Annotated in this window: 59 protein-coding genes and 1 pseudogene (2 of these 60 running past the window's edge); 31 read left to right on the forward strand and 29 right to left on the reverse strand. The window is 66.7% G+C overall.

Annotated elements, in window-relative coordinates:
- Together queC and QE379_RS17190 are read right to left on the reverse strand one after the other, a co-directional pair.
- Window positions 1–669 carry the 5' portion of a 7-cyano-7-deazaguanine synthase QueC gene (gene queC / locus QE379_RS17185; RefSeq protein ID WP_307002340.1) on the reverse strand. The gene continues 27 nt to the left of window position 1, outside the view, so the window shows 669 of its 696 coding nt (coding positions 1–669); the start codon lies at window positions 667–669; its stop codon lies beyond the left edge, outside the window.
- Between the two features lie 229 nt (window positions 670–898).
- Window positions 899–1,750, reverse strand: a complete 852-nt coding sequence (locus QE379_RS17190) for an ABC transporter permease (RefSeq protein ID WP_307002342.1) — start codon at window positions 1,748–1,750, stop codon at window positions 899–901.
- Window positions 1,751–1,837: 87 nt separating this feature from the next.
- Between QE379_RS17190 and QE379_RS17195 the strand changes: the two genes are divergently transcribed.
- A complete protein-coding gene (locus tag QE379_RS17195; protein ID WP_307002343.1) occupies window positions 1,838–2,482 on the forward strand; it encodes a GcrA family cell cycle regulator in 645 nt (214 codons plus the stop codon).
- Window positions 2,483–2,672: 190 nt separating this feature from the next.
- Here QE379_RS17195 and QE379_RS17200 read toward each other — a convergent pair whose 3' ends face one another.
- On the reverse strand, window positions 2,673–3,530 hold the full coding sequence (locus QE379_RS17200) for an outer membrane protein (protein WP_307002344.1): 858 nt from the start codon (window positions 3,528–3,530) through the stop codon (window positions 2,673–2,675).
- A 152-nt stretch (window positions 3,531–3,682) separates the two neighbouring features.
- On the opposite strand from QE379_RS17200, the gene parE reads away from it, so the two are divergent.
- The 4 genes from parE to QE379_RS17220 all read left to right on the forward strand — a co-directional run bounded on the left by parE (window position 3,683) and on the right by QE379_RS17220 (window position 8,952).
- The gene (gene parE, locus QE379_RS17205) at window positions 3,683–5,662 is read left to right on the forward strand and encodes a DNA topoisomerase IV subunit B (protein WP_307002346.1); all 1,980 of its coding nucleotides are present in this window, start codon (window positions 3,683–3,685) and stop codon (window positions 5,660–5,662) included.
- Window positions 5,663–5,753: 91 nt separating this feature from the next.
- The gene (locus QE379_RS17210; protein WP_307002348.1) at window positions 5,754–6,944 is read left to right on the forward strand and encodes an aspartate aminotransferase family protein; all 1,191 of its coding nucleotides are present in this window, start codon (window positions 5,754–5,756) and stop codon (window positions 6,942–6,944) included.
- A 52-nt stretch (window positions 6,945–6,996) separates the two neighbouring features.
- Window positions 6,997–7,920: an ornithine carbamoyltransferase gene (argF, locus tag QE379_RS17215; protein ID WP_307002350.1), complete on the forward strand. Its 924-nt coding sequence runs from the start codon at window positions 6,997–6,999 to the stop codon at window positions 7,918–7,920.
- Window positions 7,921–8,037: 117 nt separating this feature from the next.
- Window positions 8,038–8,952, forward strand: a complete 915-nt coding sequence (locus QE379_RS17220) for an Hsp33 family molecular chaperone HslO (protein ID WP_307002353.1) — start codon at window positions 8,038–8,040, stop codon at window positions 8,950–8,952.
- A gap of 126 nt (window positions 8,953–9,078) precedes the next feature.
- Here the strand turns inward: QE379_RS17220 and QE379_RS17225 are convergent, their stop codons facing one another.
- The 4 genes from QE379_RS17225 to QE379_RS17240 all read right to left on the reverse strand — a co-directional run bounded on the left by QE379_RS17225 (window position 9,079) and on the right by QE379_RS17240 (window position 11,910).
- The gene (locus QE379_RS17225) at window positions 9,079–9,408 is read right to left on the reverse strand and encodes a TM2 domain-containing protein (RefSeq protein WP_307002355.1); all 330 of its coding nucleotides are present in this window, start codon (window positions 9,406–9,408) and stop codon (window positions 9,079–9,081) included.
- Between the two features lie 122 nt (window positions 9,409–9,530).
- On the reverse strand, window positions 9,531–10,310 hold the full coding sequence (locus QE379_RS17230; protein WP_307002357.1) for a LysR family transcriptional regulator: 780 nt from the start codon (window positions 10,308–10,310) through the stop codon (window positions 9,531–9,533).
- Window positions 10,307–10,705 (reverse strand): Co2+/Mg2+ efflux protein ApaG, encoded by a 399-nt coding sequence (gene apaG, locus QE379_RS17235; protein WP_307002359.1) that lies wholly within the window; start codon window positions 10,703–10,705, stop codon window positions 10,307–10,309. The genes QE379_RS17230 and apaG overlap by 4 nt, the downstream gene beginning before the upstream one ends.
- Window positions 10,702–11,910 (reverse strand): PLP-dependent aspartate aminotransferase family protein, encoded by a 1,209-nt coding sequence (locus QE379_RS17240; protein WP_307002361.1) that lies wholly within the window; start codon window positions 11,908–11,910, stop codon window positions 10,702–10,704. The genes apaG and QE379_RS17240 overlap by 4 nt, the downstream gene beginning before the upstream one ends.
- Before the next feature lie 135 nt (window positions 11,911–12,045).
- On the opposite strand from QE379_RS17240, the gene QE379_RS17245 reads away from it, so the two are divergent.
- Complete coding sequence (locus tag QE379_RS17245; protein WP_307002363.1) at window positions 12,046–12,351, forward strand: hypothetical protein; 306 nt, start codon at window positions 12,046–12,048, stop codon at window positions 12,349–12,351.
- Window positions 12,352–12,513: 162 nt separating this feature from the next.
- On the opposite strand, the gene QE379_RS17250 is transcribed toward QE379_RS17245, so the two are convergent.
- Window positions 12,514–14,424, reverse strand: a complete 1,911-nt coding sequence (locus tag QE379_RS17250; protein WP_307002365.1) for a beta-galactosidase family protein — start codon at window positions 14,422–14,424, stop codon at window positions 12,514–12,516.
- 141 nt (window positions 14,425–14,565) lie between these two features.
- On the opposite strand from QE379_RS17250, the gene QE379_RS17255 reads away from it, so the two are divergent.
- Window positions 14,566–15,810 carry a phospholipid carrier-dependent glycosyltransferase gene (locus tag QE379_RS17255; RefSeq protein ID WP_307002367.1) on the forward strand — a complete coding sequence of 415 codons (1,245 nt, stop codon included), beginning with the start codon at window positions 14,566–14,568 and terminating at the stop codon, window positions 15,808–15,810.
- A gap of 82 nt (window positions 15,811–15,892) precedes the next feature.
- Here the strand turns inward: QE379_RS17255 and QE379_RS17260 are convergent, their stop codons facing one another.
- The 3 genes from QE379_RS17260 to recO are packed head-to-tail and all read right to left on the reverse strand — an operon-like array spanning window position 15,893 to window position 18,829.
- A complete protein-coding gene (locus tag QE379_RS17260) occupies window positions 15,893–16,993 on the reverse strand; it encodes a glycosyltransferase family 2 protein (RefSeq protein WP_307002368.1) in 1,101 nt (366 codons plus the stop codon).
- Between the two features lie 5 nt (window positions 16,994–16,998).
- Window positions 16,999–18,042: a 3-isopropylmalate dehydrogenase gene (gene leuB, locus QE379_RS17265; protein ID WP_307002370.1), complete on the reverse strand. Its 1,044-nt coding sequence runs from the start codon at window positions 18,040–18,042 to the stop codon at window positions 16,999–17,001.
- A 55-nt stretch (window positions 18,043–18,097) separates the two neighbouring features.
- The gene (gene recO, locus QE379_RS17270) at window positions 18,098–18,829 is read right to left on the reverse strand and encodes a DNA repair protein RecO (protein WP_307002371.1); all 732 of its coding nucleotides are present in this window, start codon (window positions 18,827–18,829) and stop codon (window positions 18,098–18,100) included.
- A gap of 94 nt (window positions 18,830–18,923) precedes the next feature.
- Here recO and QE379_RS17275 point away from each other — a divergent pair, with 94 nt between their 5' ends.
- Complete coding sequence (locus QE379_RS17275; protein ID WP_307002373.1) at window positions 18,924–19,496, forward strand: pseudouridine synthase; 573 nt, start codon at window positions 18,924–18,926, stop codon at window positions 19,494–19,496.
- A 56-nt stretch (window positions 19,497–19,552) separates the two neighbouring features.
- On the forward strand, window positions 19,553–20,383 hold the full coding sequence (locus tag QE379_RS17280) for a 23S rRNA (adenine(2030)-N(6))-methyltransferase RlmJ (RefSeq protein ID WP_307002375.1): 831 nt from the start codon (window positions 19,553–19,555) through the stop codon (window positions 20,381–20,383).
- A 22-nt stretch (window positions 20,384–20,405) separates the two neighbouring features.
- Here QE379_RS17280 and uvrC read toward each other — a convergent pair whose 3' ends face one another.
- The 10 genes from uvrC to QE379_RS17330 all read right to left on the reverse strand — a co-directional run bounded on the left by uvrC (window position 20,406) and on the right by QE379_RS17330 (window position 29,999).
- Window positions 20,406–22,325 carry an excinuclease ABC subunit UvrC gene (uvrC, locus tag QE379_RS17285; protein ID WP_307002377.1) on the reverse strand — a complete coding sequence of 640 codons (1,920 nt, stop codon included), beginning with the start codon at window positions 22,323–22,325 and terminating at the stop codon, window positions 20,406–20,408.
- 276 nt (window positions 22,326–22,601) lie between these two features.
- Window positions 22,602–22,922 (reverse strand): multidrug efflux SMR transporter, encoded by a 321-nt coding sequence (locus QE379_RS17290; protein WP_307002379.1) that lies wholly within the window; start codon window positions 22,920–22,922, stop codon window positions 22,602–22,604.
- A 284-nt stretch (window positions 22,923–23,206) separates the two neighbouring features.
- Entirely contained in the window at window positions 23,207–23,881 is a 675-nt protein-coding gene (locus tag QE379_RS17295) for a hypothetical protein (protein ID WP_307002381.1), read from the reverse strand.
- Complete coding sequence (locus tag QE379_RS17300) at window positions 23,874–24,368, reverse strand: ATPase (protein ID WP_307002382.1); 495 nt, start codon at window positions 24,366–24,368, stop codon at window positions 23,874–23,876. The genes QE379_RS17295 and QE379_RS17300 overlap by 8 nt, the downstream gene beginning before the upstream one ends.
- 55 nt (window positions 24,369–24,423) lie before the next feature.
- Window positions 24,424–24,654: a F0F1 ATP synthase subunit C gene (locus tag QE379_RS17305; protein WP_307002385.1), complete on the reverse strand. Its 231-nt coding sequence runs from the start codon at window positions 24,652–24,654 to the stop codon at window positions 24,424–24,426.
- 81 nt (window positions 24,655–24,735) lie between these two features.
- Window positions 24,736–25,527, reverse strand: coding sequence for a F0F1 ATP synthase subunit A (locus QE379_RS17310; RefSeq protein ID WP_307002387.1), 792 nt, complete (start codon window positions 25,525–25,527; stop codon window positions 24,736–24,738).
- A 33-nt stretch (window positions 25,528–25,560) separates the two neighbouring features.
- On the reverse strand, window positions 25,561–25,878 hold the full coding sequence (locus QE379_RS17315; protein WP_307003281.1) for an AtpZ/AtpI family protein: 318 nt from the start codon (window positions 25,876–25,878) through the stop codon (window positions 25,561–25,563).
- A gap of 358 nt (window positions 25,879–26,236) precedes the next feature.
- Window positions 26,237–26,617: a YdbL family protein gene (locus QE379_RS17320; RefSeq protein ID WP_307002389.1), complete on the reverse strand. Its 381-nt coding sequence runs from the start codon at window positions 26,615–26,617 to the stop codon at window positions 26,237–26,239.
- The gene (locus QE379_RS17325) at window positions 26,617–26,778 is read right to left on the reverse strand and encodes a YnbE family lipoprotein (RefSeq protein WP_307002391.1); all 162 of its coding nucleotides are present in this window, start codon (window positions 26,776–26,778) and stop codon (window positions 26,617–26,619) included. Before QE379_RS17325 ends, QE379_RS17320 begins: the two co-directional genes overlap by 1 nt.
- A gap of 56 nt (window positions 26,779–26,834) precedes the next feature.
- A complete protein-coding gene (locus tag QE379_RS17330) occupies window positions 26,835–29,999 on the reverse strand; it encodes a YdbH domain-containing protein (RefSeq protein WP_307002393.1) in 3,165 nt (1,054 codons plus the stop codon).
- Between the two features lie 122 nt (window positions 30,000–30,121).
- Between QE379_RS17330 and radC the strand changes: the two genes are divergently transcribed.
- The 9 genes from radC (at window position 30,122) to QE379_RS17375 (ending at window position 37,506) form a co-directional block, all read left to right on the forward strand.
- On the forward strand, window positions 30,122–30,823 hold the full coding sequence (gene radC, locus QE379_RS17335) for a DNA repair protein RadC (protein WP_307002395.1): 702 nt from the start codon (window positions 30,122–30,124) through the stop codon (window positions 30,821–30,823).
- Window positions 30,824–30,904: 81 nt separating this feature from the next.
- Complete coding sequence (locus tag QE379_RS17340; protein WP_307002397.1) at window positions 30,905–31,876, forward strand: hypothetical protein; 972 nt, start codon at window positions 30,905–30,907, stop codon at window positions 31,874–31,876.
- A 63-nt stretch (window positions 31,877–31,939) separates the two neighbouring features.
- On the forward strand, window positions 31,940–32,515 hold the full coding sequence (gene pth / locus QE379_RS17345) for an aminoacyl-tRNA hydrolase (protein WP_307002399.1): 576 nt from the start codon (window positions 31,940–31,942) through the stop codon (window positions 32,513–32,515).
- Window positions 32,512–33,114, forward strand: a complete 603-nt coding sequence (locus QE379_RS17350) for a TIGR02466 family protein (RefSeq protein WP_307002400.1) — start codon at window positions 32,512–32,514, stop codon at window positions 33,112–33,114. Before pth ends, QE379_RS17350 begins: the two co-directional genes overlap by 4 nt.
- Window positions 33,115–33,265: 151 nt before the next feature.
- A complete protein-coding gene (locus QE379_RS17355) occupies window positions 33,266–33,460 on the forward strand; it encodes a hypothetical protein (protein WP_307002402.1) in 195 nt (64 codons plus the stop codon).
- 123 nt (window positions 33,461–33,583) lie between these two features.
- Window positions 33,584–34,684: a redox-regulated ATPase YchF gene (gene ychF / locus QE379_RS17360; protein WP_307002403.1), complete on the forward strand. Its 1,101-nt coding sequence runs from the start codon at window positions 33,584–33,586 to the stop codon at window positions 34,682–34,684.
- Window positions 34,685–34,763: 79 nt separating this feature from the next.
- Window positions 34,764–35,156, forward strand: a complete 393-nt coding sequence (locus QE379_RS17365) for a BLUF domain-containing protein (RefSeq protein WP_307002405.1) — start codon at window positions 34,764–34,766, stop codon at window positions 35,154–35,156.
- A gap of 592 nt (window positions 35,157–35,748) precedes the next feature.
- Window positions 35,749–37,044, forward strand: a complete 1,296-nt coding sequence (locus QE379_RS17370) for an ectonucleotide pyrophosphatase/phosphodiesterase (protein ID WP_307002407.1) — start codon at window positions 35,749–35,751, stop codon at window positions 37,042–37,044.
- Between the two features lie 12 nt (window positions 37,045–37,056).
- Entirely contained in the window at window positions 37,057–37,506 is a 450-nt protein-coding gene (locus QE379_RS17375; RefSeq protein WP_307002409.1) for a MaoC family dehydratase, read from the forward strand.
- Between the two features lie 3 nt (window positions 37,507–37,509).
- Here the strand turns inward: QE379_RS17375 and QE379_RS17380 are convergent, their stop codons facing one another.
- Window positions 37,510–38,016 (reverse strand): hypothetical protein, encoded by a 507-nt coding sequence (locus tag QE379_RS17380; protein WP_307002411.1) that lies wholly within the window; start codon window positions 38,014–38,016, stop codon window positions 37,510–37,512.
- Window positions 38,017–38,340: 324 nt separating this feature from the next.
- Between QE379_RS17380 and petA the strand changes: the two genes are divergently transcribed.
- The 7 genes from petA to QE379_RS17415 all read left to right on the forward strand — a co-directional run bounded on the left by petA (window position 38,341) and on the right by QE379_RS17415 (window position 43,839).
- Window positions 38,341–38,934, forward strand: a complete 594-nt coding sequence (gene petA / locus QE379_RS17385) for a ubiquinol-cytochrome c reductase iron-sulfur subunit (RefSeq protein WP_307002412.1) — start codon at window positions 38,341–38,343, stop codon at window positions 38,932–38,934.
- Between the two features lie 14 nt (window positions 38,935–38,948).
- Entirely contained in the window at window positions 38,949–40,232 is a 1,284-nt protein-coding gene (locus tag QE379_RS17390; RefSeq protein ID WP_307002414.1) for a cytochrome b/b6, read from the forward strand.
- Between the two features lie 26 nt (window positions 40,233–40,258).
- A complete protein-coding gene (locus QE379_RS17395) occupies window positions 40,259–41,107 on the forward strand; it encodes a cytochrome c1 (protein WP_307002416.1) in 849 nt (282 codons plus the stop codon).
- Between the two features lie 245 nt (window positions 41,108–41,352).
- Window positions 41,353–41,889, forward strand: a complete 537-nt coding sequence (locus tag QE379_RS17400; protein WP_307002418.1) for an adenine phosphoribosyltransferase — start codon at window positions 41,353–41,355, stop codon at window positions 41,887–41,889.
- Window positions 41,889–42,344, forward strand: coding sequence for a tRNA (cytidine(34)-2'-O)-methyltransferase (locus tag QE379_RS17405; RefSeq protein ID WP_307002420.1), 456 nt, complete (start codon window positions 41,889–41,891; stop codon window positions 42,342–42,344). Before QE379_RS17400 ends, QE379_RS17405 begins: the two co-directional genes overlap by 1 nt.
- A 35-nt stretch (window positions 42,345–42,379) precedes the next feature.
- Entirely contained in the window at window positions 42,380–43,240 is an 861-nt protein-coding gene (gene hemF / locus QE379_RS17410; RefSeq protein WP_307002422.1) for an oxygen-dependent coproporphyrinogen oxidase, read from the forward strand.
- 5 nt (window positions 43,241–43,245) lie between these two features.
- Window positions 43,246–43,839 carry an N-acetyltransferase gene (locus tag QE379_RS17415; RefSeq protein ID WP_307002424.1) on the forward strand — a complete coding sequence of 198 codons (594 nt, stop codon included), beginning with the start codon at window positions 43,246–43,248 and terminating at the stop codon, window positions 43,837–43,839.
- Here the strand turns inward: QE379_RS17415 and QE379_RS17420 are convergent.
- Window positions 43,823–44,572, reverse strand: a complete 750-nt coding sequence (locus QE379_RS17420) for a hypothetical protein (RefSeq protein ID WP_307002425.1) — start codon at window positions 44,570–44,572, stop codon at window positions 43,823–43,825. The two genes, QE379_RS17415 and QE379_RS17420, sit on opposite strands and share 17 nt — an antisense overlap.
- Complete coding sequence (locus QE379_RS17425; RefSeq protein WP_307002427.1) at window positions 44,572–45,435, reverse strand: hypothetical protein; 864 nt, start codon at window positions 45,433–45,435, stop codon at window positions 44,572–44,574. The genes QE379_RS17420 and QE379_RS17425 overlap by 1 nt, the downstream gene beginning before the upstream one ends.
- Before the next feature lie 171 nt (window positions 45,436–45,606).
- On the opposite strand from QE379_RS17425, the gene lipB reads away from it, so the two are divergent.
- From lipB to QE379_RS17450, 5 genes are all read left to right on the forward strand, one after another.
- Complete coding sequence (gene lipB / locus QE379_RS17430; protein ID WP_307002429.1) at window positions 45,607–46,260, forward strand: lipoyl(octanoyl) transferase LipB; 654 nt, start codon at window positions 45,607–45,609, stop codon at window positions 46,258–46,260.
- 90 nt (window positions 46,261–46,350) lie between these two features.
- On the forward strand, window positions 46,351–46,620 hold the full coding sequence (locus tag QE379_RS17435) for a hypothetical protein (RefSeq protein WP_267434984.1): 270 nt from the start codon (window positions 46,351–46,353) through the stop codon (window positions 46,618–46,620).
- Window positions 46,621–46,833: 213 nt separating this feature from the next.
- Window positions 46,834–47,541: a hypothetical protein gene (locus QE379_RS17440; RefSeq protein ID WP_307002430.1), complete on the forward strand. Its 708-nt coding sequence runs from the start codon at window positions 46,834–46,836 to the stop codon at window positions 47,539–47,541.
- 179 nt (window positions 47,542–47,720) lie between these two features.
- On the forward strand, window positions 47,721–48,716 hold the full coding sequence (locus QE379_RS17445; protein ID WP_306997743.1) for an IS5 family transposase: 996 nt from the start codon (window positions 47,721–47,723) through the stop codon (window positions 48,714–48,716).
- Between the two features lie 343 nt (window positions 48,717–49,059).
- Window positions 49,060–50,922, forward strand: a complete 1,863-nt coding sequence (locus QE379_RS17450) for an ABC-F family ATP-binding cassette domain-containing protein (protein WP_307002431.1) — start codon at window positions 49,060–49,062, stop codon at window positions 50,920–50,922.
- A gap of 237 nt (window positions 50,923–51,159) precedes the next feature.
- Here the strand turns inward: QE379_RS17450 and QE379_RS17455 are convergent, their stop codons facing one another.
- Both QE379_RS17455 and QE379_RS17460 read right to left on the reverse strand, forming a co-directional pair.
- Window positions 51,160–51,438, reverse strand: a complete 279-nt coding sequence (locus QE379_RS17455; RefSeq protein ID WP_307002433.1) for a DUF3297 family protein — start codon at window positions 51,436–51,438, stop codon at window positions 51,160–51,162.
- A 79-nt stretch (window positions 51,439–51,517) separates the two neighbouring features.
- Window positions 51,518–51,901, reverse strand: a complete 384-nt coding sequence (locus tag QE379_RS17460) for a hypothetical protein (RefSeq protein WP_307002435.1) — start codon at window positions 51,899–51,901, stop codon at window positions 51,518–51,520.
- Window positions 51,902–52,040: 139 nt separating this feature from the next.
- On the opposite strand from QE379_RS17460, the gene QE379_RS17465 reads away from it, so the two are divergent.
- Entirely contained in the window at window positions 52,041–52,442 is a 402-nt protein-coding gene (locus tag QE379_RS17465) for an EVE domain-containing protein (RefSeq protein WP_307002437.1), read from the forward strand.
- A gap of 26 nt (window positions 52,443–52,468) precedes the next feature.
- On the opposite strand, the pseudogene QE379_RS17470 reads toward QE379_RS17465, so the two are convergent.
- From QE379_RS17470 to QE379_RS17480, 3 genes and pseudogenes are all read right to left on the reverse strand, one after another.
- Window positions 52,469–53,288, reverse strand: a pseudogene (locus QE379_RS17470) (shikimate 5-dehydrogenase).
- Window positions 53,289–53,417: 129 nt separating this feature from the next.
- Complete coding sequence (locus QE379_RS17475) at window positions 53,418–54,488, reverse strand: exo-alpha-sialidase (RefSeq protein ID WP_307002438.1); 1,071 nt, start codon at window positions 54,486–54,488, stop codon at window positions 53,418–53,420.
- Between the two features lie 42 nt (window positions 54,489–54,530).
- Window positions 54,531–55,523, reverse strand: the 3' portion of a protein-coding gene (locus QE379_RS17480; protein WP_307002440.1) for a nitronate monooxygenase family protein. It continues 51 nt past the right edge of the window; 993 of the gene's 1,044 nt are visible here — the last part of the coding sequence; its start codon lies beyond the right edge, outside the window; its stop codon occupies window positions 54,531–54,533.

The raw sequence follows: 55,523 nt of genomic DNA on the forward strand, positions 1-55,523 counted from the left end.
GGTGGGATCGGGAATCCCGGCCTCCTCGAACCCCTTGGAGCGCAGGCGGCAGCTGTCGCATTCGCCGCAGTGCAGCCCCTCCGGCGTCGGATCGTAGCAGGACCAGCTCAGCCCCATATCGACGCCCAGCCGCGTACCTTCACGCACGATATCGGCCTTGGTCATGTGCTGGAGCGGCGCGTGGATCTTGAACGGCTGGCCCTCGACGCCCGCCTTGGTCGCGATCTCCGCCAGCCCCTCGAAGGCGACGATGAATTCGGGGCGGCAGTCGGGATAGCCCGAATAGTCGAGCGCATTGACCCCGATGAACAGGTCGCGCGCGCCCGCCGCCTCGGCCCAGCCCAGCGCCAGGCTGAGGAAAATGGTATTGCGCGCGGGGACATAGGTGACGGGGATGCCCGGCTTCACCCCGTCCTTGGGCACGTCGATATCGGCGGTCAGCGCCGATCCGCCGAACGCGGACAGATCGAGCGGCAGGACGATATGCCGCTCAGCCCCCAGCGCCTCTGCGACTCGCGCGGCGGCGGCGAGTTCGACCTTGTGGCGTTGGTTATAATCGACCGAGAGCGCGAGCACACGATAGCCTGCGGCCTTGGCCGAAGCAGCGGAAATCATCGAGTCCAGCCCGCCCGAAACGAGCACGACCGCCATGGGAGCAGAAGATGTCATGATGGGTGGGACCGCTACGCCGATTGTCGCGGTGTTGCAACCCGACGCTAAGGCGACGGCGTCGGGTAAAGGTCGGGACCGCGACCGGCCTGCCGACAGGCGGCACTGAATCGCGTTCCCGAAAAGGACCTGACCGGGCATGCTGAAACCCGGCACGAGGGAGTCTCCGCTACTGCAGAGACCCGTTCATAGACCCAGGTGGGTGAAAATCGGGTTAAGCGGCCCCGGCTTAATTCTTCAGCTTCCAGCCCTTGCGCAGCAGAACATAGCAGAGGATCGCCATCGCCGCATCGATCGCCAGCACGATGACTCCGCCCAACGTCACCGGCGAGTCGGCCAACCCCAGGAAACCATAGCGGAAGCCCGAGATGACGTAGAAGAACGGGTTGGCATGGCTGATCGCCCGGAACGCCGGAGCAAGGCCATCGACCGAATAGAAGGTGCCCGACAGCAGCGACAGCGGTACGACCACGAAATTGGTGACGGCGGCGGCATGGTCGAACTTCTCTGCCCAGATCGAGGTCAGCACGCCCAGCAACGCCAGGAACACCGATCCCAACAGGCCGAACCAGACGACCGCGAAAAAGACGTGCGGCGTGACATGCACGCCGGGCCAGATCGCCATCGCGACCCAGACGGTCAGGCCGACCAGCACCGCGCGCGTCACCGCCCCACCGACCAGCGCGGCGAGCAGTTCGGCGGTCGAGAGCGGCGGCATCAGATAATCGACGATCGTACCCTGGATCTTGCCGACCAGCAGCGAGAAGCTGGCATTGGCGAAGGCGTTGTTCATCATGCCCATGACGATCAGGCCCGGCGCGATGAAATCGGCAAAGGGCACCTGCATCCCCGCCACCGGCACCGCGTGACGTCCGCCCAAAGCGGTGGTAAAGATGATCAGATAGAGAAGCGTCGTGACCGATGGTGCCCAGATCGTCTGGAGCTGCACCTTGAAGAACCGGCGCACCTCCTTGATATAGAGGGTTCGAAGGCCGCCCCAGTTGATGTTCCGGATTACGGGCTCACCGGGGGCGGCGCGCACCGCCGGGGGAATTTCTCCGATTGGGGGCTGGCTGCTCATCGGCATAGCGCGTAACCGTTGCCGTGGCCGCCCGCAAGCCGGTACAATCACTGGCCGGTGCGATGATGAAGTGAGGAAAGGTTTCGAATGTCGTGGACCGATGAGCGGATCGATACGCTCAGGACGATGTGGGAGGCGGGACAGACCGCCAGCCAGATCGCCGAAGCACTGGGCGAAGTCAGCCGCAACGCGGTGATCGGCAAGGCACATCGCCTGGGGCTTCAGGCGCGTCCGTCGCCGGTGAAGGCCAACGAGCCCGCCGCCGCTCCCGCCGCCGAGCCGATCGTGGCCGCCCCGCCACCGCCACCTCCCGCGCCGGAACCGCAGCCCGAGCCCGTACGTGCCGCGCCAGTCGTCGAGGACGAGCCGGAAGCCGCGCCTGTGCGCGAACCGCAGCCGATCCTGCGCTCGGTCGGCCCCGGCGGATTCGTACGCCAGTCGCCCGGCGAACAGCAGCCCCCCCCCTCGCCCGCGCCGCCGCGCCGCCTGGTCCCCGCCAAGCCGAGTGCCGAGATCGCGGGCAAGACCTCGCTGCTCGACCTGAACGACCGCATCTGCAAATGGCCGATCGGCCATCCGGGCGAGCCGGACTTCCACTTCTGCGGCGAGAAGGTGAATCCGGGCTTCCCCTATTGCGTCGCGCATTGCGGCCATGCCTATCAGGCGCAGATGCCGCGTCGCGACCGCCGCCCGCCGCCGCCCCTGCCCTTTGGCGGCCCGCGCGTCCGCTGATCGGGATCGATGAAACAAGCCCGCCGGTTTCGCGACCGGTGTGTTTTTCGTGGGTGGAGGCGCGTGGCCTTCGACTGCGCTCAGGCTGAACGGCGTTCAGGACCAAGCCTCCGTTCGCACTGAGCGAAGTCGAAGTGCACGCCCCAACACTTAGCGAGAAGGGCGGCCCCGACAGGAACCGCCCCCATCGTCAGAACCGGAACGCCGCCGTCGCGCGCAGCGAATGCCAGCGGAATTTGTCGTCCGACCGCCGGATATCCGTTCCCGCCGTATTGGGCGCCAGCACGAACGGATTGGTCGCCAGGGCCGTCCCCTGGGTCACGCGGACGCGCGTGTCGTCGTCACGATACTGGTGGTACATATATTCCATGCCGATCGAGACATTGCGCCCGATCTTTTGCTCGATGCCGCCGCCGCCGAGGAAGCCGAACTGGTTGCGGTCACCGCTCAGCGCGAAGGCGTTGGCGGTGTTCGAGGTGGTGAAGCTGCGGTTGATCCGCGCATAGCCACCGCCGAACGTGCCGTAGAACAGGGTGTTGTTCGCGGCATAGCCCGCGCGTCCCCGGACCGAAGCTTCCCAATCGACGCTGCGGGTCAGGGTGTACCAGGCGGGCGTGGTCGAGAAGGCGGAGACGCTGTCGTTGATCTCGGTCTTGCCGAATTCGCCAACGACACCGTACACGATATTGCCCGCCTGATGGTCGAGGCCGACGCGACCATAATAGGCGATGCCGTCCTTGTCGTTGTTGCACCCGGTCGCGGCATTCTGGGGCGAGAGCGTGCTGCGTGCCGCGCCGTTGCAGAAGCCCGGCGAAAAGGCATTGCCCCCGGCCGAGGTGGTCACGGTGTCACCGAACCGCCCGTCCAGATTGCGGTCGAACAACATGCGCGACCCGGCGTCGTTGCCCTGCACGTCATAACCGAAGCTGCCGCCGACATAGACGCCCGAAAACGGCGCGCGATCGGTTTCGGCATAACTGTCCTGCGCCATGACCGGCGAGGCGAAAAGCGCCGAGGCCGCGGCCCCCGCCATCAAAAACTTGACCATAAATACTCCCGTGTCCCTTGGCTTAAGGTTCCGGGCAAACGGGTGGGCGGGCCGGAAATATCCCGCGACTTAACCCAAGCAAAGTTTTGTCGCATTCGCGCCCTGCGCCGGGGCGCTGGCGCGGGGGGCCGGAAGGCCCTATGGTTCCCGTTATGTCCAATGATCTGTTCGCGGGCGCGGCCCGCACCCAGCCCGCCTATGACGCCTCCTCGATCGAGGTGCTGGAGGGGCTGGAGCCGGTGCGCCGCCGTCCGGGCATGTATATCGGCGGCACCGACGAGCGTGCGCTGCACCATCTGGCCGCCGAAGTCCTCGACAATGCGATGGACGAGGCGGTGGCCGGTCATGCCAACCGGATCGAGGTCAGGCTGGAGCCGGGCAACCGCCTGACCATCGTCGACAATGGTCGCGGCATCCCGGTCGATCCGCACCCCAAATTCCCCGACAAGTCGGCGCTGGAGGTGATCCTCTCGACGTTGCACTCTGGCGGCAAGTTCACGGGCAAGGCCTATGCCACCTCGGGCGGTCTGCACGGCGTCGGCATCTCGGTGGTCAATGCGCTGTCGTCGGACACGGTGGTCGAAGTGGCGCGCGAGCGGGTGCTCTATCGCCAGCGTTTCGCGCGCGGGCAAACGCTGGGCGCGCTGGAGACGGTGGGCGCCGCCCCCAACCGGCGCGGCACCAGTGTCGCCTTCACCCCCGATACCGAGATTTTCGGGCCCGAACTGATCTTCAAGCCCGCGCGGTTGCACAAGCTGGTCCGCTCCAAGGCCTATCTGTTCGCGGGCGTCGAGATCCGCTGGCACTGCGCGCCCGAATTGATCTCGGACGACACGCCCGCCGAGGCGGTGTTCCAGTTCCCCGGCGGTCTCGCCGATCATCTGAAGGAACAGATTGCCGGCCGCGAATGCGCCACGGCCGATTTCTTCTCGGGCAATCAGGACTTTCCCGCCGAGCAGGGCCGCGTCGAATGGGCGGTCGCCTGGCCGCTATGGAGCGACGGCAGCTATAGCTGGTATTGCAACACCATCCCGACCCCCGATGGCGGAACGCACGAACAGGGCCTGCGCCAGGCTTTGGTCCGGGGCTTGCGCGCGTTCGGCGAGTTGGTGAACCAGAAAAAGGCCAAGGACATCACCGCCGACGACGTGATGGTCGGGTCCGAACTGATGCTCTCGGTCTTTATCCGCGAACCGCAATTCCAGAGCCAGACCAAGGACCGCCTCACCAGCCCCGAAGCCGCCAGCCTCGTGGAAAAGGCGGTGCGCGACCATTTCGACCATTATCTCTCGGCCAATATGGATCGCGGCAAGGCGCTGCTCGGCTATGTCCTCGACCGGATGGACGAGCGCCTGCGCCGCAAGGCCGAGCGCGAGGTCAAGCGCAAGACCGCGACTTCCGCACGCAAGCTGCGCCTGCCCGGCAAGCTGACCGACTGTTCGGCCGACAGTCCCGAGGGGACCGAGTTGTTCATCGTCGAGGGCGACTCGGCGGGCGGCTCGGCGAAGCAGGCGCGTGACCGCAAGACGCAGGCGATCCTGCCGATCCGCGGCAAGATCCTGAACGTCGCCAGCGCCACCTCTGCCAAGATCCTGCAAAATCAGGAGATCGCCGATCTGACGCTGGCGATGGGTTGCGGCACCCGCAAGGATTGCGACCCGACGCAGTTGCGCTACGAAAAGATCGTCATCATGACCGACGCGGACGTGGACGGCGCGCATATCGCCACGCTGCTGATGACCTTCTTCTTCCAGGAAATGCCCGACCTCGTGCGGCGCGGACATCTCTATCTCGCGCAACCGCCGCTCTATCGGCTGACGGTCGGGGCCAAGTCGCTCTACGCCCGCGACGACGCCCACCGCGCCGAACTGGAGCGCACCGCCTTCAAGGGCAAGAAGGTCGATGTGGCGCGCTTCAAGGGGCTGGGCGAGATGAATCCCGGCCAGTTGCGCGAAACCACCATGGACCCCGCAACCCGCAGCCTGATCCGCATCACCCTGCCCCAGGAATATGAGGAACGCGCGGGTGTGAAGGATCTGGTCGATCGGCTGATGGGCAACAACCCGGCCCACCGCTTCGCCTTCATCCAGGAAAATGCGGCGCGCCTCGACGAAGAGGTGATCGACGCCTGACCGGGCGGGTGTTGTTTCGCTTTTTGCGATCGGCTAACGTGCCATCGGGCGGCCCTTTGAGCCGCCCTTTGCTGTTTGAAGGAGACGTTCCGTGACCATCACCGCCCTGATGCCCGTTTACCCACGGTGCGGGGTGCGTCCGGTCCGAGGCGAGGGCGTCTACCTCTATGGCGAAAATGGCGAGCAATATCTGGACTTTGCCGCCGGGATCGCGGTGAACGCGCTGGGCCATGGCCACCCGAAGCTGGTCGAGGCGATCGCCAAACAGGCCGCCACCCTGATGCACGTGTCGAACCTGTACGGCAGCCCGCAGGGTGAGCATTTCGCGCAGCGGCTGGTCGATTCGACCTTTGCCGATACGGTGTTCTTCACCAATTCGGGTGCCGAGGCGGTCGAATGCGCGATCAAGACCGCGCGTCGCTATCATTTCGCGAACGGCAATCCGCAGAAGCATACGCTGATCACGTTCAACAACGCCTTTCACGGGCGGACGCTGGGCGCGATCTCGGCGACGAACCAGCCCAAGATGCGCGACGGGTTCGAGCCGCTGCTGCCGGGCTTCGCCTATGCGCCGTTCGACGATCTGGAGGCCGCGCTCGCGCTGATCGACGAGAACACCGCCGGTTTCCTGGTCGAGCCGATCCAGGGCGAAGGCGGCCTGCGTCCCGCCAGCATGGAATTCCTGCAAGGGCTGCGGAAAGCGTGCGACGAGCATGGCCTGTTGCTGGTTCTGGACGAGGTGCAGTGCGGCTATGGCCGGACGGGCAAGTTCTTCGCGCATGAACTGTACGGCGTGACGCCCGACATCATGGCGGTCGCCAAGGGGATCGGCGGCGGTTTCCCGCTGGGCGCGTGCCTGGCGACCGAGGAAGCGGCCAAGGGCATGGTGATCGGCACCCACGGTTCGACCTATGGCGGCAACCCGCTCGCCATGGCCGCCGGTGAGGCGGTGCTGGACGTGATGCAGGAACCGGGCTTCCTCGAGCATGTCGAGGCGATGGGCCAGCGCCTGCGCTCGACGCTGGAGCAGATGATCCCGAACTTCGACCATCTGTTCGAGGAAGTGCGCGGCCACGGGCTGATGCAGGGCCTGAAGATGAAGAGCGACAGCCGTCGTTTCGTGGCGCATTGCCGCGACAATCACGGGCTGCTGCTGGTCGCGGCTGGCGAGAATGTGATCCGCATCCTGCCGCCGCTGACCATCGAAGAAAGCCACATCACCGAGTTCGCGACGAAGTTGTCGGACGCCGCGCGCGTCTATGTCCCCGCCGCCGACGATTGATGATCCCTGCCACCCCGGCGACGCCAATCGCCGGGGGACGGAGTATTGCCCCATGACGATCCGCCACTTCCTGAACCTCGCCGACGCCGGTCCCGAGGGTGTGACCGCCATTCTTGCCGATGCCCAGGCCCGCAAGGCCGCCCGCGCCGGTTTCACCAAGGGCCGCGCCGATGCCGATGCCCCGCTCGCCGGTCACACGCTGGCCATGGTGTTCGAGAAGAACTCGACCCGCACCCGCGTCAGCTTCGACATGGCGATCCGCCAGTTGGGCGGAACCTCGATCGTGCTCGATGCGGGCACGATGCAGTTGGGCCGCGGCGAGACGATCGCCGACACCGCGCGCATCCTGTCGGGCTATACCGATGCGATCATGATCCGCACCGACGACCATGCCAAGGTCGAGGAGATGGCGCATTATGCCAGTGTCCCCGTCATCAACGGCCTGACCGACCTGTCGCACCCCTGCCAGATCATGGCCGACCTGCTGACCGTGATCGAGGCGGGCAAGACCCTGTCGGGCCTGAAGGTCGCCTGGCTGGGCGACGGCAACAACGTGCTGCACTCGATCGTCGAGGCGGGCGGGCTGCTCGGCTTCGACGTGGTCGCCGCCTGCCCCAATGGCTATCACCCGGCACCGGGTACGCTGGAGCTGGGCCGGGGGCGTGCGACCTGCACCACCGATCCGCGTGCGGCGGTCGAGGGCGCGGACATCGTCGTCACCGACACCTGGATCTCGATGGGCCAGGCCCATGCTGAGGAAAAGCTGGCCGCGATGATGCCCTATCAGGTCAATGCCGACCTCATGGCGCTGGCCAAGCCGGATGCGAAGTTCCTCCACTGCCTGCCCGCGCATCGCGAGGAGGAAGTGACGAGCGAGGTGATCGACGGTCCGCAGTCGCTGATCTGGCCGGAAGCGGAGAATCGGCTCCATGCACAGAAGTCCGTCCTGCGCTGGTGCTTCGGCCAGATCGGTTGATCGCGGGCCGACCCATCCTATCTAAGGAAAGGCCGGCGGGTTCGTCGGCCTTTTCTCTTTCCCTGCCAGACCGGCACCATATCGCCCGGCCGCCAACCGGAGCGTAAAGGCACGAGCATGACCGACATCACCCTGCCCGAACTCGACCGTGCGATCGGTTTCACCATTCCCCAGCAGAATGCGCGCGGGCGTCTGGTGCGGCTGGGCCCGGTGTTGGACGAGATTCTGACGGCGCACGCCTATCCCCCGGCAATCGAGCGGTTGCTGGCGGAGGCGCTGACCCTGACCGCGCTGATCGGCACCACGCTGAAGGACGCGGACGGCCAACTTACCATCCAGACGCGCAGCGATACGGGCGTGATCCAGTTGCTGGTGTGCGACTATCGCGGCGGCGAGCTTCGCGGTTATGTCCAGTTCGATGCCGACAAGCTTGCCGAGTTGCCCGCCGACCCGACGCTGTTCGCGCTGTTCGGCCAGGGCTATCTGGCGATCACCTTCGACCTGGCGGTGACCGGCGAGCGTTATCAGGGCATCGTGCCGATCGACGGCGAGACGCTGTCGGCGGCGGCAGAGAGCTATTTCACCCAGTCGGAGCAGATCCCCAGCCTGTTGCGCGTCGGGATCAGCAAGGGGCCCGACGGGCGCACCGTCGCGGGCGGCCTGTTCCTCCAGCATCTGCCCGAGGGCGAGGAAGGCCGCGAGCGGCTGCACGTCAAGCTTGACCATCCCGAATGGGAGCATGTCCAGGCGCTGGGCCAGACCATGGAGGCCGAGGAGCTGGCCGACGCCGCACTGCCGCTGGAGACGTTGGTATGGCGGCTGTTCAACGAGGAACAGGATGTCCGCGTGACCCAGGCTCCGGCGATCGTGCGCGGTTGCCGCTGCTCAGCGGATTACATCGCCAGCGTCATCACCAAATTCTCGGTCGAGGAACGCCGCGACATGGCGGACGCCGATGGCCTGATCCAGGTGGATTGCGCGTTCTGCGCCAAGAAGTTCCCGGTTCGCTACGACGCCGAGGCGACGGCCTGACCGCCCTTTCCGACCGGTAGGGCGGTATCTTAGTCAAGGGTTGCCCCGCCGACGACGTCGCCTGCCCCTCCACTATGCTGCGCATGGTCCCCCTCCCCAAGCGAGCTTGGGGAGGAGTGGGGGTGGTCAGATCATCGCAGGATGGCCGCCGGTCAGGTCGTTGGCCAACCGCATATTATGGCTGCGTGCGATGCCGGGTACTAGGAACAGGTCGACAAACAGCCAGAGCCAGGCAAAGCCGAGCAAGATCAGCCCGACACCTAGCCAGACCGTTACCCATCCGAACAAGTTCAGCAACAGCATCGCCACCGCTGACCCCGTCCTTCCCAGGTAGAAACGATGCGCGCCGAATCCCCCAAGGAAGATCAGCAGCAGATACGCGACTCCCACCGATTTTCGGTTGGCGTCGTACATCAGTTGCGACCTGGCGATCTCAGCACGGTTCAGGTCTGACATGAATTCTCTCCCCCTCTGCTAAGGGAGGATCAAAGCGCAATTTGGCGACGATGACAATCGGGCTTCGGAAACGTCCGCAATTCCGTTCGCAATCCCATCCATTTCGGAGAGGATCGGTGCGGCTAGCCCCCCAAAGCCTCGACCAACGCCTTGACCTTCTGCTGCCGCCATTGGGGTAGCGGCGCGACCAGCCAATATCCCATGCGCGAGGGCACCGCCTCGCCTGTCGCAACGACCCGCCCCTCGGCCAGATCGCGCTCGGCGAGCAGTTGCGGCACGACCGCGCGGCCCAGCCCCGCCGCGACCGCATCGATCGCGAGACCCGCATCGGTGACGCGGACCAGCGGTGTGCCCTCCTCCGGTGCGCCCGGCCAGGCGATCAGCGGCGCATCGGCGGGGCCGATGGGGATCATCCCGTCGGACTCGATCGCCTCGCCCTCCAGCCCGCCGGGTCCGTCGCCCCAGCGGATGGCGAGGTCCAGATTGGCCTCGGTGAAGTCCAGCCCTTCGTCCGATGCGATCAGCGAGAAGCGCAAATCGGGATCGCTCGCGGCGATCGCGGCGAGGCGCGGCATCAGCCACTTCTCGGTCACGTCGCGCGGGGCGGCGATGGTCAGCGACTTGGACGACTGGCCCGCCTGCATCGCGCGGACCGCATCCTCGAATTGCAGGAAACCGGCGCGAAGCGGCGCCAGGCCCGCCTCGGCCTCCGGGGTCAGCTCCAGCCCGCGCGTGGTGCGGCGGAACAGGACGACGCCCAGCGTATCCTCCAGCGCGCGGATCTGCTGGCCGACCGCCGCCGGGGTCACCGCCAGTTCGTCGGCGGCGCGGGTGAAGCTCAGGTGACGGGCGGCGGCGTCCAGCACGCGCAGGCCATTGAGTGGAAGATGCGTCCGCTTCATGATTCCACCGCCGGGGCGACCAGCGCGAACTGGGGAATGGCCGCGTCGAAGGTCATGCCGTCGGCCCCGACCATGCGATAGCTGCCCTGCATCGCACCGCTGGTCGTCGCCAGCGGACAGCCCGAGACATAGTCATAGGACGCGCCGGGCTGAATCACCGGCTGTTCGCCGACCACCCCTTCGCCTTCGACCGAGTGGCGCGCGCCGCGCCCATCGGTGATGATCCAGCGGCGGGTGAGCAACTGCACCGGTTGCTCGCCATCATTCTCGATACGGACATGATAGGCCCAGAACCAGCGCCCGCGCTGCGGCTCGGACTGTTCGGGCAGATAGCTGACCGACACGCGGACCGTCACCGGACCGGTGGTCAGCGCATGGGAGAAGAGCGCCTTCACAGACCCACGGCGCGGAGCGCCTGGTCGAGATCGTCGATCAGGTCGTCCGCATCCTCCAGCCCGACATTCAGGCGCAGCATCCCCTCGCCGATGCCCATCTCGATCCTTTTGTCCTCGGCGACCCCGGCATGGGTGGTCGAGGCGGGATGCGTCATCAGCGAACGCGAATCGCCGATATTGTTCGAGATGTCGATCAGTTCCAGCGCGTCGAGCAGGCCGTGCGCCTGGGTCCGTCCGCCATCGAGTTCGATCGCGAAGATGCTGCCCGCCGCCTTCATCTGGCGCATGGCGAGGTCATGCTGCGGATGGCTGGGCAGGCCGGGGCACAGCACGCGCGGCACGCGGGTTTCGAGGAACTTGGCGACCTTGATCGCCGATTCCGACTGGCGATGGATGCGCAGGTCCAGCGTCTCCAGCCCCTTCAATACCACCCAGGCGTTGAACGCCGACAGCGTCGGCCCGGTGTTGCGGGTGAAGGGCAGCAGCGTGTTGGTGATGAAATCTTCCGTACCGCACACCGCACCCGCCAGCACGCGGCCCTGCCCATCCATCATCTTGGTGGCGGAATAGGCGGTGACGTCCGCGCCAAACTCCATCGGCCGCTGGAGCGCGGGCGTGGCGAAGGCATTGTCGACGACCGTGGTGATGCCGCGCTCGCGCGCGATGGCGCAGATCGCCTCCAGGTCCGCCACGTCCATGGTCGGGTTGGCGGGCGTCTCGAAGAAGAAGACCTTCGTCTCCGGCCGCACCGCATCCAGGAACGCCTGCGGATCGCGCGCATCGACCACGGTGGTCGCGATGCCGAATTTGGGCAGCAGCGTGTCGGTCAGCCAGCGGCACGATCCGAAGGCCGCGCGCCCGCCGACCAGATGGTCGCCCGCCTGCAACTGGCAGAGTAGCACCGCCGTCATCGCCGCCATGCCCGATGCCATGGTCCGGCACGCCTCGGCGCCCTCGAGCAGGGCGATGCGCTGTTCCAGCATCTCGACGGTCGGGTTCTGGAGGCGGGAATAGGTCATCCCCTCCTGCTCGCCCGCGAACCGTGCCGCCGCGTCCCCTGCCCGATCATAGCAATAGCCCGAGGTCAGGAAGAGCGCCTCGGACGTCTCGCCATATTCCGACCGCGCGGTGCCGCCGCGCACGGCCTGCGTCGCGGGGCGCCACTTGGTGGTGATCGAACGGTCCTGGCCAGTCTTGCGCTTCATATCCGCCCATTTGCCGGTCCGGGGAGCGGGGTTCAAGGATATTCCGACGCCCGCCCCATGTGTCACCGTTACCCGAGCGGAACGGAAATGCGCCCGATCCGGTTATGTCGGCCTGTTCCAACAGGGAGGAAGACCATGAAGACCCGCATCACTCTATTGCTGGCCGCAGGCCTCGTGTCGCTGTCGGCATGCAACAGCAAGGGCACCGACAATCTCGCCGAGAATGTCGAGAAGGCCGCCGACAACCGCGCCGGCGGCATGGAAACACAGGCGGACGCGCTGCGCAACCAAGCCAAGATGCTCGACAAACAGGCCGAAAAGACCCGCGACTATGCCGAGGACCGCGCCGATGCGATCAAGGCGGCCGACGTCAACGCCAGCGCGATGAGCCCCGAACAGCGCGAAGCGATCGTGGCGAACCAGGCGGCGGCGGTTCGGTAAGTCCGGACGGGGGGGCATGCCCCTCCACCACCGGGCGTCGCCCGGCGGTCCCCCTCCCCAAGCGCAGCTTGGGGAGGAATGGGCTTCACAAATCCTCCCCATTTCCGATGGGGAGGGGGACCGCCCGGCGTCAGCCGGGTGGTGGAGGGGCATGCCCCCTATTTACTGGGCCTCACGATGATTGGTGACCTTGCCCCAGATCGGCTTGTTCACCGTCGTCAGCTTGTTGCTGGCATCCCCAGTCAGGTCGAAGAACAATATCCGGTTCGCCCCCGCCTTCAACCAGGGCGCGGGGGTATAGAGCGTATGAACCGGCCCGATCGCCCAGAAACGACCCAGATTATGGTCGTTCAACCATAGCTGCCCCTTATGCGCCCCGCGCATGTCCAGATAGGTGTCGCCGGGCGTCGAGACGGTCATGCTCGCCTCGTAGAAGCAAGGGCCCGTGCACGGCTTGGCCGACAGCTTCAGCCTGGCCAGATCGTCCATCGGCAGGCGGAACATCTGCCAGTCGCGCAAGGGCGAGCCCGACAGCGTCACCGCGCCGGTCAGCCCGGCCTGCTCGGTGCGGATCGCGTGGGAATAGTTCACCCGGCCGGTATTCTCGACTAGGATGTTCAGCACGGTCGGCCGGGTCCGCGCGGGCAGTTCGACCGTCTCCTGGTCCAGCCGCCGGTCGAGCGTCCCGACCAGCGTCTTGTCGAGGTACACCTGGGCATAGCTGTGCATGCCCTTCAGCGTCAGCGGCCCCGCTGCACCCGCAGGTGCGGTCACGCGGTAGAGGACATAGCCGTAATTCTGGTCGAGTTCCTCGAACGTCATCGGCTGGGCCGCGCGCACCGGGGTCGGGAGATTGTCCCACAGCGACGCGCTGCGGCGTACCGCCGACACCGGGAAGGTCGTCGCCACGGTCGGCGCGGGCGTGGGCGCAGCGGGCTTGCCGGTCACCTCGGCGATGGCGGCGGCGATCAGGCCATATTTGTAGCGGGGATTGCCCGCCTCATCGATCGGCGCGTCATAGTCATAGCTGGTCGTATCGGGGTGATAGTCCTTGCCGGTGTGCGAATCCGCACCGTTCATCCAGCCGAAGGTGGTGCCGCCATGCACCATGTAGAGCGAGATCGAATAGCCGCGCTTGAGCATATAGGCCATTTCCTCGGCCTCTTTCCTGCCGTCGGTTTCATGGTGCTCTTCGCCCCATTTGTCGAACCAGCCCGCCCAATATTCGCCGACCATGCGCAGGCCATCGGGGCGATAGGCCTCCAGCTTGGCGACCGAGCTTTGCGCCCCGCCCGACCCAAAATTGACGACCGAGGGCAGGCCCGGCAGCGAGCCCTTGGCCAGATCGCCGCCCTGGTTCGAGGTGAACAGGACACCGTCGGCAAACCCGGCGCGCTTATAGGTCGCCTCTAGCCCGCGCAGATAGGCCTGATCGTCGCCGAACGCGCCATATTCGTTTTCGAGCTGCACCGCGACGATCGGCCCGCCATTCTTGAGCAGCAGCGGCTTCACCTCCTGCCCCAGCCGCATCAGCCAGCGATCGACCGCGGCGGTATATTTCGGATCGGTCGAGCGCAGCACGAGGTTGCGGTCCTTGAGCAACCAGGCCGGATAACCGCCCAACTCCCATTCCGCGCAGACATAGGGACCGGGGCGCAGGATCACGTCCAGCCCCTCGGCCTGGGCATCGCGGATGAAGGCGACGATGTCGTTCTGGCCACTGAAATCATAGACGCCGGGACGCGGCTCATGCGCGTTCCAGAAAGCATAGGTGGTGATGGTATTCAGGCCCATCGCCTTGGCCTTGCGCAGCCGGTCGCGCCAATAGGCGCGCGGAATGCGGACATAGTGCATCTCGCCCGAGATCACCTGATGCGGCTGGCCGTTGCGCAGGAAGCCCTTGCCCTGCACCGAAAAGCTGCGGGCGGGGCCGTCATTGGCGGTCGGGGCCTGTGCGTCGAGCGGGGACAGCGCCGTCGCCGCCAGAATCCCGCCAATGACCGTGGATCGAACCGCCTGCCTCACATCACTCTCCCGAAACGCCTTGATCGTGGCGGATAGGGTCGGCGTCATTCCCACGCCTGCCCCGCCGCTTTCCCCATGGGTGCCATGGGCGAGCGGCTTCGTCAAATTGTCAGACCATTTGACAGCGACGTTCCCCCACCGCGATGGAACCCCATTGCCCCGCCCCCGCTCCGCCGCCATGACCATGGCATGCGCCGTCTGCTCGCCCCCTTTCGTCGTCCGGTCCCGGCGCTGCTCGCGATTCTGGTCGCCGCGCAGGCGCTGTTCTGCTGGCGGCTGACGACACCGCACATGCTGGTGTTCGACGAAATCCATTACGTCCCCGCAGCGCGCACGCTGCTGGCGCTGGAGGGGCCGGTAAATGTCGAGCATCCGCTGCTGGGTAAGGCCCTGATCGCGCTCGGCATGATGATCTTCGGCGACAATCCGCTCGGATGGCGGGCGCTGTCGACGCTGGCGGGGACGGCGATCGTCGGGGGCGTATTCGCGATCGTCTGGCTGATGACCGGGCGGACGCGGGCCGCGGCGATCGGTGCGGTGCTGACGCTCGTTAATTTCATGGTGCTGGTCCAGGCGCGGATCGCGATGCTCGACGGGTTCATGGCGGCCTTCGTCGTGCTGGCGGTCGCCGCGATGGGCTGGGCAATGCGGGGAACCCCCACACAGAGCCGGTGGCGCTGGGGGCTGGGCGCGGTGTTGCTGGGGCTGGCGGTCGGGGTGAAGTGGGCGGCGGTGCCCTATCTCGGCTATGCGGCGATCGGTTTCGTGCTGATGAAGCGGGGCGATACCAGCCGCTGGCCGGGCCTGCGCTGGTGGTCGGCCTGGGGGTTGCTCGGGCTGGGAGCGGCCATCGCCTATGCCGCGACCTTCGCGCCCGCTTTCTTCTATGCGCGCGAGCCGATGACATGGGCGAACCTCCTGCCCTTCCAATGGGAGATGTATGCGCGCCAGACCCAAATCCTGCCGCCGCACCATTACCAGTCGATCTGGTGGAGCTGGCCAGTGATCGGGCGGCCGATCTGGTATTTCTACGAGGTCGCGGACGGAGCGCGGCGGGGCATCTTCCTGCTCGGCAATCCGGCGGTGATGTGGGGCGGGCTGATCGCGGTGGCGGCGTGCGCGCTGGGCTGGTTGCGGACGCGGGAGGTCCGGCTGGGCGTCGCGGCGGGCTTGTGGATCGGTGGGTTCGCAGTCTGGGCGATCATCCCCAAGTCGCTGGGCTTCTATTATTATTACTTCCTACCCGCCATCTGGCTGTCGATCGCGCTGGCGGTGGCGATCGACCGGTGGCGAGCGCGGATGCGGGATTGGGACGAGGCCTATCTGGTCGGGGCGGTATGCCTGTTCGTCTATTTCCATCCGATCCTGACGGCGGGCGCGCTGGCGGGACCAGCCTCGTTTTCGCGCTGGACGTGGTTTGCGGATTGGCGGTGAGGTTTTCCCTTGGCCTTCGACTTCGCTTAGGCTGAACTAACGTCCGTTCGCACTGAGCGAAGTCGAAGTGCACGCCCCAAAATCAATACCGCCCCCAGACGAACCGCGACGACAGCGCGTAATTCCACACCGCTCCGATCAGCACCCCGATCAGCGCCGACACCGCCCACTCGTTCGCGCGCGCATCGTGCAGGAAGGCCGCGACGCCGACATTGGCGATCGCCCCCACCGAGCAGACCAGGCAGAAGGACACCCATCCGTCGAGCAACGGCTTGAACCCGCGCAACCGCCGGTCGCGATAGGTCAGCGCATTGTTGAGGAAGAAGTTGAACGTCATCGCCGCCGCCACCGCGACGATCTGGCTGGCGAGGAAACTCGCGCCCAGAGCGACGAAGAACAGGCTGAGCACCGCCATATGCACGCCCACGCCCAGCACCCCGATGGCCGAGAACATGGCGAAGCGCACCGGCACCACCTTGCCGAAGCGGCGGTCGTACAGCGCGATCAGATATTCCATCGCCACGACATGATCGAGCTTCGACTCGCCCTCGGTCCGCAAACGGAAGACATAGGGCATCTCGGCGGCGCGAAGCGGGCGCGGCGAGGCGCTCATGATGTCGAGCAGTATCTTGAAGCCGATTCCCGACAGATACGGCACCGTCTCGCGCGCGACGGCGGTGCGGACCATGAAGAAGCCGCTCATCGGGTCGGACAGATCGACGTTCAGCACCCGCTGCGACAGCTTCGTGGCGAAGGCCGACTTGGCCACCCGGTCGCGGTCCCAGTCCCCGGTCCCGCCGCCCTCGACGAAGCGGGAGCCCACCACCAGGTCGAGATCGGGCTCCGCCTGCAACCGGTCGAGCATTTTCGGCAGCAGCGTCTCGTCATGCTGCAAATCGCCATCGATCACCGCGACGACGGCTGCGGCGGTGGCACACATCCCCTCGATACAGGCGGAGGACAGGCCGCGCCGCCCGATCCGCTGGATCACCCGGACGCGGTGATCGACCTTCCCCAGTTCGCGCGCAGCATCCGCCGTGCCGTCCGGGCTGTTGTCGTCGACGAAGATCGCTTCCCACCGCCGCCCGGCCAGCGCCTGGTCGAGCTTGGCGATGAGCACGGGCACATTGGCGCGCTCGTTGAAGGTCGGGATGACGACCGCGAGTTCGAGGAGCGCACCCATACGTGTCAGAGGCGCTCGAGGATCGCGTCGGCCATGGCGCGGGTCGACAGGCTGCCGCCCAGGTCACCGGTCCGCGCACCATCGCGGATCGCGCCCGCGACCGCCGCATCGATCCGGTCGGCAGCCTCGCTCATGCCCAGCGAGTGGCGCAACATCATCGCCGCCGACAGGATCGCGGCGCACGGGTTGGCCTTGCCCTGCCCCGCGATATCGGGGGCCGAGCCATGGATCGGCTCGTACAGCCCCTTGCCGGTCGCGCCCAGCGCGGCGGAGGGCAGCATTCCGATCGACCCCGCGCACATCGACGCCTGATCTGACAGGATATCGCCGAACAGATTGCCGGTCAGGATCACGTCGAACTGGCCCGGATCGCGCACCAACTGCATCGCGCAATTGTCGACATACATATGGTCGAGCGCGACCTCGGGATAATCCTTGGCAACCTCGATCACCACGTCGCGCCAAAGCTGCGACGTCTCCAGCACATTGGCCTTGTCCACCGACAGCAGGCGGCGGCGGCGGCGCATCGCGGTCTCGAAGCCGACGCGGGCGATCCGCGCCACTTCCTCTTCGTCATAGCGCATCAGGTCATGGCCTTCGCGCAGGCCCGCATCGGTGGTGCCACGCCCCTTGGCTCCGAAATAGACATCGCCGGTCAGTTCGCGCACGATCACCATGTCGATGCGCCGCGCGATCTCGGGACGGAGCGAACTGGCATCCTCCAGCCCCTCGAACAGCCGGGCGGGGCGCAAATTCGCGAACAGGCCGAACGCTTTGCGCAGGCCAAGGATCGCCTGTTCGGGCCGATGCGCGCGCTCAAGGTTATCGAAGCGCGGATCGCCAACCGCACCGAACAGCAACCCATCGGCGCGCTCCGCCACCGCCAACGTCTCCTTTGGAAGCGGATGGCCCGCCGCCTCATAGGCCGCCCCGCCGACCTTGGCCTCCTCGAAGGTCAGGCCCAGATCCAGCGCCTCCAGCACGCGCCGCGCTTCCGCCGTTACTTCCGGCCCGATACCGTCACCGGCGAGGATCGCGATCAATGCCATGGCTGGCCCCTTGTCTTGTCTGTGTTCGGAGCGCCCTTTGCCTTGAGGGGTCAGATCACGCAACCGCCCTTTTGAACCGATCGAATAACCGCGCACGGGCGGGCATGGGATCATGGCGCAGACCGACCAGAATATCCCGCGCCAGGAAATGCGCGGTGATCCGCCCGGCGGCGAAGATGTCGGGCCAGTCCCCCGCCCCACCCTCGCGCAGGAAATCGGGCAGCGGGAACAGCCGCGCCTCATAACCGAACGCAGCACCCACCGACACCGCCGCGCCGCTCTTGGGGCTGACAAAAGCGAGGTCCTCGGCCCCGCCGGTTACGGTGCACCGCTCCAAATCGAGCCCGAACCCGAGTTGCCCGAGCAGCAGCAGTTCGTACCGCACCAGCGCCCCCGCCCAGCCGCGCGCGGAGGGGGCCGATTCGATCGCGGTCAGCACGGCGTCGAGCGCGTCGTACAGCACGGGATAAGGCTGTTCCTCGGGCAGCGCTGCGGCCGTCAGCGCGCACAGCCACTCGATCCCGGCAGCGGCCAGCGGCTCGCTATGCAACCCCGCCCGGCTATGCCCCGGCTCGATGGTCAGCGCGGCGAGTTGCTCAGGCGTCCGCGCCCGCCACTCACCGATGATCCCGTTCCCCGGTTGCAGCACCGGCCGAAGCGCCCGCGACCGCCCGCCCCGGACATAGCCCGGCTGCACCCCATCCTCGCGGGTCAAAGCCCGCACGATCGCCCCATGCTCGCCATGCGGCCGAACCGACAGGATGATGGCGGGGGCGACCCGGTGCATGGGGCAGGATGTAGGGGGGATTGGGGCGGGATGCCATGGATGGCGACGACATGCGCCGGAAGACATGGCCGCCGCCGAACGTTATGAGCGCGGCATGGCCCAGCTGCTCCTGTTCAACAAACCCTTTGGGGTCTTATCGCAATTCACCGACCGCGGATCTCCAACGGTTCGGTCGACCTTGTCGGACTTCATCCATGTGAAGGGCGTCTATCCCGCCGGGCGGCTCGATCGGGACAGTGAGGGCCTGCTACTGCTCTGCGATGACGGACGGCTACAGGCGCGGATCGCCGATCCCCGCTTCAAAATGCCCAAGACCTATCTCGTGCAGGTGGAAGGCGATCCGCAGGAGCCGGAACTGGAGCCCTTGCGGCGGGGCGTACGGCTCAACGATGGCATGACCCTGCCCGCCGACGTCACGCGTATCGACGCGCCCGACCTGTGGCTGCGCGATCCACCGATCCGCCAGCGCAAATCCATTCCCGACAGCTGGCTGAAGCTCACCATTCGCGAAGGACGCAATCGACAGGTGCGCCGCATGACGGCAGCCATCGGCTTGCCGACCCTGAGGCTGGTCCGCTGGTCGATCGGCGACTGGTCCGTCGCCGGGATCGCGCCGGGCCAGTTCCAGGAGATTTCCAGCCCGGGCAAGGCTCCCGGCTCCAGATAGCGGCTTCGTCGCCCCATAACGCCTTCAAAGACATATCGGCAGGGTTCCGCACATCCATGAATTATCGCCATTCCTTCCATGCCGGCAACAGCGCCGATGTCGCCAAGCACAGCCTGTTGATCGCGCTGGTCCGGGCCTTGCAGCAAAAACCGGGCGCGCTGACGCTGATCGACACCCATGCCGGTTGCGGGCTCTACGACCTGGGCGGTGAGCAGGCGCAACGCACCGGCGAAGCCGCACAGGGCGTGGTCCGGGCCTTTGCCGACACGAACCCCTTGCTGGACGACTATCGCGCCGCCGTCCGGGCGGTGAATGTCGAGGCGGAGCCCCGCCTCTACCCCGGCTCGCCAAGGTTCCTGGTGCAGCTTCTGCGGGAGCAGGATCTGCTGATCGTCAACGAAAAGCATCCCGAGGACGCCCGTGCCCTGCGCGGCGCGATGCGCGGGACCCCTGCCGCCGTGCATGAGCGCGATGCCTATGAGCTTTGGCTGGCCATGCTTCCGACCCGTACGCCGCGCGGCGTGGTGGTGGTCGATCCGCCCTATGAGCAGACCGACGAACGCGAACGCATCACGGCCACCCTCGCCGCGGCGCACCGCAAATGGGCACATGGCGTGACGGTCATCTGGTATCCGCTGAAAGACCGCGCCACGCATCAGCGGTGGAAATATGAGCTGCGCAAGCTCGGCATCCCGAAATTCCTGGTCGTCGAGCATTGGTTATATGACGCCGATCAGCCCGGCATCTATAACGGCGCGGGCCTTTTCATCGTCAATCCGCCCTATGCCTTCGTGCAAGGCCTGCCGCCTTTGCTGGAAGCCCTCCGCGCCGCACTGGCGCCGGAGGGGCATAGCGGCGAGATCACTGCGGATTGGTTGAACGACTGAAGAGGAGCAAAGGCACGCCCCCTCACCGGCTATGATAGAAGTCGTACACCTGCTGTGCGACGGCCTGGCTAACCCCCGGCGCCTTCCGCAAGTCCTCCAGACTGGCATTGCGCACCGCCCGCCCCGTGCCGAAGTGCATCAGCAGCGCCTTCTTCCGCGCCGGGCCGATGCCCGGCACTTCGTCCAGCGGGCTGGCGCCCATCGCCTTGGCGCGCTTGTCGCGGTGCGCGCCGATGACGAAGCGGTGGACCTCGTCGCGTAGCCGCTGGAGGTAGAACAACAGCGGCGCGTTGACCGGCAGCATTCGTTCGCTGCCGTCCATCATGTGAAAGACCTCACGCCCCTCGCGGCCATGATGCGGGCCCTTGGCGACACCGACCAGGCAGACATCCTCGATGCCCAGATCCTCCAGCACCGCCTTGGCCGCGTTCAATTGCCCGCGCCCGCCGTCGATCAGCACCAGGTCGGGCCAGGTCGCGTCGTCGCGGTCGGGGTTCTCCTCCAACTGGCGGGCGAAGCGGCGGCGGAAGACTTCGCGCATCATGCCGAAATCGTCGTTGGTCGCGGCCTCGTTCCCCTTGATGTTGAACTTGCGATACTGGCCCTTCTGGAACCCCTCCGGCCCCGCCACGACCATCGCGCCCAGCGCGTTGGTGCCCTGGATATGGCTGTTGTCGTACACCTCGATCCGCTGCGGCGGTTCGGACAGGTCGAAGAAATCGGCGACCTCGCGCAGTAGCTTGGCCTGCGTCGTCGACTCGGCCAGCCGCCGGTCGAGCGCCTCGACGGCGTTGCGCTTCGCCTGGTCGAGCAGGCGGCGGCGGTCGCCGCGCTGGGGCACGTTGAGTTGCACCTTATACCCGGCGCGCTCGCCCAAGGCCTCGGTCAACAGCGCGCCCTCGGGCAGTTCGCGGTCGAGCAGGATCGTCTTGGCGGGCGGCACTTCCTCGTAAAATTGGCTGAGGAAGCTGGTCAGCACCTCTTCCTCGGGTACGTCGGTGGTGTGGGCGGGGAAGAAGCTGCGATGCCCCCAATTCTGGCCGCCGCGGATGAAGAAGGCCTGGATGCCCATCACCCCTTCGCGGCACGCCAACGCGAAGATATCAGCGTCGCCCACGCCCTCCGCATTGATCGCCTGCGTCCCCTGGATGAAGGTCAACGCCTTCAGCCGGTCGCGCAGGATCGCGGCGAGTTCGAAGTCCATCGCTTCCGCCGCATCCTGCATCTGCTTGCCGAGCTTGGCCTGGACCTGGGTCGATTTGCCGCCGAGGAAGTTCTTCGCATCGGCGACCAGTTCGGCATAGGCGGCTTCGTCGATCCGGCCGACGCAGGGCGCAGAGCAGCGCTTGATCTGGTAGAGCAGGCACGGCCGGTCGCGCCCCTTGAAGAAGCTGTCGGTGCAGGAGCGGAGCAGGAACAGCTTTTGCAGCGCGTTCAGTGTGTTGTTGACGCTGCCGGCGCTGGCGAAGGGGCCGTAATAATTGCCGACCGCCCGGCGTGCGCCGCGATGTTTCTGGATGCGCGGGAAATCATGGTCGTTGCGCAGCAGGATGAAGGGAAAGCTCTTGTCGTCGCGCAACAGTACGTTGAAGGCGGGGCGATAGCGCTTGATAAGTTGCGCCTCGAGCAGCAGCGCCTCGGCCTCGTTGTTGGTCGTGACGATGGTCATCGACCGGGTCTGCGACACCATGCGTTGCAGGCGCTTGGGGAGGCGATCGACCTGGGTGTAATTGGCGACGCGGTTCTTCAGCGCGCGCGCCTTGCCTATATAGAGCACGTCGCCGCGTGCGTCCTGCATCCGATAGACGCCGGGCCGCAGCGGCAAGGTCGCCAGCACGTTGCGGATCGCCGCCACCCCCGCCTTTAGATCCGGCGCGTCGGCACCGCGCAGGGTGAAGGTGGATTTCTCTTCGTTGAAGCGGTCGACGGGAGGCTCGGACATTGGCCCCGATTTAGGGGCGCGACGGTCGGATCGCCAGTCCGGTGCGTATGATTGGTTCGCGCGAAGACGCGAGGACGCGAAGCTTTTTTGTTCGCGCGGAGGCGCGGAGGACGCAGAGGAGAATTCCCAACGGTCGTTCCGGCGAAGGCCGGGATCTTGTCGTGAAAGGCCCCAGCCTGCGCTGGGGCGACGGCAGGAAAATAGCGGAAGCTCCTCCGCGCTCTCTGCGCCTCTGCGCGAACCTCCTTCGTCGTGTCTTCGCGGCTTCGCGTGAGATTACCCCTGTGCGAAAAGCTTGGTTCCCATCACGCCGATCACGGTCAGGGCCATGAAGCCCGCCTGGATCGGCGCGATCCGGTCGCCGAACACGATCGCCCCGCCGATCACCACGCCGATCGCGCCCAGCCCGGTCCACACCGCATAGGCGGTCCCGGCCGGAAGCCCGCGCATGGCGAGCGCCAGCAGGCCCATATTCACGAAGCTGAGGATGATCGGCACGCTCGACGCCTGCCAGGTGGCCAGCGTCGCCGCCCATTTCAGGCTGAGCGCCCAGCAAATCTCGGTGATCACGGCAATGCCCAGAATGACCCATGCCATCGGAGAGTCTCCTTTGTCACGGGCTCGGGAATGGGCATCGTCGCCGGAAACCCGGAAGAGGCGGCGATGCGGGCCCGCCTTGGACGGGCAGGCCACAAGGTTGGGGTTTTGCCCCTCCACCACCGAGCTTCGCCCGGCGGTCCCCCTCCCCAAGCGGAGCTTGGGGAGGAATAGGATAGCCAAACCTCCGTTCAGGCTGAGCGAAGTCAGGGACCAGTGCCAGAAACGACCGAACCGCGCCTCGGCTTCCCGAAGCGCGGTCCAGTTCCCGGCCCTGTAGCCGATCAGTTCGGGCGACCGAGCCCCGAAATGCTGCGGTCGATCATCGCCCGGTCGGCATCGGCCGAGTGATGCTCGGCGATCAGCAGACCCGCAGCCTTGGCAGCAGCCTCGGCAGCGCGGGCGCGGACCTCGGCCAGCGCGGTGCGCTCGGCGGCGGCGATCTTGTCCTCGGCCATCTTGGCGCGACGCTCCATCAGCGCCTCGGCATCGGCCTTGGCCTTGCTGAGCAACTGGCCCGCCTCGTGCTGGGCCTGGACACGCATCGCCTCGGCATCGGCATGGGCGGCCTTGGCCTTGGCCTCATATTCGGCCTTCAGCGCCTCGGCTTCGTGACGCAGCTTGGTCGCCTCGTCGAGCTGGGCGCGGATACCGGCGATCTTCTGGTCGAGCGAACGCCCGATCATCGTCGGCACCTTCTTCACCAGCATCCCGATCAGCACGACCAAAGCAGCCAGCGCCACCCAGCCGGTCGAATCGAAACCCAGCGCGGTCGGGCTGGCGGCGTGATGCTCGGCTTCGGCAGGCGCGACCGTGTTGCCGGTCAGGCCCCCAGCCAGCCCATCGCCCTCGCGGATCGGCTTTTGCGTCATGCCCTCGGCCGATGCGGCATCGGCCAGGTTCTGCGCCAGCAGCGCATCGGCGTTGGTCAGCGCGCCGTTCGCGGAATGATTAGCCATGCGCGCTCACCTTTCGCACCGCGTCGGCCGCCGCATCCTCGCCCACCTGGACGCCGGACAGCTTGGCGACGAGATCGCGCGCCGCGTCCGCCGCCACGGACTGAAGATTGGCCATCGCCTCGGCCTTGGCATTGGCGATCGCCAGGTCGTGATGACCCAGACGCTCGGCCAGGTCGGCATCGGCCGCCTTCACCTGCGCCTCGAAAGCGTGGGTGGCGCGTGCCTTGGCGGCGTTGGTTTCGGCCATCGCGGCCACGCGCGCGGCGTCCATCTCGGCCCGCCATGCCGCCTCGACCCGGTCGGCCTCGGCACGCGCGGCCTCCGCCGCCGCCAGATCACCGGCGATACGGGCTTCGCGAGCGTCGACGGTCGCCTGAATCTTGGGCACCATCCCACGACCGACCACGAAATAGAGTAGGCCGAAGGTGATCAGGAGCCAGAAGATCTGCGACGCATAGGTCGCACTGATCTGTGCTATCTGGGGCATGGAGTCCTCGTTGCCATATCAACCGGGCGATCGCCGACCGCCCGGTCGATCAGAATTATTGGGCGACGAACACCAGGATGATCATCGTCACGAAGGCGAGCAGGCCCAGAAGCTCGGCACCGGCGAAACCGATGAAGAGGCGGCCCTGCTGGCTGTCCGCCGCACCCGGATTGCGCAGCGCGCCTTCGAGGAACTTGGCGAACACGTTGCCCACGCCGAGCGAGGCGATGCCCATGCCGATCGCGGCCAGGCCGGCGCCGATCATCCGTGCAGCTTCTGCGTCCATTTCAATCACTCCAGTTCAAAAAGGGTCGTTTGGGTATTCAAGTCGGCGGCGCGTCCGCCCGCCCGGTCCGGCGTTACCGGATCAGTGCAGGTTGACCGCGTCGTTCAGATAGACCGAGGTCAGCAGCGCGAAGACATAGGCCTGGATCGCGGCGACCAGCAGTTCGAGAAGGGTGATGCCGATCATCAGCAGGAAGCTCGGCAGCGTGACGAGCGCGGCATAGCCGGGGCCCATATTGATGCCGTTGATGACGAAGGCGGCAAGAACCTTCAGCAGGATGTGCCCCGCGGTCATCGCGACGAACAGTCGCAGACCCAGCGAGAAGGGACGCACCAGGAAGCTCATCAGCTCGACCACGAAGATCAGCGGAATCATGAGCGGCGGCGTGCCGTGCGGCACGAACAGCGCGAAGAAGTGGAAGCCGTGGCGACCGAAGCCGACGATCAGCACGATCGCGAACGAGATCAGCGCGAGCACGCCCGTGACGGTCACATGGCTGGTCACGGTGAAGGGATGGACACCCGGCACCACGCCGAAGGGCAGCAGGCCCAGGACGTTCGCAAACAGGATGAACATGAACAGCGAGAAGACGTAAGGCAGGAAACGCTTGCCCTCCGGCCCGATATTCGACGTCAGCATCGAATTGACGAAACCGGTGAAGCCCTCGACGGCCGCCTGCCAGCGACCGGGGACCAGATCGCGCTTCATGCCGCCGATCATGAACACCCACAGCGCGACCAAGGTCGCCACCATCCACAAAGCGGAATTGGTGAAGGAAAGGTCGTAGCCGCCGACCACCCAGTGCTGACCGAGCACCGGCTCGATCAGGAACTGGTGCATCGGATCAATCTTGCCGCCCGATTCTGCCGCCACGCTGCTTCGTTCCCACATATGACGAACGCCCGGTTACTCCGGGCGCTCACCAGAAATCCGAATGATCTGCCTGAACGCCACGCCGATCCCCAGGAACAGCATCACGATCAGGGCCCAGGGCGCGGTGCCGAACCAGCGGTCGAAGAGCCAGCCGATCAACGCACTGCCGACAAGACTTCCGATCAGCGCGGAGATGACGCGGTTGCCCTGGGAATAACCCCTGTCGGCGTCCACCTTCACCCCCTGCCGCGATGTTTCGTCCGCTCTCGCCTTGGCCAATCGCTGATCCAGCGCGGCCAGACGCGGATCGTCCGCATCGCCAAAGTCCTGTCCGGGCTCTTTCTCCGCCACGCAGCCACCCTCACCTGTTTTCGTCACCGAAGGGGAGAATGCGCGCGAACGGCGAGCGACCCCGCCAAGGCGAGGCCCGTTTAGAAAGCGTGTCTCCCCAAGTCAACCGCTTGGGGGTGAGGTTGTGACAGATGTGTTAAGGATTGTGTCCGGGGAACGACAGGGGGGGCCATCCTACCTTTCCCTCTTCTTCTCCCCTCCCGCAGGCGGGAGGGGTCGGGGAGGGCTGGCGCTGTCGGCGAGCGAGCCGCTTTTTGGTCGCACGGAATCCGGCCCGCTCCTCACACCGCTGGCCCGAACGCTACCCGAGTCCCCTCCCCCAGACCCTTCCGCCTGCGGGAGGGGAGGAAGAAGCGCTTTATACGCAGGCCGGGGCGCGTTCCGGTGGCGCGCTCGTGCGCGTTTTCCACACCCCTTCGGGCGTCTTGTATTTCTCGCCGCTCGCCGTCTGCGCGATCAGGTTGCAGCCGCTGGTGAAGGCCATCTGCTCCACCGTCGCGCCGCTCGCCTGTGCCTTTTGGGTATAGGCGGCCTTGCGCTGGATATTGATGCTGTTGACCAGCGTGCGCAGCTCGGGCGTCGCGGCGCCGACAATGCCCAGATAGCCATCGGGCTGTTCGCCGACCTGCCCTGCCGCGCGCGCCGCCGCATAGGCCGGATCACGCTGTGCCATCGCCATGCCCGACACACCCAACAGCGCAACCGCGCCGAGCGTCAGGATGATCGTCTTCGTCTTCATCAGAATATCCCCGGATTCTGCTGGATCAGCGATTTGGCCTCGCCATCCAGGCGATATACCACTTCCTGCGTCACATTGATGTTCAGATTGATCTCGATCGGCTTGTCGGGCGCGGAGATGTTCACGCATCCCCCGCTCATCGCCAAAAGCGCGACCGGCATCCATCGTGCTCCACCCAAGATCGGCATCCTGTCCAGCATTTTCAATCCTGTTACGCTCATGGCACGGTCTCGCTTGCGGAAGGCTGAATAGGCGGATTGGCGGGTGGGGCGGCGCGCTTGTTCTGCTCGTCGAGAAGCGCGGGCAGGTTGCGCTGGATCAGCCGGCGCGGATCGTAGAAGGACTGGGCCGAATCGAGCAGCCCGCGGAAAGGCGCCTTGATCCGCACGTTGAAGACGAAGGGCAGCCGCTGGAGCCGCCGGATCAGGAAATTGGTCTTCGCCCCCTTGCCCTGGCTGATCCCGGCGAAGCGGACATCGGTCACCATCTCGCCCGCCAGCGGGCCGTTCATGTCGATGCGCAAGCTGCGATAATTGAGCGAACGTAGCGCTCCGAAGGCCAGATTGCCCCACAGGCCGAGGTCCTTCTGGCTGATCTCCCCCAGATAGGCGATGCTGCCGCCGCCGGGCCGGACCACCAGCCGCCCGCCCTCGATCCGCCCACCGCGCTCGTCGAAGATCATCGGCAACGTGCCGTCGAAGACGCCGGTGGCGTTCAGATTCTGGAAGTCGAACTGGAGCAGGAACTGGTCGGCGGCGGCCCCCTCGACATGGAAGGTCATGCGCCGTTCGACCGGCTGCGAGAAGTCGAGCAGCGTCGGGTCGAGGGTCAGCGTACCGCCCGCAAAGGGCCAGCGCCCGCTCTCCACCCTCACCCTTGCGCCCGACAGCGTCTGATAGCGGACGACGCCGTTCGTCACCTGGATACCGGGATTGATCGTCTTGACCGTCGCGACCTGGCCGGGGGCGCTTTCCAGCGCGAGCAGGTCGGTGAAGCGGATCGTGCCCGCGATCCCGCTGACCGGGCCCAGCGCGGCGGCGAGGTCGATCCCGTCGGTCCCGAACTGTCCGGTCGAGCGGACGCCGTTGCCGTCCCAGTCGATCCGGCCCTGGCCTGTGATCTTGCCCCGGACATCCTCGATCACGCCCTTGGTCACCGGGGTCAGCAGCTCCGGCTGGAATTCCTTGGTGAAGCTTATGCCCGGCACAGCCAGATCGGCCATACCCTCCGACCGGTCGAGCGCGTGGCGGATCGTGATATCGGCGACCTTCACCGCTTTGGTCGGCTCGAACAACTGTCCGGTCGCGTCGATCCGGTTGCCCGCCAGGGTCAGCGCGACGCCGCGCACCGCCATGGGCAGGAAGCGGGGCGATTCGGCGCGGGCGTCGCGCACCTGCAAATCGCCGTTCAGCGACAGCTTGCCGCCCGCGAGCCGCCAATCGCCCGCCGCCTGTTGGAGCAGCAGCGGAATCTGCCCGATCTGCCCCGCGCCGCCGTCGAACCGGCCCGCAATCCCCTCCGGCGTGATCCGCCCGGTCAGGTTCGCCGCGTCGATCCGCGTCGGCGATTCGGGGCGGCCGATACGGCTTTCCACACCGGTCAGCGCGAAGGAACGGTCGGCCAGCGCGAAGCGGGTGGTCGCCGCCGCGACGGTCAGCGGGCTGCTGCCGATCTGACCCACCACCCGCGTCGGGCCGAGCCGGGCCCCGCCGCCCAGACGGGTGCCGTCGAGCCGTACCAGCGCGCCATCGAGCGGACAAAGCCGTGTCGCCACCCGGTCCAGCCGCAGGCCCGACAGGGCCAGCCGGTCGATGGCCAGCGGCTGGCAATCGGGATTGATCCGAATATTCAGCCCGCCGTCCCAGCGCGCCGCGATCGGCAGGACCAGCCCGTCGATCCGTCCGCCGCTGATCGGCCCGGACAGCGCCATCCGCGTGGTGACCGCCGTCTCGCCATGGGCGGCAGCCCGGAACTGCATCCGGTCGAAGGCCAGCGCCGCGCCGTCCGCCTCGTAACGGGCCAATGCCGCCGTGCCGAGAATCGGCGCGCCCGGTGCCGCCTGGCGCAGCGTCGCGCGGATCGCGGGAAGTCCCCCGCCCCCGGTCGCCAGCGTCGTATCGACCTGCAGTCCGGTCGCGTCATAGACAAGGCCCGTCTCGCCGCGAAAGGCGATACGCCCGCCACTGTCAGAGGCCAGCGCGAGGCTGGGTATGCGCACCGACAGGCCCGCCGCGCGCGGCCCGCTTTGCCGGTCGAGCGCCAGCCGCAGATCGGCGGCGAAGCGGCGTCCGCTCCGCGCCGCCGCGTTCAGCATCGCGCGCACCACCGGCCCGACCGGGGTGGCGGCGGTCGCAGCGCTCCAACTTCGGGTCCGGGCGAGCAGGGCAGGGTCGATTTGCGCGCCGCCGAGTCGCATCCGCCCGTCGAAGCGCATCGCGCGACCGGCCAGATAGCGCCCCTCGACGACGCCGCGCTCCGCCCGACCGACCCGCGCCGCCAGCCCCCGCGCGGTCATCGCCAGCCGACCGCCGGTCGCCGCCGCGTCTCCAGCAAAGTCGATCGTTCCGTCGACCGAGGTGCCGGCCAGCGCGGGATGGCGGATCGCCGCGCCGTTCAGCGTCGCCCGCCCCTGCCAGCGGTCCAGCGCGGCGGCGAGGGTGACATCGACCCGTGCCGCGAGTCGGCGCGCCGTCACCTCGCCGCATTCCAGCCCGGCCAGCCTGACCGGTCCCGTCAGCGTCGGCCGTTCGCGCACGATCCGCACCCGCAGCGGCGCGGCCAGCCCGCTCGCGACGCAATTGCCCAAGGTCAGACGCGGCGCGACCGCGCCCAGCCGCCCGGTGAAACCGTCGCTCAACACGCCTTGTCCCGACAGGCTGAGCCCAATCAGCCCCTGCGGCGTGTCCAGCCTGATCCCGCCATCCTGGACCACCACGTCGAGCGCCGGCAGCGCGAAGGGCTTGCCCGAGGGCGGGCCCATCAACCGGTCGAGCGTGCCCAGCGTGATCCGCCCGTCGACCAGCCGCCCGCGCAACCGCACCCGCCCGGCGCGCACCCCCGTCATCACCGGCCCCGACAGGCCGATGCGCGTCCGCGTCTCCAGCCAGTCGGCAACCAGATCGGGATGAGCCGGGTCGCCGATCACCACATCGGTCAGCCTCTGCCGACCGAGCCCCAGATCGGCGATCTTGTAGCGGGCGGGCACGCCGCGCTCGGCCAAGGCGCGGTCGATCGCATCCCCGGCCAGCGACTTGCGCGCGATCCACAGCGCGATCAGCGCGACCAACAGGATGAGCGCGATGGCGATCAGGATATGTTGCAGGCGACGGAAGCGTCGCGTCGGGCCGATGCGCGGTCCGACCTCCTCGTTCGCGCCCTCCACCCCGATGCCACTCCTTCCACCTGACCTATGTCATAGCCACATGGTCGCGCCGCACGCAATCGCATGAAGCCCGGCGACAGTTCCCCTCGCCCGCCCTATGCAGTCCCGACAGGGGGAATGACATGGGCGATCAGGGGCGGGATCAGGGTCCGAGTCGCGAAGGCGACCATGCCGGGCATCGTGCACGACTGCGCGAGCGATTGTTGGCGGGCGGCGGATTGCTCGATCATGAACTGCTCGAATATCTGCTGACCACCGCCATTCCCCGCCGCGATACCAAGCCGATCGCCAAGGCGCTGCTGCGCGAATTCCACGATATCGGCGGGGTGCTGACCGCCGATCCGATCGCGCTGCAACGGGTCGACGGGGTGGGCGAGACGGCGGCGGCGACGTTGAAGATCGCCCATGCCTGCGCGCTGCGACTCGTCCAGGCGGATGCGGCGCGGCGACCGATCCTGTCCAACTGGCAGGCGCTGCTCGACTATCTCCATGCCGATATGGCGCATCATGGCGTGGAGCGGTTCCGGGTGCTTCACCTCAACACCCGCAACATGCTGATCCGCGACGAACTGATGGGCGAAGGCTCGATCGATCAGGCCCCGGTCTATATCCGCGAGGTCATCCGTCGCGCGCTGGAATGCGGGTCGGCGGCGTTGATCCTGGTCCACAACCACCCCAGCGGAGACCCCTCGCCCAGCCGCGCCGATATCGACGTGACCCGCGCCATCGCGGAGGCGGGACGCAACCTGGGGATCACGGTGCACGACCATCTGATCATCGGCACCTCGGGCCATGTCAGCCTGCGCGCCCAGGGCCTGATCTAAATCCCGCCGGTCCCGAATCGGTTCTCCGCCCATACGGATCGTGACTTGCCGGGTCGGTCCGGCTGGCTCATCAGGGCGACCATGATCGACACGATCCGTCATCTGCCGGGCTTCGACCTCGCCTTTCGCGCGGTCGATCGGCTGGCGCGGTCGCGGCGGATGAAGCGTCATCTCCGCGACGCGGCCCCCATTCTGGCGACGCCGCCGATCGTCCCCAAGGATGATGGCGTGGTCATCTTTTCGATGATCGGCACCGTAACGCTGCTGCCCTATCTGGTCGCGGTGAAGTCCTTTCACCATCATCTTAGGATGGGCCGGATCGTCATCCTCGACGACGGCAGCCTGACCGAGGCGGACAAGCGCATCCTGTCCCATCATTGCGGATCGCCGGCCATGCTGCGGCTGGCCGATGTCGATACCGGCACCTGTCCGAAAGGAGGCACCTGGGAAAGGCTGCTGACGGTCCTCGACCTTCGCGCCCATCATTATGTCGTCCAGCTGGATTCGGACACGGTGACATTGGGCGACATGGCCGAGGTGCGGGCCGCGATCGCCGCCAATGCCAGCTTCATCTTGCTGGGCGATCCGGATGCCGAGGAAAAGGGTATCCAGACCCTGCCCGACTTTGTCGCCCGGCGCTATCCGCAAGGCCCGGTAGCCGGGCCCGTGCATATGCAGACCCTGGTCGAATCGCGCTTCGCCGGTCATGCCGATGCCGGGCGTCACGCCTATATACGCGGCTGTTCGGGCTTTGCAGGCTTTGCGCGCGGGGGACCGAGCGGACGCGCGGAGGCGACACGCTTCTCCACGGAGGCGGCCCGGCTGGTCGGCAAGGATATCTGGTGGCGCTGGGGCAGCGAACAGGTGACCTCCAACTTCCTGCTAGCCAACGAACCGGGCGCGCGGCTTCTGCCCTATGCGCGCTATTGCAACTATTGGCTCGCCCCCCTCTCGGGCGATGAGCGGCTGGTCCATTTCGTCGGCACGCATCGTTATTCCGACGAGACCTATCGCCGGATGACGGCACGCGCGATCGATCGGCTGACCGCCTGACCCTGTGCGTCCCGCCTCCCCGATGCTAGGGGCCATGGCCAAAGACGCGAAGAGGAATATCACATGCAGGTCTGGACCGGACTGGGCAATCCGGGCGCGCAATATGCGATGCACCGCCACAATGTCGGCTTCATGGCGATGGACGCGATCGCCGAGGTGCATGATTTCGGCCCCGTGAAGAAGCAGTTCCAGGGCTGGACCCAGGAAGGGCGGATCGGCGGGCAGAAGATCCTGCTGCTCAAGCCCGCCACCTTCATGAACGAAAGCGGCCGCAGTGTCGGCGAGGCGCTGCGCTTCTACAAGCTGGGGGTCGAGGCGCTGACCGTCTTCCACGACGAACTCGACATCGCGCCCTTCCGCGTCAAGGTGAAGACCGGCGGCGGCACGGCGGGGCATAACGGCCTGCGCTCGATCGACCAGCATCTGGGGCCGGACTTTCGCCGCGTGCGGCTGGGCATCGGCCATCCGGGGCATAAGGACCGGGTGACCGGCCATGTGCTGGGCAATTACGCCAAGGCGGAGATCGAGCCGCTGTCCGACCTGCTCGGCGCGGTGGCGGCGGAGGCGCACTGGCTGGCCGAAGGTGATGACGTGCGCTTCGTCAACGACGTGGCGCTACGGCTGGGGGATGCGGCATGAGCGTGCGGCGTCTCTTCGCCTCGCTGCTCTATGAGGGGCAGTTGGACGATGCCGATCTGCTGGAGGAGATCGAGCAGAGCTGCTGGGCGCTGGCCGAGGACGATCGCGCCGGGCGGCGCTGGTCGAAGGAGCATGGCTATCGCGGCTATACCAGCTACGCCTCGCTCAATGACCTGCCGATCCGCGATCCGGTGTTCGCCGACCTGCGCAAGAAGCTGGACCGCCATGTCGCGCGCTTCGCCGAGGAATGCGCCTTCGACCTGGGCGGGCGCAAGCTGAAGCTGGACAGCCTGTGGGTCAATGTCCTGAAGCCGGGCGGACATCATTCGGCGCATATCCATCCGCATTCGGTGGTGTCGGGCACGCTCTACGTCGCCATGCCCAGGGGCTCGGGCGCGCTGAAACTGGAGGACCCGCGCCTGCCGATGCTGATGGCCGCCCCGCCCCGTCGCCCCGACGCGCCCGACGACCTGACCACCTTCGCCACCGCGACGCCGGAACCGGGCACCGTGTTGCTGTGGGAAAGCTGGCTGCGGCACGAGGTTGTACCCAACGGCGCCAAGGGCGAACGGATCAGCGTCAGCTTCAACTATCGATAGGAACGACGACGCGCCGCAGACCCGCGATGAGCCGAAAAGTTCCATCATTTCGGCGATAAATCGGGGCGTTCCGTCGCGGTGATATCGTGCGGTTAACCTATATCGGTTAGGGGGATTGCCGATCGCAGCCCCAGGACCGGACGTTACGCCCATGCTCGAATTTTGTGTCTTCACCTTTGGCATGCTGGCGAGTTTCGTCCTGTCGGGTCTTGGGCGGAACAAGAAAGCGAAGCGGGCCCATCCGCCGATGCTCTATTATATGGGCCTGGTGCTGATGGGCTTTTCGGGCGCGCTGGGTATGATGCTCCTCGCCTATGCCGCCGCGATGATGGTCGGGATCGCCTGAACACCCCGCCCCCGTTCGGTCTGAGCGAAGGTGGGGATTAGCGCCCTACCCGCCATCGGTTGAGAAATATCCCCATCATCGCTAGAGGGGCGCTTTCCCCTTGATCCACAGGATAAGCGACGCATGGGTTTCCGCTGCGGCATCGTCGGCCTGCCGAATGTCGGCAAGTCCACCCTCTTCAACGCGCTGACCGAAACGGCGGCGGCGCAGGCCGCCAATTATCCGTTCTGCACGATCGAGCCGAATGTCGGCAACGTCGCGGTCCCCGACCCGCGCCTGTACAAGCTGGCCGAGGTCGCCGGCTCGGCCAAGATCATCGAGACGCAGTTGGCCTTCGTCGACATCGCCGGGCTGGTGCGCGGCGCGTCCAAGGGCGAAGGGCTGGGCAACCAGTTCCTGGGCAATATCCGTGAGGTGGACGCGATCGTCCATGTCCTGCGCTGCTTCGAGGATGGCGACGTGACTCACGTCGAGGGCAAGGTCGATCCCATCGCCGACGCCGAAACGGTCGAGACCGAGCTGATGCTCTCCGACCTGGAAAGCCTGGAAAAGCGCGTCCCCGCCTTCATCAAAAAGGGTCAGCAGGGCGACAAGGAAGCCAAGATCGCCGCCTCGGTGCTTGGCCAGACGCTCGACCTGCTGCGCGAGGGCAAGCCCGCCCGCCTGACCAAGCCGAAGGACGAGGAGGAAGCCCGCGTCTTTGCGCAGGCGCAACTGCTGACCGCCAAGCCGGTCCTCTATGTCTGCAATGTCGAGGAATCGAACGCCGCCAACGGCAACGCCCACTCGGCACGCGTGTTCGAGAAGGCGACTGCCGAGGGCGCGCAGGCGGTCGTCGTGTCGGCGGCGATCGAGGCCGAGATCGCGACCATGCCATCTGAGGATCGCGGCGAATTCCTGTCGGAGCTGGGCCTGTCGGAAACCGGCCTGGCCCGCGTCATCCGGGCCGGTTACGCGCTGCTCGACCTGCTCACCTTCTTCACCGTCGGGCCGAAGGAAGCGCGCGCCTGGACCGTCCATCGTGGCGCCAAGGCCCCCAACGCGGCCGGCGAAATCCATAGCGATTTCGAACGCGGCTTCATCCGGGCCGAAACCATCGCCTTTGACGACTATATCGCGTTCAAGGGCGAAGCGGGCGCGCGCGATGCGGGCAAGCTGCGCGCGGAAGGCAAGGAATATGTCGTCCAGGACGGCGACGTGATGCTGTTCCGCTTCAACGTGTGATCCATAATGCGCCGGTCGGCTTCGACCGGCTGGCGCATTCCTGCTTTGCAGGACGCGATCGGCCCGTTACGCCCCTATCATGATCCATGTTAGCCCGTATCGTCGCATCGTTTATAGCAGCCGCCCGGTCGGCGACGATGTGCGCGCCGATCATCAGGCGATTTTGGCGACGTCGCGTCGCAACAACGGCATGGACGGTATCTCGGGCCTGTTGTGGATCGGCGAGGGCCAGTATCGCCAGTTGATCGAAGGACCGGCCGACAGTATCGCGGAGGCATTCGAGCGAATCGCCCGCGATCCGCGCGATACCGACATCGTCATTCTGGACGACCGGATGATCGATGCGCCCGCGTTTGGCGAATGGGCGATGGCGGGCCTTCCCGGCGACCGGCCCAGCGACGCGGAGGCCCGGCTCCGCCTGCTCCTGCTCAACAGCGAGGACGAGATTCGTCGCTTCTTTCCCGTAACCTGACGGCAAATCCCGGGCGACTTGGCTCTACGTGGTTCCCTGCCGATCCTGGTCACGTCCAAGCTCAATCGACATTCATTTTCGCGCGAAGCTGCGGAGAATGTGTTCGCGCGGAGGCGCGGAGAACGCAGAGAGGGTGTGCCCGCGGCGATCACAGTCCGTCTTTACTATCGGACGATGCGGAGGCGCGCTGTGGTGCGAACAGGATTCCTCTGCGTCCTCCGCGCCTGTGCGCGCAAAGATGGTTGGTGTTGGCTTGAGTTCATAACTTGCTGAATGTCGATCGACATTCCTGCTACCTCCCTCTCCCCTGGATAGGGGAGAGGGTTAGCGGAGCTTGCCAGCCTGCTGGCTAACGCAGCTTGGGTGAGGGGTTGAGCGAGCCGCAGGCTCGCACGCTCTTCGAGCGCAGCACCCCTCACCCAGTTCCGACTAAGCCTTTGCTTCGCAACGCCTAAGTCTGTGCAACCCTCTCCCCTCAACGAGGGGAGAGGGAAAGAAAAGGCATATCGGAATGTCGATCAGGACTGGCCCCAGTGCTCGCCAGTGTAACAAGATCACGTTATCGGGTGGGACCGAAAGGACGATCCTCACCGTGACCCGACTCCCCCTCGCCGCTCTCGCGCTGACCCTGCTGGCCGGTTGCGCCTATCCCTACAGCCCGCCGTCGCTGCCGCCGGTCGCCAGCACCGCGCAAGCCGCTTCCGCCGCCCCCGCTGAAGCGCGCGCACCGGTGACGATCCTGGTGTCGATCGACGGGTTTCGCGCCGATTATCTGAAGCGCGGCCTGTCCCCCCATTTATCGCGGCTGGCGGCGGAGGGCGTGAGCGCCGCGATGCGACCGTCCTTTCCGTCCAAGACCTTTCCCAATCATTGGACTCTGGTGACCGGCGTGGTGCCCGACCGGCACGGCATCGTCGCCAACAGCTTTACCGACCCAGCACGTCCGGGCGAGCGCTTCACCATGGCCTCCGACCAGCCCTATTGGTGGGACGAGGCCGAACCGGTCTGGGTCACCGCCGAGCGGGCGGGCATTCCCACCGCCACGGTACTGTGGCCGGGCTCCAACGTCGCCTGGGGCGGCACGCTCCAGCCGGGCGGGCACCATGCCGTCACCGGCGGGGTGCGTCCGCATAACTGGTTGCAGTTCAACGCGAACATCTCGGACCGCCAGCGAGTCGATACGGTCATCGACTGGCTGCGACGCCCCGCTACGACCCGCCCGCGCTTCCTGACGCTCTATTTCGACGAGGTGGATATCGCCGGTCACGACGGCGGCCCGGATTCGGCGGAGGTGAACGGCGCGATCGGCCATGTCGACCAGGCGATCGGCGCGCTGGTATCGGGCCTGGCCGAACTGGGCCAGACCGCCAATCTGGTGATCGTCTCCGATCATGGCATGGCCGCCACCTCCAGCGAACGGGTCATCGCGCTCGATCAGGTGGTGAACCCGGCCGATTACGAAATGTCCGAAGACGGCCCCTTCGCGATGATCCGCGCCGTGCCCGGTCACGAGGCCGCGCTGGAGGCGCGCCTGCTGGGGCATCACGATCATATGGATTGCTGGCGGAGGGGCGAGATTCCCGCCCGCTTCCGCTATGGCCGCAACCCGCGCATCGCGCCCTATTTCTGCCTGGCCGACGCTGGCTGGCTGATCGACGCCAAACCGGCGGAAAAGCCCTTTTCCGGGGGCACACATGGTTATGACAATGCCGATCCCAGCATGACCGCGCTGTTTATCGCGCAGGGCCCGGCCTTCCGCCCGGACACAAAGCTGGCCCCGTTCGACAATGTCGATGTGGCACCCCTGCTCCGTGATCTGATCGGCCTGCCGCCCGGCCGCGGCCTGGATGGGACCGATGCGCCCTTCCGACGCGTTTGGCGGCGATAAGGGAGGACGGCGATGATCTGGCTGGAGGATATAGCGGTGGGCGACGTGGCGCGGTTCGGCGCCTGCCCTGTCGATCGTGACGAGGTGATCGCCTTCGCCGCGCGCTACGATCCCCAGCCTTTCCACCTGTCCGACGAAGCGGCGGCGGCCACCCATTTCGGGCGGCTGTCGGCCAGCGGCTGGCACACCGCATCGATGACGATGGCGATGATCGTCGCGCATTACCGGGACACCGGCTTTCAGAGCCTGGGGTCGCCCGGCATCGACGAATTGCGTTGGCTCAAGCCCGTCTATCCCGGCGACACGCTACGCTGCGAGACGGAAGTGCTGGAGACCCGCCGTTCGGCCAGTCGACCGGACATGGGCTTCGTCATCAGCCTGCTGACCGTCTATAATCAGGACGATGTGGCGGTCATGCGCTTCCGCCCCACCGTCATGATCCGAACCCGGCCCGCCGCCTGAGCCTCAGCGCGGTCCGCGAGGCCCACGCGGGCCGCCCGGACGAGGTCCACCACGCCCGGCGCCGGGCGTACCGCGATTGCCGCGCCACCCTTGCGCACGCGGCACGCCGGGCGTGGGGGCGACGGCGCCATTGCCCCGCCAGCCCTGCCCGCGCCAGCGGTCGCCCCGCCATCCGTCACGGCCCCAGCCGCGCCACTGATCCCGGATCGGGCCGCCGCGCCACGCGCCGCGCCGCCCTTCCCAATAGGCCCGCTGTCCATCGTTCCAGCGATAGGGCCGACGATAGCGGTCATAGACATAGATGCCGGTGCCCGGATAATAAAAGTCGTTGTACCAGCCATAATAGGACGGCGCATAACCATAGCCGCCGCCATAATAGCCGGGGCCATAGCCACGGCCGAAGCCCGATCCGACCGACACGCCGCTATAGCCATAGCCATCGGCACAGCCGCCCAGTGCCAGCAACCCGGCCGCCATCAACGCGGCCCAACCCGTCTTGCCGAGGCCCATCCTCGCTCTCCATATCCCTGGCCTGTCGCCATGCGGGTGCGGCAGGGGTCCGTCATCCGCGTCGATCGACGGTCAACCCGTCGCGTCGTGCCATGGTTCCTGCACCCATGGCGATGCATGGGCGCTGAACAGCGGGGCAGAAGGGGATTGGGCCAAAGGGGATTGGCCCAAAGGGGATTGGCAAAGCCGGTCAAGCAAGGCTAACCTGAAGCACCGTTCATCATGGACGGGTGAGTTGAGAGGGCGGCGCAGGACCGGAACAATCCGGCGCGACCGCCACGGCGTATCGATCGCGGACGCGAACCAGGTGGAGGGACAGGACGAATGGCGATGACGGAGAACACCGTACCCCCCGGCGAGGCGCCGGAGCCATTCCAGGAAGAGGTCCATGATCCCCGCCGTCGCGACTTCATCAACGTCGCCGCCATGTCCTTCGCGGGTGTCGGTGCCTTGGCGATCGTCCTGCCGCTGATCAACCAGATGAACCCCTCCGCCGACGTGCTCGCCCAGTCGACCACCGAGGTTGACCTGTCCAAGATCGAGCCCGGCCAGGCGATCAAGACCAGCTTCCGCAAGCAGCCGCTGTTCGTCCGCAACCTGACGCCCAAGGAAATCGCCGAGGCCGACGCGGTGCCGCTGTCCGACCTGCGCGATCCCCAGACGCTGGAGGAGCGGACCAAGCCGGGCAAGAAGAACTGGCTGATCACCCTGGGCGTCTGCACCCATCTCGGCTGCGTGCCGCTGGGCGCGGGCGAGGGTGAGAACAAGGGCCCCTATGGCGGCTATTTCTGCCCCTGCCACGGCTCGGCCTATGACACCGCCGCGCGCATCCGCAAGGGCCCGGCGCCGCTGAACCTGCTGGTTCCCGAGTATAAATTCGACACCGACACGACCGTCACGGTCGGCGCGGCAGCTTAAGGGAGACCCGAGAGATGAGCTTTCCCTGGGCCAAGCATTACGAACCGAAACAGCCGCTCATGCGCTGGCTGGACGAGAAGCTGCCGGTGCCGCGCCTCGTCTACAATGCCGTGGGCGCGGGCTATCCGGTGCCGCGCAACCTGAATTACTTCTGGAATTTCGGCGTGCTGGCGGGGGCCGCGCTCGCTATCCAGATCATCACCGGCGTCGTGCTGGCGATGCATTATGCCGCCAATGCGGGTGTCGCCTTCGACTCGGTCGAGGGGATCATGCGCGACGTCAACGCGGGCTGGTTCCTGCGCTATGCCCACGCCAATGGCGCGTCGATGTTCTTCATCGTCGTCTACACCCATATCTTCCGCGGCCTCTATTACGGATCGTACAAGGCCCCGCGCGAGATGGTGTGGCTGCTGGGCGTGGTCATCTTCCTCCTCATGATGGCGACCGCCTTCATGGGCTATGTGCTTCCCTGGGGGCAGATGAGCTTCTGGGGCGCGCAGGTCATCACCGGCTTCTTCTCGGCGATCCCGCTGGTCGGCGACACCATCCGCATTTGGCTGCTGGGCGGTTTCGCGCCGGACAATGCCGCGCTGAACCGCTTCTTCTCGCTCCACTATCTGCTGCCCTTCGTGATCGCCGGCGTCATCATCCTGCACATCTGGGCGCTGCACATTCCGGGTTCCAACAACCCAACCGGCGTGGACGTGAAGGGCGAGCAGGATACCGTGCCCTTCCACCCCTATTACACCGCCAAGGACGCGGTGGGGCTGGGCGTGTTCCTGCTGGTCTTCGCGGGGCTGCTGTTCTTCTTCCCGAACTATCTGGGGCACCCGGACAATTACATCCCGGCCAACCCGCTCTCGACGCCCGCGCATATCGTGCCCGAATGGTATTTCTGGCCTTTCTACGCGATCCTGCGCGCCTTCACCGCCGACTTCATCCTGCCCGCCAAGCTGTGGGGCGTGCTGGCGATGTTCGGGTCGATCCTGCTGCTGTTCTTCCTCCCCTGGCTGGACAGCTCGCCGGTGCGCTCGAACAATTTCCGGCCCAAGGCGCGGGTGGCGTTCTGGGTGCTGGTAGTGGACGTGCTGCTGCTCGGCTGGTGCGGGGGCTCGCCCGCGACGCCCTTCTTCATCATCCTCAGCCAGATCACGGCGGCCTATTACTTCCTCCACTTCCTGGTGATCCTGCCTTGGATAGCGCGGACGGAGCGTCCTGCGCCGCTGCCCAACTCGATCACCGAAGCCGTGCTGTCCAAGCATGGCGGCACTGCGCCCACCAAGTCGGCCCTGGCCTGACCCGAACCGAAAGAGGATAGCTGAACATGGTTCGTGGCATCGCATTCCTGGTCGGGGCGGCCTTCACCCTGGTCCTCGCCATCGCGCTGTGGGGCAGCGTATCGGGGCTCGTCTCCGACCCGCCCGCCCCCACCGCCGAAGAGGAATTCCACCTGCACCCCAAATCCGCGCATCTGGCGTCGGACGGCATTCTCGGTCGCTTCGACCGCCGCCAGCTCCAGCGTGGTTTCCAGGTCTATAAGGAGGTCTGCGCGGCCTGCCACTCGCTGCGGCTGGTGGCGTTCCGCGACTTGAAGGATCTGGGCTATAACGAGGCCGAGGTGAAGGCGATCGCCAACCAGTGGGTGATCGAGCAGCCGAGCATCAACCCGGAGACGGGCGAGGCGACGACGCGCAAGAACGTGCCCGCCGACCGCTTCCCCTCGCCCTTCGCCAACGAGGTCGCGGCGCGCGCGGCGAACAACAACGCGCTGCCGCCAGACCTGTCGCTGATGACCAAGGCGCGGCATGACGGCACCAACTACGTCTATTCGCTGATCGGTCCCGACGCCTATCGCAACCAGCCCGCAGAACTGCTGCGCAAGTTCCCGGACGTCAAGACGCCGACCGGGCTGCACTACAATCCCTATTTCGCGAACCTCAACATCGCGATGCCGCCGCCGCTGACCCAGGATGGGCAGGTGCAATATACCGACGGCACGCTGGCGACCCGCGACCAGATGGCCAAGGACGTCGCCGCCTTCCTGACCTGGACCGCCGAGCCCCGGCTGGAATCGCGCCATGCCGCCGGGATCGGGGCGGTGATCTTCATCCTGATCTTCTGCTTCCTGGCCTGGGGCGCATATCAGAATGTCTGGCGCGACGTGAAACACTGAGACGGGATTTGCCCGTGTGAGAAACTGGGGCGGTTTCCGAGGGGAGACCGCCCTTTTTATTTGGGGATACCGCCCCCCTTCCCCCAACCTCCGTTCAGGCTGAGCGAAGTCGAAGGCCAAGGGTAGCGCTTTGCCAAGCGGGAAGGTCCACCCATGGGCTTCGACTTCGCTCAGCCTGAACGGAGCGAGGGTTACGGGGGCGCTCCCCCTTTACCCCCGCGCCCCACCGGCCCATGACGCCCCGCATGACCGCCAATGACGACCTGAAAGCCCTGATCCGCACCATCCCGGACTTTCCCAAGCCCGGCATCCAGTTCCGCGACATCACCACTTTGCTGCTCGATCCGAAGGGCTTCGCGACCGCCATCGATCGGATGGCCGCCGCGACGCGAGGGGAGGTCGACCTGATCGCCGGGATCGAAGCGCGCGGATTCCTCTTCGCCGCCGCGCTCGCGGTGCCGCTGAACGCGGGCGTGTTGCTGATCCGCAAGGACGGCAAGCTGCCCGGCGCGACCATCGCGGAGGACTATGCGCTGGAGTACGGCCATGACCGGATCGTGATGCACGAGGACGCGCTGGTTCCCGGTGCGCGTGTCCTGCTGGTCGATGACCTGATCGCCACCGGTGGCACCGCACGCGCCGCCGTCCGGCTGATCCGCAAGGCGGGCGGCGTGGTCGAACAGGCGCAGTTCCTGGTCGACCTGCCCGACTTGGGCGGCACGGAGGCGTTGCGGGCCGAGGGGCTGGCGGTCGATTCGCTGCTCGCCTTTCCCGGCCACTGATGCGCCTCGCCCTTTATGAGCCCGACATTGCGGGCAATGTCGGCACGCTGATCCGCACCGCCACCTGTTTCGGCGTCGCGGTGGACCTGATCGAGCCGATGGGCTTTCCCTATTCCCATCGTGCGCTCGCCCGGTCGGCGATGGACTATGCGGCCATGGCCGAGGTGGTGCGCCATGCCGATTGGGAGGCTTTCCGCGCCGCGACGCCGGGGCGGATCGTGCTGGCGACGACATTGGGGGCGGTGCCGCTGCCCGATATGGCGTTCCGGCCCGACGACGTGATCCTGCTCGGCTCGGAAGGGGCGGGCGTGCCGCGTGCGGTGCATGACGCCGCCGACATTCGGGTCCGCGTGCCGATGCGCGAGGGCGTCCGTTCGCTCAATGTCGCGATCACCGGCGGGATTTTGATGGCGGAGGCGCGCCGCCAGACCGGATGGGCGCATATGGCGGGTTGACCCCCCGCCCCGGCCATGCCCAGAACGCCCCGGTGATGACCAGCCGCACCCCCGATATCGCGCTCGATGCCGAGCAGGACGCCGCCCGCCGGTGGTTCGAATCCCTGCGCGACCGGATCTGTGCCGAATTCGAGGCGATCGAGCGCGAAGCCGGGTCGGACGCCGCCTTCGCCTATACCGCCTGGGACCGCACCGACCCCAGCGGCGAGCCCGGCGGCGGCGGCGTGCGCGGGGTGATGAAGGGACGGGTCTTCGAAAAGGTCGGGGTCAATGTCTCGACGGTCGGCGGCACCTTCGAGGGGCCGTTCGCACAGACCATCCACGGCGCGGGCGAAGATCCGCGCTTCGTCGCGACGGGGATCAGCCTGGTCGCGCATATGGCGAACCCGCATGTGCCCGCCGTGCATATGAACACCCGCTTCCTGACCACCACAAAGCGCTGGTTCGGCGGCGGCGCGGACCTGAACCCGCCCCTGCCCATCGAAGAGGACACCGCCGACTTCCACGCCCGGCTGAAGGCCGCGTGCGACGCGCATGACCCGGATCATTATCCGCGGTTCAAGGCATGGGCCGACGACTATTTCTACATCCCCCATCGCCAGGTGCATCGCGGCGTCGGCGGCATTTTCTACGACCATCTGGAGGGCGATTTCGACGGCAATTTCGCCTTCACCCGCGATGTCGGCGAGGCGTTTCTCGACATCTTCCCGCGCATCGTCCGGCGGCGCATGGGCCTGCCCTGGACCGAGGCCGACCGCACGCGGATGCTGGCATGGCGCGGGCGCTATGCCGAGTTCAACCTGGTCTATGACCGGGGGACGCTGTTCGGCCTGAAGACCGGGGGCAATATCGACGCGATCCTGATGAGCCTGCCGCCGCTCGCGACCTGGGAGTAAGCGCCATGGCATTGATCCCCGTCGATGCGACCGAGGTCGCGACCATCGTCACCACGCTGGAGATGCGCGAGCGGCCCCGCCCTCGCCCCATGCCGCCCGCGCCGCTGAGCCTGGTCGCCTGGGTGAAGCCCGATCCGGCCAAATACCGCACGCTGTTCGCGCGGGTCGGTGCGCCCTGGCTATGGTTCTCACGACTGGTGATGTCCGATGACATGCTGACCGCGATCATCCATGACCCCGCCGTGTCGGTCTTCGCCGTGGTCGATCGCGCCGGGATCGAAGTGGGGCTGCTGGAACTCGACCATCGTCAGGCGGGCGAATGCGAGATCGCCTATTTCGGGCTGATCCCCGAACTGGCGGGGCAGGGCCATGGCCGCTGGCTGATGGCGCAGGCGTTGATGCGCGCCTGGACCGCCAGCGTCGAGCGGGTATGGGTGCATACCTGCACTCTCGACCACCCTTCCGCACTCAATTTCTATCGGCGTCAGGGTTTCACCGCGATGGGGCGCGCGATCGAGACCTTTGTCGACCCGCGCGCGCTCGGCCTGCTGCCCGAGGACGCCGCGCCGCAAATCCCCCGGATCAGACCGGTCGATTGACCAGTCGGCGATAGGCGGCCACGGCGATCAGCGCCTGGGCCAGCCCCGCCGCCATCGCGACCGCCGCCGCTGCGGCGTGGAGCAGCGCCAGCGCTACCGGATTGCCCGACCCATCGCCCTTGGACAGGTCGATCAGCATCAAAATGGGCTGGGTCGCGACGATCCCACCCAGATAGGTGCAGGCGGACAGCGCCGCCATCGGCAACCCCGCCCCGCGCGTCAGCCTGACCGAGCGGGCCAGCGCCGCCACCGCCGCCATCGGCCGCTCGGCCAGCAGGACGGGCCCGACGAGCAACAGCCGCCCCGCCACATAGAGGCCCGGCAGGATGTAGAGCAGCATCCCCGCCCCGACCGGCAGCGCGACCAGCACCATCGCCAGCACATAGCGGGGCGCGATCCCCAGTGCCCGGCTTAGCGCCTCCCCCACGGTCAGCCGCCCCTCGCCCAGCACCAGGGCGAGCAGCGCGGCGGTGCCGATCAGGCCGACGGCATAGCTGGCGAGATACCAGCCGCCATATTGGCCCGCCCATTGCCCGACCGAATCGATCCATGCGGTGGCCTGCGCGGTCGCCTCCCCCACACCTTCATCGGGCAGAGGCGGTGCGGGGACCAGCAGCCCCAGCGCCAGCGCGGGCCAGAACAGGAAAGGCCCCGCCAGCCGGATCAGCAGCGAACGATCCCGGAGGAACAGGCCCCAGGCGTCCCGCAGAGTCGCGACGATGCTCAATGTCATCAGAGTTGCGGCGATCCGTCCTGGCCGTCCTGGCGAAGCGCCTGCTCCCCCGCCGTCGCGACATAGAGGCGCGCGACGAAGACATAGGCCAGCGTCATGAACGCCGCACTGACCACCGCGCTCGCCAAGGTGGTCACCGCCAGCACCAGCCAGAGCATGTCGGGGCCCAGGATCAGCCGGAACACCGCGCCCGTCACGCCCTGTACCGCGAAGACCGACACCGACAGGACGATCAGGAACAGCAGCGTCACGCCGATCAGCCGCCACGTCATGCCCCGCGTCAGCGCGATCGAACGACGGAACGCCCCCAGCCCCCGCCGCTCGTTGAGGACCACGGCATAGGTCAGCATCAACCGCGCGACCAGCCAGAGCGTCAGCGGCAACGCCACCAGAAAATAGATCATTGCGAAGATCACCGCGCCACCCGGCATCGGCGGCATGCGCGAGGGATCGCCATTCACCGCCATCGCCGCCGCGAAGTCGAAACCGAACACCACCATGCCGATGATGAAGATCAGAACCAGCAGCGCGACGACGAAACCGATCGCCAGCGCCAGGCCCAATACCGGGAAGAAGCGGCGGAACCCGACACGCGACGCCTCTGCCGAGGTGGTGGCGGGATGCGTCGCCAGCGCCATGATCCCCAATTGCGCCCATACCCCCAGCACCAGCGACATGATGGTCACCACCAGCCCCGACCCGGAGACATTGCCGGCGGACGAAGCGCCGCCCTGGGGCAGGACCAGAAGCTGCAACAGGCTGGGCAGGACGAAGCCGATCGCGGCGAAGGGGATCAGCATGGCGGCCCTGCCCGCCAGCACCTGTTGCGTGCTGTCCCACACCGATCCGATCCTGACGGTCATCGTTCCTCCCTTAAGCCGGACATGGTCGCCCCCTGATCGTTCGGGCAATCGCCCCGACCTAGCCCATCGCAGCGTGCAACGCCATCGCGACCGCGACGCCCCGCTTGTCCACCGCTTGCATCAGGGCGATGGCAGGCGCAGATAGCCGCGATCGTGACCCATTTTCCCGACATGCCCGATATCGAATGGCGGGTCAGCCCCGGCCTGACCCCCTATGACCAGTCGCTCGCCGAGATGGAGGCGCGCGCGGCCGCCGTGGCGCAGGGCCAGGCGCGCGAACTGGTCTGGCTGCTCGAACACCCGCCCGTCTATACGGCGGGGACCAGCGCCGATCCGGTCGAGCTGGTCGATCCGCGCTTTCCGGTGTTCCAGACCGGGCGCGGCGGCAAATATACCTATCACGGCCCCGGCCAGCGCACCGGCTATCTGATCCTCGACCTCAACCGGCGGGGTCGCGATGTGCGGCAGTTCGTCCATGGTCTGGAGGACTGGCTGATCGCCGCGCTCGCCCGGCTGGGGGTGAATGCCTTCAGCGTCGACGAGCGGGTCGGCATCTGGACCCGCGACGGGGGCACGGAGGCGAAGATCGGCGCGATCGGCGTCCGGGTGCGGCGCTGGGTCACGCTTCACGGCTTCGCGATCAACATCGCGCCCGACCTGTCTCATTTCGGTGGAATCGTTCCCTGCGGCCTGCCGGAGTTCCCCGTGACCAGTCTTTTCGCGTTAAACGGCGTCAAGTCGTTGGAAACCTTTGACGAGGCGCTAGCGTTCACTCTTCCGGCGTTCCTCCAGTCCCTGGGGCAGGTCCGACAAAACGAGACTTGAGGACCGGGCGGTATCCGATTAATGTCCACCCCGATTTGGGTAATAGGGCCAGCAAGCCGTTCCAAATCCTTAATATCAAGGGAGCTTCCAATGCGTGCAATCATCTCCAAGGTCCTGACGGGCTCGATCATCGCCGGCGCGGCGCTCGCGGTTTCGGCTTGCGGCTCGAACACCGAGAACACCACCGACGCGAACATGACCACCGAAATGAACGCTTCGGAAGGCATGGACACCGCCACCGACAACATGACCGCCGTCGACGGCGCCATGAACGGCGGCATGATGGCCAACGACACCATGTCGAACGACATGATGATGGCCAACGACACGATGATGACCAACGCGACCAACGCGATGTAATCATCGTCGGGGTCATTCCCGACGTGGAAGGGGCCGTCCGGGCGACCGGGCGGCCCCTTTTCCTTGGGGCGCCGTGCGATGTCGCTGCCCTTCCGTAACGACACCGTCCACCGCACGGTCTTGCCGAACCCGCGATTTCCATTTGGGGAAAAGCCTGAAAAGCGTTATGTTTCGGGACGCTCGAAGGCCCTACGGGGGAAGGATCGAAATCAGATGAAGGTGGTGCGTACCGCGCTGGTCGCCGGCGTGGCGTTTTGGGGGATGGGTGCCGCAGCACCCGCATCGGCGCAATTTTTCCTGCAGCCCTATAATTTCGAAGGCAAACCGGTTCGGGGGGACGAACCCGGTATCGGACAGCCGCTTCCGGGCGCGACCCCGGCGGAATTGCGCGCGGGCTTGCTCTGGAACATGCGCGCGGCGCTGAACGTCGCGGCCCTGCAATGCCAGTTCGAGCCGATGCTTTCGACCGTCTCCAACTACAACGCGATCCTGAAGGATCACGATGCCGAGTTGAAGGGCGCGTTCGATACGCTGGGTGCCTATTTCAAGCGCACCAGCAAGACGGTGCGCGAAGGCCAGATGGCGCTCGATCAATATGGCACGCGCACCTATTCCAGCTTCGCGGCGGTCGCGGCCCAGCTCAATTTCTGCCAGACGGCGGGATCGATCGCGCATGCGGCGGTGTTCACCCCGCGCGGGCATCTGGGCGAACTGGCGGTCGATCGGATGCGCGAGTTGCGCAACAGCCTGACCCCCTATGGCGAGCAGCGTTTCCCCCGCTATATCGGCCGCGAACATTTTGCCGCCACCATGCCGCGCCTCGACGCGCTATGCTGGAACAAGAAGGCCGAATGGGTGGTCAAGAAGTGCGGGGCGCAGAACTGGCCGCCTGCGGGCCGCACCAATCTGGCGGCGCGCTAAGCCTGATCATCATTCAGGCTGAAGGGTCATTTTTCCTCCCCTGCAAGGGGAGGGGGACCATGCGCAGCATGGTGGAGGGGTGTCCCCTTATCGAGAGCGCGACACCCCTCCGTCAGGCCTGACGGCCTGCCACCTCCCCTTGCAGGATTCCTCTGCGAAACGTCTGGCAATGAGGATGGTTGAGTGATTCACTGTGCGGGCAGGAGGGCATGGTGATGGTCGAGCAGCGATCGCTGGTGGAAGCGTTGATGGATCCGCGCTTGGGATCGAATGCGAAGCTGTCGGGGATCGAGCGGCTGATCGACTGGAGCCGGCTGGAGCCGCTGGTGTCGCCGCTGCGGCAGGGTCGGACGGGTCGACCGCCCTATGCGCCGCTGGCGATGGTCAAGGCGCTGTATCTACAGGCGTTGTATGATCTGTCGGACCCCGGGCTGGAGGAGGCGCTGCTCGACCGGCTGTCGTTCCGGCGGTTCTGCGGCTTTGCGCTGGATGGCGGCACGCCGGACGAGACGACGCTGTGCCGGTTTCGCGCGGCTGCGGCGGCGGGGGACGTGCTGGAGCGCTGCTTTGCCGAGATCAACCGGCAGCTGGATGCGCAGGGGCTGGTGCTGCGGCGGGGGACGATCCTTGATGCCTCGGTGGTCAAGGCGACCCGCAAGCCCCCGCGCGGGGACGGGATCGCGCCGGGTGATCCGCACCCCCAGGAGCCGGGTGCCGACTGGACGCGCAAGGACGGCAAGCCGGTGTTCGGCTACCGCTTCCATATCGGCATGGACGAGGGCTCGGGCCTGATCCGCAAGCTGGCCTTCACCTCGGCCAGGGTCCAGGATGTCGAACGGGCCGACGCGCTGGTCTGCGGCGACGAAGGCGCGGTCTATGCCGACCGGGCCTATGAGGGCCAGGCGCGTCGCAAGGCCCTGAAGGCGGCCGGGATCAAGGATCGCATCATGCATCGCCGGCACCGCTACATGCCAAAGCTGCCGCGCTGGCAGGCCCGGCGCAACCACCTCATCGCCAGACGGCGCGCCCCTGTCGAGGCGGTCTTCAGCGCCATGAAGCGCCTCTACGGCAAGGCGCGCACCAGATGCCTGTCGATCGAGCGGAACGCCGCAGACTTCCTCGCCTTTGCCACCATCTACAATCTCAGACGCGCCGCCATCCTTGCCGCTGGCTGAGCCGGGGCGATCCGGCCCCTCCAAACCGGCCAGCCAAAGCTGACCAAGGCCCGTACCGGATCCCTGCAGCGACAGCCTCGCCCAAATCCTCTGTCACAAATGAGCCGTTTCGCAGAGGAATCCTGCAAGAGGAGGAATGGGGAATGTCGATCGACGTCAGGACACGATCCTCCCCGGCACGGGGAGGTGGCAGCGCGGAGCGCTGACGGAGGGGGGCATCCTCACAGGACATCGTTTGTGGAACGCCCCCTCCACCGCCGCTTCACGGCGGTCCCCCTCCCCGTTCCGGGGAGGATCAAAGGGCCCTCTCCCCTTTTGCGCCGGGATTTGCTACGCGCGCCTCATGCTCAACCTGAATGGCATCACCGTGCGCCTGGGCGGCCGCACGATCCTCGACGGCGCATCCGCGGCGCTCCCCCCCGGCAGCCGGGTCGGCCTGATCGGTCGCAACGGCGCGGGCAAGTCGACGCTCGTCCGCGTGATCGCGGGCCAGTTGGAGGCCGACGACGGCGCCGCGGAAATGCCCAAGGGCGCGCGGCTAGGCTATATCGCGCAGGAAGCCCCCGACGGCACCGCCACCCCGTTCGAGACGGTGCTCGCCGCCGATGTCGAGCGCGCCGAACTGATGGAGCGCAGCGAGACCGAGAGCGACCCAGAAAAGCTGGGCGATATCTACGAACGCCTGATCGCGATCGACGCCTATACCGCCCCCGCGCGAGCTTCCAGCATCCTGCAAGGGCTGGGTTTCGACGAGGCAATGCAGGGCCGCCCGCTGTCCAGCTATTCGGGCGGGTGGAAGATGCGCGTGGCGCTCGCCGCGCTCCTGTTCTCCGCGCCGGACGTGCTGCTGCTCGACGAACCGTCGAACCACCTCGACCTCGAAGCGGTGATGTGGCTGGAGGATTTCCTCAAATCCTATCGCGCGACGATCCTGCTGGTCAGCCACGAGCGCGACTTCCTGAACAATGTCGTCGACCATATCCTGCACCTTCAGAACGGCAAGGTGACGCTCTATCCCGGCGGCTATGATTCGTTCGAGCGCCAGCGCGCCGAGCGGATGGCGCAGTTGGCCGCCGCCAAGGCGAACCAGGATGCGCAGCGCGCCAAGTTGCAGGACTATATCGCGCGCAACTCGGCCCGCGCCTCGACCGCCAAACAGGCGCAGAGCCGCGCCAAGATGCTGTCGAAAATGCAGCCGATCGCCGAGATGGCGAACGACCCGTCTTTGTCCTTCGACTTCCCCGATCCCGACCAGTTGCGCCCGCCGCTGATCACGCTGGACCTGGCGAGCGTGGGTTATGCCGAGACGCCGATCCTGAAGCGGCTGAACCTGCGCATCGACCCGGACGACCGGATCGCGTTGCTCGGCCGCAACGGTAACGGCAAGACGACGCTCGCCCGCCTGCTCGCCGCGCAACTGACGCCGATGGAAGGCGAGATGAACGCGAGCGGCAAGATGCGCGTCGGCTATTTCACCCAATATCAGGTGGAGGAACTAGACACCGACGACACCGCGCTGGAGCATATGACCCGCATCATGCGCGGCGCGACCCCGGCGGCGGTGCGCGCGCAGCTCGGGCGGTTCGGCTTTTCGGGCGACAAGGCGACGACCAAGGTCGGCAAGCTGTCGGGCGGCGAGCGCGCCCGCCTGGCGCTGGCGCTGATCACCCGCGACGCGCCGCACATGCTGATCCTCGACGAGCCGACCAACCACCTCGACGTCGATGCGCGCGAGGCGCTGGTCCAGGCGCTCAACATGTACAAGGGCACCGTCGTGCTGGTCAGCCATGATCGCCACATGCTGGAGATGACGGCGGACCGGCTGGTGCTGGTCGACAACGGCACGGCGAAGGAGTTCGACGGGTCGCTGGACGACTATATTGCCTTCGTCCTGAAGGGCGATGCGGGCCAGGGCGACGCCGCCTCCAAGGCCGACCGGGCGGCGAGCAAGAAAGCCTCCGCCGAACAGCGCGAACGCTTCAACGCGATGAAGAAGACACTGCGCGGGATCGAGGACGAAATGGCCAGGCTGACCCGCGAGCGCGACGCGCTGGACAAGGCGATGAACGACCCGGCGGCGGCCGAACCGCGCCATGCGAAGCTGTCGATGGGCGAACTGAACAAGCGCCGCGCGGAGGTGGTCGACAAGCTGGCCGAGGCGGAGGCGCGCTGGATGGAGGCGGGCGAGGCGATGGAAGCGGCCTGATCCGTACCCCCCGTTCGCACTGAGCGACGTCGAAGTGCGGCGAGGACATCCCTTGGGCTTCGACTTCGCTCAGCCTGAACGGGAGTTGGGGAGTTTCCCGCCCCTATAAGTCACTCGACCCCGGCGAAGGCCGGGGCCCAGTTGCCACATCGTTCGTGGCGCGCTGACGGTCGCGTGAGAGGCTATCGCCAAGGCACCGCTACTGGACCCCGGCTTTCGCCGGGGTGGACCAGGGGATTAGGCCTCGGCTTCGTCCGAACCCTCTTCCGCGCCATCGGCGGGGTTCTCGACCCACGCCTCGACCTCGCCGTTCAGCTTCAGGGTCAGCGGGCGGCCATGGCGGTCGACCTTCTTGCCCAGCGCGACGCGGATCCAGCCTTCGGAAATGCAATATTCCTCGACGTCGCGGCGCTCCGCACCCTTGAAGCGGATGCCGACCCCACGCGAGAGGAGGTCCTGGTCGAAATAGGGGCTGTCCGGGTTGGTGGACAGGCGATCGGGAACGGTATCGGTCATGGCTCGGGCCATAACGCCGACTCGGGGGCGCTGCCAAGGAAAAGCGGCGCCGGGATCGCTCCCGACGCCGCCATGTGGTTCAGTTACAGACCTGGACCGGGACGCTGCGGCCCCAATAGGGATCCCAACGCCAGTCGTTCCAGCAACGCGGTGCATAGCTGCGATACTGGTACACCACCGGCGGCGGGGGCGGCGGTGCGTAATAGGGATCGTAGCCCCGATTGTAATAATAGTCCCGCTCGACGTAGCGCGGCCGGTTGCTGCTCGCGATGGCGGCACCCACGCCCAGGCCGACGATACCGCCCAGCAGCGCGCCCGCCACCGCATCGCCACCGCGATCACGGTGATAATAGCCACCACCCCAGCCACGCCCCCAACGCTGCGCCTCGGCGGGGGCCGCGGCGGTCAGCGCGGTCGCGGCCAGCGCGACGCCCATCCCCACCTTCTTCAACATTCCGTTCATCTCGAACCTCCGATACTCAAACGCCCGGTCCGCTGATGGCAAAACGCGCACGCTGCGTCCGTGTTGCCTTTCCTATTCGCTTGGGGCTGAATGGCGTTGGAATGCGGCGTTTAGTCAGGGTTCAGGAGAAATCGGCGACATGGCCCATTGGCTGCTGAAATCGGAAGCCGACAGCTATGGCTGGGACGATCTGGTCCGCGATGGCGCGACCGAATGGGACGGCGTGCGCAACGCCGCCGCCGCCAAACATCTGCGCGCGATGGCGGTCGACGACTCGGCGCTCTTCTATCACAGCGGGAAGGAGAAAGCGGCGGTCGGCATCGCGACGATCACCCGCGCGGCACGCGCCGATGGCGAGGATGGTCGTTGGGTCTCGGTACAGGTCGCGCCCGACCGCCCCCTGCCCCGTCCCGTCACGCTGGCGGCGATGAAGGCGGACACGCGCCTCGCCGACCTGCCCATGCTGCGCCAGTCGCGGCTGTCGGTGTCACCCGTGGGGGACGCGGAATGGGCGGTGCTGATGGAGTTGGCCGGTGTCTAAATCCTCCCCATCTCCGATGGGGAGGATCAGCCCAAGCTCCGCGCGTAATCCGCTGCCTCTTGAACCTGCTCCGGCGTGGGCCGCACGCCGGTATAGAGGACGAACTGCTCCAGTGCCTGGATCGTCGCGACCTCGGTACCGGTGATGATCCGCTTACCCAGGCCGCGCGCCACGCTCAGGAAGCGCGTCTCGGGCGGATATTGGACCACGTCGAAGGCGATCTCCGCCTGGGCGATCATCGCCTCGGGAAAGGCGAGCTGGTCCTCATTGCCCCCGGTCATGCCGATCGGCGTGACGTTGACCAGCAGCGGCGCGCCCTCGCCCAATTCGCTCGCCCAGCCAAAGCCATAGAGATCGGCAAGCCCGCGTCCCACCGCTTCGTTGCGCGCGACGATGGTGCCATAGCCGAACCCCGAATCGCGAAACGCCGCCGCCACCGCCTTGGCCATGCCGCCCGACCCGCGCAGCACGAAGGGCGTCGCGCGATCGATATCCGCGATCAACTCGACCACGGCGGCATAGTCGGTGTTATTAGCCGGTCAGCCGCCCGTCATCGTTGACGATCGTATTCACGCTATCGATCGCCGCCGCCGACCCGGCAAGGCCATCGAGCATCGGGATCACCGCTTCCTTGAACGGCATCGAGATCGCGCAGCCCCGGATGTTCAGAGCCCGGATACCACCGACCGCCGCCGCCAGGTCGGTGGTGCTGAACGATTTATAGACATAATCGAGCCCGGTCAGCTCATAGAGGCAGTTGTGGAAGCGCGATCCAAAATTGCCGGGCCGCGCCGACAGCGACATGCAAAGCCGCGTGTCGCGACCGATGGGGGGTTTGGTGGTCATTCCCGCTGTTTAGCCCAGCATCGTGGCGAGTGCATCCCTTGGCCTTCGACTTCGCTCAGGCCGAACGGATGTTTGTACGATCCCCCCGCTACGTTCAGGCTGAGCGAAGTCGAAGGCCACGCCACAAGGTCACCGCAACAAGCTGGGATCGATCACCACATGCCGGATATGCTGCCGGTTCCACGTATAGGTCACATGCACCAGCCCGTCGCGCGTCTGGATCACCGCCGGATAGGCATAGCCGTCGGGCATCGGCCTGGCCTCCAGCGTCAGGGCGTTGCGCCAATGCACTCCGTCCTCCGACAACCCGATATTAAGCGGCCAGCGCGGGCCATCGCCGGGCGTATTCGGGGCATGGGCGCTGTGGTTATAGACGATCAACTGACGCCCATCGGCCAATGTCACCGCATCGGTGCCCGCATTGGGATTGGGCAGGTCGATCGCCGCGATCTGGGACCAGGTGACGCCATTGTCCCGCGACCAGCTTTGCGCCAGCGCCCCCTGCCGCGTCCGCGCGACCAGTTCGAGCCCGCCGTCCTTGTGGAACAGGATGCTGGGCTGGATCGCCTCGATATGCATGGGTGAGGCGATGCGCGGGCCGACCGTCCAGTGCCGTCCCTGATCGGTGCTCCGCTCGATCCGCAGCGACCAGATATTGGCCTCCGCCGTTCCCTCTTCGCGGCTGGAGGGGGAGAGCCAACCACCGTCGGCGGCGATCACCGGCTTGTTCTTGATCGGCCCCAGCGCGCCGCCCGGCAACGGCTCGGGCGCTGTCCAGGTCCGACCGCCGTCGCCCGAGCGGATGACCATGCCCCACCATTCGCGCGGGTTGGGCCCGACCTTGTAATAGAGATGCAGCGGCCCGCCCGGCGGCTGGAACAGCACCGGGTTCCAGGTCGGATAACGCGTGTCGCCATGCGGTGACACGCCGTCCGCGACCGGTACCGGTGCGCTCCATCCCCCCGGCCCCCGCCGCGCGAACCAGATGCGGACATCGGGACGGCTCTCCCCCGATCCGGCGAACCAGGCGGCGGCCAGCGTCCCGTCGGGCAGTTGCACCAGGGTCGAGGCATGGGCCTGAGGATAAGGGGCCTGCGCATCGACGAATTCGGAGAGCAGGATCGGCGAGCGGGTCGCCGCCGACACTATCGGGGTCGCGACGACCAGCATGGGGGCCATCCAGGCCGCAAGCATCTTCATCCCGTCATTCTCCGCCGGAGCCATTTGGCGCGCGGATAGACGCTATCGCTTCATCTCGCCAGCGATCGCCCTCACCAGATCGCCCGCAGGCATGGCACGGGCGAGCGGCGCGCCCTGCCCGGCCCATTGCGCGCCATAGCCATGCTCGCCCCGCGCCTTGGCGGCGGCGTTCAGCGCCTTTCCAGCGTCATAGGCGATGGGATAGGCGGGCGGGGCGGCGGACACCCGTTCTCCCAATGCCGTGAAGCGATTGGGCAGGCAGCGCGCAGGTCGCCCCGAAATCGCGCGGGTCATGACGCTATGCCCCGCGCCCTCGCCCATCAGCGCCGAACGATAGGCCGCATCCGCCGCGCTTTCGGGACAGGCGATGAAGGCGGTCCCCAATTGCGCCGCCACCGCGCCCAGCGCCAGGGCCGCCGACACGCCCGCGCCGTCCATAATCCCGCCCGCCGCGATGACGGGGCGGCCCGTGCGCACCGCCAGCAAGCGGGTCAGCGCCAGTGTTCCCAGCCGATCGTCATGCGCATCGGGATCGAAGACGCCGCGATGGCCCCCGGCCTCATAGCCCTGCGCGACCAGGGCATCGATCCCGGCCCGCTCCGCCGCCCGTGCCTCGTCCAGCGAAGTGACGCTCGCCAGCAACAGGCATCCCGCCTGTTTCAGCGCGGCGATTCGATCGCGGCCGGGCAAGCCGAAGTGAAAGCTGACCACCGCCGGGCGCTCCCGGATCAGCAACGCCAGCATGGCGTCGTCATCGACGAAGCTGGCATAGATGGCGCGCAGCCCTGGGGGCGGTTCGGCCCGCTGCTCGGCAAAGGCGGGGCGTAGGGCCTCGCACCACGCCGCCTCGCGCGCCGGATCAGGAGCGGGCGGGGCGTGGACGAAGAGATTGACGCTGAGCGGCCGCTCGGTCCGCGCGCGGGTTTCCGCGATCATGGCGGCGGCCTGCTCCACGCCGCTCGCCCCCAGCGCGATCGCACCCAGCCCGCCCGCGTCGTTCACCGCCGCCGCCATGGCCGGGGTCGATACCCCCGC

The organism is Sphingomonas sp. SORGH_AS_0879 (assembly GCF_030819175.1).
Lineage (GTDB): Bacteria > Pseudomonadota > Alphaproteobacteria > Sphingomonadales > Sphingomonadaceae > Sphingomonas.

Coding starts and splice junctions, on each gene's coding strand:
- QE379_RS17190 (WP_307002342.1), bottom strand. CDS start 1,750: ATGAGCAGCCAGCCCCCAATCGGAGAAATTCCCCCGGCGGTGCGCGCC.
- QE379_RS17195 (WP_307002343.1), top strand. CDS start 1,838: ATGTCGTGGACCGATGAGCGGATCGATACGCTCAGGACGATGTGGGAG.
- QE379_RS17200 (WP_307002344.1), bottom strand. CDS start 3,530: ATGGTCAAGTTTTTGATGGCGGGGGCCGCGGCCTCGGCGCTTTTCGCC.
- parE (WP_307002346.1), top strand. CDS start 3,683: ATGTCCAATGATCTGTTCGCGGGCGCGGCCCGCACCCAGCCCGCCTAT.
- argF (WP_307002350.1), top strand. CDS start 6,997: ATGACGATCCGCCACTTCCTGAACCTCGCCGACGCCGGTCCCGAGGGT.
- QE379_RS17220 (WP_307002353.1), top strand. CDS start 8,038: ATGACCGACATCACCCTGCCCGAACTCGACCGTGCGATCGGTTTCACC.
- QE379_RS17225 (WP_307002355.1), bottom strand. CDS start 9,408: ATGTCAGACCTGAACCGTGCTGAGATCGCCAGGTCGCAACTGATGTAC.
- QE379_RS17230 (WP_307002357.1), bottom strand. CDS start 10,310: ATGAAGCGGACGCATCTTCCACTCAATGGCCTGCGCGTGCTGGACGCC.
- QE379_RS17240 (WP_307002361.1), bottom strand. CDS start 11,910: ATGAAGCGCAAGACTGGCCAGGACCGTTCGATCACCACCAAGTGGCGC.
- QE379_RS17245 (WP_307002363.1), top strand. CDS start 12,046: ATGAAGACCCGCATCACTCTATTGCTGGCCGCAGGCCTCGTGTCGCTG.
- QE379_RS17250 (WP_307002365.1), bottom strand. CDS start 14,424: ATGACGCCGACCCTATCCGCCACGATCAAGGCGTTTCGGGAGAGTGAT.
- QE379_RS17255 (WP_307002367.1), top strand. CDS start 14,566: ATGCGCCGTCTGCTCGCCCCCTTTCGTCGTCCGGTCCCGGCGCTGCTC.
- QE379_RS17260 (WP_307002368.1), bottom strand. CDS start 16,993: ATGGGTGCGCTCCTCGAACTCGCGGTCGTCATCCCGACCTTCAACGAG.
- leuB (WP_307002370.1), bottom strand. CDS start 18,042: ATGGCATTGATCGCGATCCTCGCCGGTGACGGTATCGGGCCGGAAGTA.
- recO (WP_307002371.1), bottom strand. CDS start 18,829: ATGCACCGGGTCGCCCCCGCCATCATCCTGTCGGTTCGGCCGCATGGC.
- QE379_RS17275 (WP_307002373.1), top strand. CDS start 18,924: ATGGCCCAGCTGCTCCTGTTCAACAAACCCTTTGGGGTCTTATCGCAA.
- QE379_RS17280 (WP_307002375.1), top strand. CDS start 19,553: ATGAATTATCGCCATTCCTTCCATGCCGGCAACAGCGCCGATGTCGCC.
- uvrC (WP_307002377.1), bottom strand. CDS start 22,325: ATGTCCGAGCCTCCCGTCGACCGCTTCAACGAAGAGAAATCCACCTTC.
- QE379_RS17290 (WP_307002379.1), bottom strand. CDS start 22,922: ATGGCATGGGTCATTCTGGGCATTGCCGTGATCACCGAGATTTGCTGG.
- QE379_RS17295 (WP_307002381.1), bottom strand. CDS start 23,881: ATGGCTAATCATTCCGCGAACGGCGCGCTGACCAACGCCGATGCGCTG.
- QE379_RS17300 (WP_307002382.1), bottom strand. CDS start 24,368: ATGCCCCAGATAGCACAGATCAGTGCGACCTATGCGTCGCAGATCTTC.
- QE379_RS17305 (WP_307002385.1), bottom strand. CDS start 24,654: ATGGACGCAGAAGCTGCACGGATGATCGGCGCCGGCCTGGCCGCGATC.
- QE379_RS17320 (WP_307002389.1), bottom strand. CDS start 26,617: ATGAAGACGAAGACGATCATCCTGACGCTCGGCGCGGTTGCGCTGTTG.
- QE379_RS17325 (WP_307002391.1), bottom strand. CDS start 26,778: ATGCCGGTCGCGCTTTTGGCGATGAGCGGGGGATGCGTGAACATCTCC.
- radC (WP_307002395.1), top strand. CDS start 30,122: ATGGGCGATCAGGGGCGGGATCAGGGTCCGAGTCGCGAAGGCGACCAT.
- QE379_RS17340 (WP_307002397.1), top strand. CDS start 30,905: ATGATCGACACGATCCGTCATCTGCCGGGCTTCGACCTCGCCTTTCGC.
- pth (WP_307002399.1), top strand. CDS start 31,940: ATGCAGGTCTGGACCGGACTGGGCAATCCGGGCGCGCAATATGCGATG.
- QE379_RS17350 (WP_307002400.1), top strand. CDS start 32,512: ATGAGCGTGCGGCGTCTCTTCGCCTCGCTGCTCTATGAGGGGCAGTTG.
- QE379_RS17355 (WP_307002402.1), top strand. CDS start 33,266: ATGCTCGAATTTTGTGTCTTCACCTTTGGCATGCTGGCGAGTTTCGTC.
- ychF (WP_307002403.1), top strand. CDS start 33,584: ATGGGTTTCCGCTGCGGCATCGTCGGCCTGCCGAATGTCGGCAAGTCC.
- QE379_RS17365 (WP_307002405.1), top strand. CDS start 34,764: ATGATCCATGTTAGCCCGTATCGTCGCATCGTTTATAGCAGCCGCCCG.
- QE379_RS17375 (WP_307002409.1), top strand. CDS start 37,057: ATGATCTGGCTGGAGGATATAGCGGTGGGCGACGTGGCGCGGTTCGGC.
- QE379_RS17380 (WP_307002411.1), bottom strand. CDS start 38,016: ATGGGCCTCGGCAAGACGGGTTGGGCCGCGTTGATGGCGGCCGGGTTG.
- petA (WP_307002412.1), top strand. CDS start 38,341: ATGGCGATGACGGAGAACACCGTACCCCCCGGCGAGGCGCCGGAGCCA.
- QE379_RS17390 (WP_307002414.1), top strand. CDS start 38,949: ATGAGCTTTCCCTGGGCCAAGCATTACGAACCGAAACAGCCGCTCATG.
- QE379_RS17395 (WP_307002416.1), top strand. CDS start 40,259: ATGGTTCGTGGCATCGCATTCCTGGTCGGGGCGGCCTTCACCCTGGTC.
- QE379_RS17400 (WP_307002418.1), top strand. CDS start 41,353: ATGACCGCCAATGACGACCTGAAAGCCCTGATCCGCACCATCCCGGAC.
- QE379_RS17405 (WP_307002420.1), top strand. CDS start 41,889: ATGCGCCTCGCCCTTTATGAGCCCGACATTGCGGGCAATGTCGGCACG.
- hemF (WP_307002422.1), top strand. CDS start 42,380: ATGACCAGCCGCACCCCCGATATCGCGCTCGATGCCGAGCAGGACGCC.
- QE379_RS17415 (WP_307002424.1), top strand. CDS start 43,246: ATGGCATTGATCCCCGTCGATGCGACCGAGGTCGCGACCATCGTCACC.
- QE379_RS17420 (WP_307002425.1), bottom strand. CDS start 44,572: ATGACATTGAGCATCGTCGCGACTCTGCGGGACGCCTGGGGCCTGTTC.
- QE379_RS17425 (WP_307002427.1), bottom strand. CDS start 45,435: ATGACCGTCAGGATCGGATCGGTGTGGGACAGCACGCAACAGGTGCTG.
- lipB (WP_307002429.1), top strand. CDS start 45,607: ATGCCCGATATCGAATGGCGGGTCAGCCCCGGCCTGACCCCCTATGAC.
- QE379_RS17435 (WP_267434984.1), top strand. CDS start 46,351: ATGCGTGCAATCATCTCCAAGGTCCTGACGGGCTCGATCATCGCCGGC.
- QE379_RS17440 (WP_307002430.1), top strand. CDS start 46,834: ATGAAGGTGGTGCGTACCGCGCTGGTCGCCGGCGTGGCGTTTTGGGGG.
- QE379_RS17450 (WP_307002431.1), top strand. CDS start 49,060: ATGCTCAACCTGAATGGCATCACCGTGCGCCTGGGCGGCCGCACGATC.
- QE379_RS17455 (WP_307002433.1), bottom strand. CDS start 51,438: ATGACCGATACCGTTCCCGATCGCCTGTCCACCAACCCGGACAGCCCC.
- QE379_RS17460 (WP_307002435.1), bottom strand. CDS start 51,901: ATGAACGGAATGTTGAAGAAGGTGGGGATGGGCGTCGCGCTGGCCGCG.
- QE379_RS17465 (WP_307002437.1), top strand. CDS start 52,041: ATGGCCCATTGGCTGCTGAAATCGGAAGCCGACAGCTATGGCTGGGAC.
- QE379_RS17475 (WP_307002438.1), bottom strand. CDS start 54,488: ATGAAGATGCTTGCGGCCTGGATGGCCCCCATGCTGGTCGTCGCGACC.